The organism is Algoriella xinjiangensis, from assembly GCF_900115015.1.
Classification (GTDB): Bacteria; Bacteroidota; Bacteroidia; order Flavobacteriales; family Weeksellaceae; genus Empedobacter; species Empedobacter xinjiangensis.
The window spans coordinates 57,672-115,342 of sequence record NZ_FOUZ01000006.1 but is presented as its reverse complement, the minus strand read 5'-3'; the positions used below and the strand labels follow the sequence as shown (position 1 = coordinate 115,342).

The window sequence follows — 57,671 nt, the reverse complement described above, 5'->3', positions numbered from 1 at the left end:
TAAATCAATTCCGACGAATGAAATTCTAATGAAATTAATGAATTTAGGACAAGTTCATCAATTCAAAGAAATAATTCCATCAATGAATGATGTGTTTTTAGAAGCTGTAAAACAAAGTTCGTCATCTAATATTTAAGCCAATTCCGAATGAAAAATATATTTTTAATAGCACAAAGAGAATTCTTTTCTCAAGTAAAAAATAAAGCATTTATTATCATGACTTTTCTTTCTCCACTTTTGATTGTTGGAGCAGGAGCTGTCATTTTTTTATTAAGTTCTGCAAATAATTCAGAGGTTAAAAATATTGCGATTGTTGATGAAAGTACAGAGTTTGTAACATCGTTTAAATCGTCTAAACAAATGATGTTTAGTATTTATACGCCTCAAGAATTAAAATCAATAAAGGATACTTTAAAAGACAGTAAATATCTAAATGCGATTTTACATATTCCTAAAAATACAGATGGAAATTATGAAAATATCGAAAAGAATACGCAGTTAATTACCAATGGAAATTTAGGAATTATGGATCGTGAGAAATTATCGCGTGTAATTAGTTCTAAAATTGAAAAAGATAAACAAATAAAATTAGGAATTGATAGCGCCGCGCTTAATAATTCTAAAGCAAATGTAAATCTTAATGTTTTTAATGTTTCGGACGGAAAAGAGGACAAAGGAATGGAGTTGAAGATTGGTTTATCGATGTTTTTGACTTACATTATTTTTATGTTCGTGATGATTTATGGTGTAAAAGTTATGCGTTCTATAGTCGAAGAAAAAAATAACAGAGTTGTAGAAATTATCATATCATCTGTAAAACCATTCGAATTGATGATGGGAAAAATTGTTGGAACAACAATGGTTGCATTAACACAATTCGGAATTTGGATTGGTATGACATTGGTTCTATTATTAGCTTTTCCGGCTATTGCAGCGTCGCGAATGGATATGACACAGCAAATGATGAATCAGGCGCAAGTTGCGGAAGCAAATCCAGATATGATGCAAAAAATGACGGAAGTAAGCGAAGTTTTATTGACTTTTAATTATCCATTAATCATTTTTGCTTTTATTGCTTATTTTATTTTAGGTTATTTATTTTACAGTTCAATTTTCGCGGCAATTGGTTCTGCTGTCGACAATGATACTGATACTCAGCAGTTTACTTATTTTCCGTTAGTACCAATGATGATTGGTTTGTACGGAAGTATGACTACTTTTGAGAATCCTGATGGACCCGTAGCATTTTGGTTATCAATGGTTCCGTTAACATCTCCAATCTCGATGATTACCCGAATTCCGTTCGATGTACCAATGTGGCAATTGGCTTTATCACTAAGTATTTTATTGGTTAGTACAATATTTATGGTTTACATTGCCTCAAAAATCTACAGAATCGGAATTTTGATTTATGGTAAAAAACCAACAGTTAGAGAAATGATTAAATGGATAGGATATAAAAACTAGTTAAATGTACTGATATTTAAGTGAATAAATAATTAATAATTACTTAAATGATTTGTAAGGGGTATTCTGTAATGAACTGTTTATCATTAGTTAGCACATGTTAGCATAACTATGCACAGTTACAGAATACCCCTTTGCATACCCCTCGAAGTCATATTACATTTGTTTAACATTTTTGGTGATATCCTATAATTAGTTATAGTCACCAAAATAAAAAATGATTAAAATATGATTAATTTCGTTTTAAAAGAAAAAATTTTAGGAAAAAAAAGTGCCGTAAGTGCATTGATCTCTGGTGAATTTTCACCAACCAAAAAGAATGATCGTATTAAATTAGCCTTGGGTGTTTCTGTAACACCCGAAACTTTCGGAACATCTGCTGGTAATTATACATTTGATCCAAATCACTTAGTTAAAGGACGTAGTTTTGAAGCAAATCATCTTAGAGATAAAATACATCAAATAACTGTAAAACATGACGTATTATCAAGCTACTACAAAGTAAGTGGTAAGCTACCTAGTAAGTTGGAGTTTGAAAATAAGCTAACTGAATTACTTGTTAAGGATAATATTATCACCAAAAAAGGATACCAGAAAATAGATTTTGAAAATTATGGTAAACATTTTTTTGATGACTTTTTGAAAGATTTGATAGCTAAAGAAGTTGATGACTACAAAAATGGAAATAGAGAATTTGCATTGTCAACGATTAAAATTCACCAAAATGTTTATAATCATTTGTTGAATTATCAAGAGTATAAAGGGCAAAGATTATATATTGAAAATATAAAAGTAAAGACTCTGCTAGAGATAATTGATGTTGCAAATGGTATAATGATTGGTGAAATAAAAATAAAGAAAAATTATTGCTCCAATCAAAATAAATCACGTAATAAATTTGGTTATAGTGTAAATTTTGTCAATAATTTATTAGCTCAATTCAAATCATTTTTGCGTAAAGTAGATACTGATGAAATTGAATTATCAATAAATTTGGCAGCTTCAAGATTAAAACGAAAGAAAGCTCAAAGTGCAAAGAAAGTTTATTACAATAATGATTTACTTGAAGAAATTTATCTTCACAGACCATTAATTAAACGAACAGCTAGAGCAAGAGACTATATATTACTAGCGAGTACTTTAGGAATGAGACATCAATCAGTGTCTTTATTGTACAAGGAACAAGTAAAGCAAATTACTACAAAAGACGGGAGTATTTTTTATGCAATAATAAATAAGTCAAGTAAAACTGGAATTGAAATTATTTCGCCGCTTTTTGCTCCAGCAATGGAAATATATAGAAATAACAATAATTCATTTCCGAAAGTTTTTCTTACAAATTATTTGTCGAAAGCTCTAAGAGACCTATTTACAGAAATGAAAATTAAGGACAAAACGATTATAAATGAATGGGTTCATATCATTGGTATAGTTACAACTGAAAGAAATGTAGCTGAAGTAGTTAGTTCACATGATTGTCGCAAAACTTTTGTAACAAATTTACTTCAACTTGGTGTAAACAGTAGTGTAGTAAGAAGTATGACTCACGAAACGCTTGAAGAAAATTCTTCGTCATTTAATGTTTACGACAATGCATGCGCAGTTGATAGAGCTAAGACTTTTTATAATTCAACTAAAAATCTTGATTCAATTATTTATAAATATTGATAAAAAAAGCACCTTATTTAGGTGCTTTTTTACTTCTTTTTAATTGTCCAGTTGTTAGAAACTCTTCACATTCTTCTAAATAATAATACTTCCTATTGGTTATAGGTGACTTGTTAACAGGAAACCCTTTTTTGTCCCAACTCGTAAGAGCATTACGAGTAATGTTGAAGTATTTTAAAATATAAGCTGAATCTACTAACTGACCTCTTTTATTGTCTTTTTGAGACATCTATCAAATTTTAAACATTAAATACTTTGCTTTCATTTTATTGTTTATTCTTTCAAACTTGATGTTACAAACATAGTCGAAAAATCAACAAAATAAAACTTGTTTATTAATTAATAATCATGTAACTTATTGAAGGTCAAAATCTATTCTTATATTTGCAACATGCTACACTTAGTATAATTCAATCATTATTCTTTTAAATTGATAATTGTAGTACCCTCCCTCCGTATCCTCTTAATTTTACCTCCCTCCCTATGTTGTTCTAATAAACGATACAGGTTGGTAGATTTTTTTTTAAAATTTTTCAAATTTAAGGGGGACATAATATTTGGTATTAAAGCTATTTTTAAAAGAAGATCAAAATTATGTTAAAAAAAATTATTATATAAAGTATTGTTTATTAGTTGTTTGAATTTTTTTTATATTTTTTTTTCAAAAAAAATTCACTTTTTTTAAATAATGGGTAAATATATAAAAGGGGCGCATTATGCTCAATATGTTTAGACAATTATGAATAATTATAAATCAATCACTAATTACCTAAAAAATGGTATAATTAATCTTTCAAGGAAACAGCTTAAAAGAAATATAAAAAAGATATATAAAGAAGGAAATGATGCAGTATTGCTTCTAAAAAATAAAAGAGGTGTTTTAGAGTGGCATGTAGACTGTACTAGAATTCATCTTGTAGATCGAAGTCGAAAAGCAAAGAAAAGCAACAAAGAACATTGTTTAGAGATTAATGGAGCAGAAAATTATGATATCAAATACAAGACATCAATATCAATAAATTTTAAGGAAAATTATGATAGCAAATATTATTCTACTATTGCTAATCTTCTTAGCCAAAAGTATAGGCACAGTTTATATTATGTGATAGAAAAAGATGAAAAAGGTTACAATCACATACACATAGGTTGTGCTGGTGCAATTGAAGTTATAAAGATTCAATTAAGAGAATTACTGCATGATTATCTTGGTTATGATGAGCTCAATTTTAATACAGAAAGACTGTTTGATAATGCTAGTTATTCACCTGTTCTTATCGAAAAAATTTTTAGAGATAGTGCGTATCAACAATACCTTAAAAAAGGAAATGATGGCCTAGGAGGAGTAAGGTTAGTTTATCTCGATTAGTAATAGCCAAAATGAGGTGTTTCTATAGTATTCTATTTTTTTTTGTAAAACACACTGAATTTAATTACTAAACTATTGTTTTTTAATTGTTTAATATTTTTTTTGTCTATTTTTATGGGTTGTAAAAATAGAATATAAGCTGTTAATGTATCATTTGTTGCTCCTTATTCTTTCTAAAGTTTAATCTGAAGAGCATTGTACCAAATGGTATATGGTGTTATGTTGAAATATTATTGACGGAAAAAATCATCTAAATTATGTGATTTACGGGAAACCGTAATTTATCAATAATTTTTTGTATTAGATTAGCAAAACATAAAATAATTAATGAATTCAATCACAAATAATCCATACAGGATTGTCGGGATTTTAGCTAATGCTTCGTCAAGAGAAGTCCTAAGTAGGAGAAGTAGAATATCTGCGTATGTTAAAGTAAGTAAAGAAATTTCTTCAGAATATGATTTTTCTTTTCTGAATTCAATACAAAGGACTAATTCAATCATTGACAAGGCTTTTTCTGACATCGAACAAAATCAGAATAAAGTAGTGCATTCTTTATTTTGGTTTACAAACTTGAACACCGTTGACAATACGGCAATCCAACATTTAGTATCAGGAAATAAAGAAAAGGCTATTGAGATTTGGTACAAATTAACGGAAGAAAAAGAAGTTACATCTAAAAACTTTTCAGCTTTCAACAATATTGGAACACTTTATTTATTGGAAAATTCCAAAGATGAAATTAAACAAGGAATTACAGCCAAAATAAAACTTATAGTATCGGAGAACTTTAAAGACTTTGTTCATACGGTTGCTGATGAAACATTTTCTATAGACAAAAACAGACAGATTGAAATATTGATTGATGAATTGCTATCGCAATTCAAAAACAAGTATTCAACTGCTGAAACAATAGAATTGTTCAGTAATTGCAATGGAACTGCACAAAAGTACCTTTCTAAAAAGTTTACTGAAGAACCTATTCATAAAATTGAAACTCAAATTGAACAATGCACTAAAAAACGTGCAAAGGACAAAAGCAATGCTTATAAGTATGGAACAGATTTATACAGCAACACTAAAAGCGAGTTGACACTTTTAAAATCAATTGTAGGGAATACTAATCTGCAATACAAAATGTTAGCAGATAATATTGCTAAAGAATTACAGCAATGTTCCATTGATTATTTTAATGAAAGTCAGAAACTTGAAAGAAATAATAATTACCTCGAAGAAGCAATGAAACTGGCAAAACTAGCTGAAAGCGTAGCAGTAAATGATACAACAAAAAGCAAAGCCAAAGAAAATATCAGTTCGCTTGAAGGAATGAAAGACAGAGAGCTTAATCAAGCAATAGATATTCTAAAATCCATTAAGCAAGCTTTTCAGACAAATGAAGCAAAAATAACTAAAGAAGTTTTGGAAATGCCTATGGGTTATAACCAATCTATAAATTGGACAAAAGTAAATCAGATGATTGCTAATTCGTTAGATTGGGATAAGGTTATTGAACTTATCAAAGAAACTATTTCATTAAGAAGTATCGAAAAAATTAAAAAATCGGATAAACTTACCAAAATAACAGAATATAAATCCTTGGTTGATTTTATACTTGGAAAATTGAATTATTCTCAAAAAAATCAAATTAAATATATCTGCTATTGGAAAACAGTTTCCACAACTCAAACAACCACAAGTAGACCAACAACATCAACAACAAGTAATTCAAATAATAATGAAGGTATTCCAACTTGGTTATATTGGGTCGGTGGTATAATTCTATTAATAATCTTATCAAAAGCGTGTAATTAAATAATTGAATAAATGAAAAAAACTATACTCATACCCATTCTTCTTTGTACAACAATAATTTTTGCACAAGAAAAAAATCCAGACTTGCAAAAGCAACAGCAAGAAATTGTTTTCTTAAACCAAAAACTAAACAATCAACAAGCTATAATCAGTCAGCAAAAAACTGAACTGGCAAAACTTTCTGCAAAAACAGAAAATCAAGATAGACAAATCGACAGTCTGAAAATTGAAACAAATAAAAATGTTCAAAACATTCAAACAATTGTTAATGATTTAGGAACAAAAATCCAACAAACAGAAACTACTGCGAAAAATAGCTTTTCTAAGTTAGATAAAGACATTAGTACAAACCGTTTGTATTGGATAATTGTAACATTAGCAACATTACTTTTAGGTGGTATCTTATATTGGTTATTAGGCAAACGTATCGCAACCAGCAAAACCGATGTAGAAACTCAAATCAAAAACACCAAAAAATCTTTAGAAGAAGAAAGCATCAAATTAGATAGCAAATTGGTGGAAGTTTTGGAATCACAGTTGAAATTGAAACAAGAAGAAAAACAAATTGTTTCTGCAAATCCAACTACTGAAATTGACCATTCTTTGGCTTTAAAAGTGGCTGACGAGATTATCCGTATTCATAAAAATCTACAACAGATGGACGCAAATACAAAAGGACTAAAACAACTTTCCGCCTCTGTAAAAAGAATTCAGGAAAATTTCGCTTCCAATGGATATGAATTGGTAGATATGTTAGGAAAAGAATACAATGAAGGAATGAAAGTCATCGCCAATTTTATTCCAAGTCAAGATTTGGGAGCAGGAAAACAGATTATAACCAGAATTATAAAACCTCAAGTTAATTTTAAAAATGAAATGATACAATCTGCACAAATTGAAGTAAGTGTTGGAGAATAAAAAATAGAACTATGGCAAGAACTAAAATAGATTACGGTATCGACCTAGGAACAACCAATTCCGCTATTTCAAGAATAGAAAATGGCGAGGCTACGATTAAAAAAACGGATACATTAAAAGACACAATGCCGTCCTCTGTTTTCATCAATAAGAAACAAGCAATTCAAGTTGGTGATAGTGCATATAATGCTCTAAAACGGGATAAATTAAGTGCTATGAAAAATTGGGATGATAGTGATTCCAATTCTTATATAGAGTTCAAAAGAACAATAGGAACGGATAAAAAATACTCTAGTTCCAATTTGGGAAAAGAATTAACCTCAGAAGAATTATCTGCTGAAGTTATAAAAACTTTAAAATCTTTTATTAAAGATGAAAATGTGAATGCTGTTGTAATTACCGTTCCTGCTGCATTTGGCAATAATCAAAAAGAAGCTACAAGAGAAGCTGCAAAATTAGCTGGTTTTAATAATGTAGAATTGTTGCAAGAACCAGTTGCTGCTGCAATGGCTTATGGTTTAGAGAACAAGAAGAAAGACGGTTTTTGGTTGGTTTTCGATTTTGGAGGAGGAACCTTTGATGCAGCTATTCTTAAAGTAGAAGACGGCATTATGAATGTGATAGATACAGAAGGAGATAATTATCTTGGAGGGAAAAATCTGGACTTAGCAATTGTTGATGAGATTATTTTACCTTATATCAAAGAAAATTATGAGATAACTTCCATTTTAGCAGATGACAACAAAAAACAAATTCTTCGTGATGCGATGAAGTTTTACGCAGAAGAAACTAAAATAAAATTATCTTTTAATGACACCCATAATATTTTGTCGGATTTGGGAGATATTCCTGGAGAAGACGATAATGGAGAAGAGTTTGAATTAGATATTACGGTAACCCAAAGTGATATGGAAAGAGCTTTAGGTCCTATTTTTCAGAAAGCCATTGATATTTGTAAAAAACTTTTAGAACGTAAAAATTTAAAAGGTTCATCCCTAGATTCACTCATCTTGGTTGGCGGCCCAACATTTTCTCCAGTCGCAAGAAAAATGTTGGACCAACAAATCTGTCAACCAGATACAAGTGTTGACCCAATGACGGTTGTTTCAAAAGGTGCAGCTTTATACGCTTCTACAGTTGAAATTTCGGAGCAGATAAAAGAACAAACAAGAGATAAATCAAAGATTCAAATCGAAATCGGTCATGAATCATCAACCGTGGAATTGGAAGAATTTGTTACATTAAAAATTCTCGCAGATAAAACTGAAGGAGAAATCCCAGATAAAGTTCTTGCCGAAATTACAAGAAGCGATAAGGCTTGGTCAAGTGGAAAGGTAGAGATCAATGGAATCGGAGAAGTGATTGAAACGCAATTACTAGAAGGCAAAACCAATAGTTTTGAAATTACATTGTTTGATGATAAAGGAAACATTTTAGAGAGTGAGCCAAAAGAATTTAATGTAATCCAAGGTTCAAAAATTGGAAGTGCAACGCTGGCCTATAATTTTGGAATTGAAATTAAGAAAAGAGATACAGGAAAAATTGTTTTTGAAACGCTTAAAGGATTAGAAAAAAACACTTCAATCCCAGCAACTGGAACAAGAAATGGATTAAAAACTCAAAAACAAATTCGCCCTGGAATGGAATCGGATTTTATTAAAATTCCAATTTTCGAAGGAGAACATGAGGCAGAAGGAACAAGAGCTATTTATAATAATCACGTTACTGATATTGTCATAAGCGGAGCAGAATTACCTGCATTGTTACCCGAAAATAGCGATGTAGATTTAACGGTAAATCTTGATAAATCAGAGCAAATTACCGTAACTGCTTATTTTCCTTACCTAGATTTTTCTTATGAAGCTACTGTTGAAAGAACTATATCTTCAGTTGATTCCAATTGGCTTTCCAATGAAATTCGTAAAGCAAAAGGAAGCATTAAAGAACTGAAAGACGAAGGAATTTATGAAGATAAAGTTCAAAATGCTGAAACTGAAATTACTGAATTAGAAAGAAAATTTGAGAACAACAGAAATGATGTTGATAGTAAACAAGAAGTTTTAACCAATCTTAGAAAAACGCTTAAAACCATTGATGAATTAAGCGAAACCACAGAATGGCCAAAATTAGAAGAAGAGCTAAAAGAAGAATTTTACAGATTAGAAAAAGCTAATAAAGATTTAGGAAATGAACGTTCAACACAAGTTGTTAATCAGTTGCGAAATCAATTGGAAGAGGTTTTGAAAACTCAGGATATTAAATTAGGTAAAGCATTAGCAGAAGAAATACATTCTGTATTTTTTCAAATGACTTTAGTATATCAATTGATTAATTTCATCAGACAACACAATCAAAATTTTGGTTCATACCATTGGAAAGACAGTAACCGAGCAAGACAATTACTAAACGATGGTTTACAACAAATCGGAGAAAATCCAACTACTGAAGATTTACATCCTATTGTTATTGACTTAATTAATTTATTACCAGATACAGAAAAACCAAGCGGAGATGATACTGTTTTGGTTGGGTAAACTGTAAATTATGAAAAAACTATTAACTAACGTGTTCATTATTTTACTTTTGACTTCTTGTGAGTCAGAACAAGTAAGAAAATCACGTGACGCAATTGAAGAAAAAGAACGTATTGAATACGATCAAAAACAGCAAGAAGAACAAAAATCTGAAACTATTCGGGTGGAACAGGGCCGCATTCAGCAAGAAAAACAAGCAGAGGCTGAGCGTGTTGTAAGAGAGGCGCAAATAGAGAAAGATAGAAAACAGCAAGAAATTTACGATAGGTATATTTCGAATTCTTTGCAAACTGGCTCAACTCCATATTCCAAATATTATGGAAGAAACTCTTCTTGTAATGATTATGGATGTTCGCAAATAAAAGTAAGAACTAGCAATTCGGATGTATTGGTTACAATAAAAAAAAATGACAAAGTTGTAAGACACGCATTTATTCAAGCTGGTGACAGTTATACATTTTCTTTTCCTAATGGAATATACCAAGCTTTCTTCTACTATGGAAAAGGTTGGAGTCCAATAAAAGAAATGAAAAATGGTGAAATGCAAGGTGGTTTTATTTCAAGTGAAGAATTTGGAAAAGACGAACCTCAATCACTTTATAATAATATTTTAGCGTATGAATTAATTATGCAGGATAATGGAAATTTCAGTACACAGCCAAGTGATCCAGAAGAAGCATTATAGAATGGAAAAAATAATCAAAATAGGATTAGCGATTTTAATGTTTAGTTGTCTTTTGGATATGCCTTATGGTTATTATCAACTGGTGCGTTTTATAGCGTTAATTGGTTTTGGAGTGTTGTGCTATCAAGCTAATCAAAAAAGCCGACAAACTGAAATGTTTATCTATGGAGCGTTAGCATTATTATTTCAACCGTTTTTTAAAATTGCATTAGGTCGAGAATTGTGGAATATTATAGATGTGATTGTTGGCGTTGGATTATTGGTAAGTTTGGTGAAAAATAAAAAAAATGAGTAAGTCTATATTGTCCAAAGGACAAATCATTGATAATAAATATTCGGTTAGCTTCTTTCTTAAAAAAGGAAGCTATGCCGAAACTTATCGTGTACAAAATCAAGCGAATGAAGCTAAGTTTCTCAAACTTTTTGACTTTGCTAAATTACATCGAACACAGTTTACAGAAAGCGGAGAAATTCTGGAAATTGAAATGCTGAAACAAATCAAACATTCCAATTTGGTTAAATACAACGATAGCGGAAATATTATAATTGACAACCAAAAATTGGCTTTTGTAGTGTTGGATTTTATCAGTGGAGAAACTTTAACGGATAAAATGAAACGTGAAAACACATTCAATTCTTATGAAGCAAAAAATATCATACTGAGTATTCTAAACGGCTTGAATTATCTACACAACAAGCAAATCATTCATAACGATATTACCAACCAAAATGTAATGTTGGATTTGTCAGGTAATGTTGCTATTTCAAAAATTATTGATTTTGGATATGCTCGTTATCTGCAACAATCTAATAAAGAGTTTTTGAAAGATGGACTGAATTTTTTCTACACAGCCAATGAAACTTTTAATAAAGTCTTTTCATTTCAGAGTGATATTTATTCTGTTGGTGCGTTGTATTATCATTTATTGACAGGTTTGTCGCCTTATTTTATAGAAATTTCAAAATACAAATCAGATAAAATACAATTAGAGGAAGTTATTTTAGACGAAAGAAAAAAGCCTTTGAAATTTTCGGATAAAATAGACGAACAAACGCAAAATATTATTCGTAAAGCATTACAGCCAAAAGCAGAACACCGTTTTAAATCTGTAAAAGAATTTATCCAAACATTGAACGGAGAATTAGAAGTTGAACTTTCAATTCCAGAAGAAAAAGTTGCTAAAATCCAATCCAAAGAAAATAAAAAAGGTAAAGGATTTGCTTCCATTGCAGGAATGCAAGAATTGAAAAATACTATTCAATTAGATGTTATTGACGCATTAAATGAAAAGGACCGTTATGCGGAATATGGTTTAACAATTCCAAACGGAATGTTGCTGTATGGTCCGCCAGGTTGCGGAAAAACATTTTTTGCAGAGAAAATGGCAGAAGAAATCGGGTTTAATTTTTATCAAATAAAACCTTCTGACATTCAAAGTAAATTTGTAAATGCTTCGCAGGAAAATATCAAAAATTTGTTTGATGAAGCAAAACAAAACGCACCAAGTATAATTTTAATCGATGAATTAGATGCACTTGTTCCGAATAGAGATACATCCAACATTAGCCATATGAACACAAGTGCAGTCAATGAATTTTTAGCACAAATGAATAATTGTGGAGATGATGGAATTTTTATAATCGGTGCCACAAATAGACCAAATGCTATTGACCCTGCAATTTTACGTTCAGGAAGATTAGACAAACACCTTTATTTGGCACCTCCTGATTTTGAAGCTCGTAAATTGATGTTTGAGTTGTATTTAAAAAAGCGACCGACAGAAATCGGTTTGAATTACGAAGAATTAGCCAAGGCAACAGAGAACTATGTTTCAAGCGACATTAAATTCTTATGTGATGAAGCTTCAAGAAAGGCATTAAAAGACAATTTAAGAATTACAAAAACAATCGTACTGGAAACAATCCGAAGCAACAAACCGTCAATTTCTTTGCAGGAGTTGAACAGCTACTTAATAGTCAAAGCTAAAATGGAAGGAAAAAATAACAACAACATAGATAAACCAAAAATTGGTTTTTAGAGTATTATTTAGTGATTAATTTTAGAGAATAGAATTAAAATATAAAAAGAGATTTTGTTAAACCTCTTTTTCATTTATATACTTTTTAATTTTTTGCACTGTTCCAGAGCTTAGATCACATAGCTTCATTACTTCTCGTACAGATTTGTTAGATTTTAAACAACGGATTGCCTTAGGATATTTGGACAAAAAATCGTTCTTGTTTTCCTTGGTTCCGACATTCCTACCTAGTTTTCCACCTTCGGCAATGTACTTGTTTCTTCCAGAATTCAAACGCTCTTTCGTCAATTCTAGTTCGTTTCTAGCCATAACAGCAGCTATCTGTAACATTGCCTGCGCCATAGTGTTTTCTTTACCTTTAATGAAGGTATGTAGCTTATAATTATCTATTATCAAATTAATTGATGCGTCATTGCATGCTTCCAAAAACAAAGAAAATGATGAGATTTTTCTAGAAACTCTTGAAACTTCTGTAACAAGAACATTCTGTACCTTATTCTCAATTACATATTTTAGGATTTCTTTATTCTCGGCATCATTGTCAAGACCAGATTTATAGTAGCTATAGGTATGTATAATTTCATAGATTCCAGCGTAATTATCTATCAAATCCTTGATTTGACGACTAACATCTTGTTTTGTCTCATTTGTGGAACATCGCGCGATAATAACAGCAGTTTGTTTCATAGGTGTATTAATTTAAATCAAAGATATAAAATAATACGAAATATTGTATCATTATTTAATTAAAATAGATATAAAATGATACAGTTAATGTTTTGATACATTTTTTAAATCTGCTACAACAATCTCAACAGACAATTAAATTGAACCTTAGAGTCAAATACTATTCTTAACGCCGATTTATCTTTGCTGTATAAATCATTAAAATAAAACAAATGAATAAAACAGTAATTATAACAGGCGGAACTACAGGAATTGGTAAAGCAACTGCTTTGCATTTCGCGAAAAACGATTATAATGTTGTTGTAACAAGTAGAGACGCAAAAAAAGAAACAGAAATAGTTTCTGAATTTAAGCACAATGGTTTAGAGGTTACATTCTTCCCTTTAGACGTAACAAATGAAGAACAAGTAGCATCTGTGATTTCAAAAACAGTTGAAAAATTTGGAAAATTAGATTCTATAGTAAATAATTCTGGTATTTCATTAGGCGGTGCTGAATTAGCGGATACAAACTCTGATGATCTAAAACAAATGCTTGACACCAATGTTATGGGTGTTTATTATGGAATGAAATACGCCATCAAAGCAATGCTGAAAACTGGTGGTGGAACGGTTGTAAATTTGGCTTCAATTGCAGGCATCAATGGTTTATATGCAACTGCTCAGTACAACGCATCGAAACATGCTGTTGTAGGATTAACAAAAGGTGCGGCTATTGATTATGCAACGCAAGGAATTCGCATCAATGCTGTTGCTCCAGGAGCGATTAAAACTTCCGTTTTTCAAAGTGCATTAGATGCTGGAACGTACACCGAAGAAAGCATCGCTTCAATACATCCAATGAATAAATTGGGCGAAGTGGAAGATATTGCTAAAGCAATTTATTTTTTAGCTTCGGATGAAAATACATTTATGACGGGAACAATCTTAAATATTGACGGTGGTTATAACGCAAAATAATTCAAAAAAATATAGGTAAATTGGCTATCTGAAATTCAGGTAGCCATTACCTTTTTAAAATAAAAAAGATGATACAAAATACACTCACTTGGTACACTGGGGAAATATTTGAAGCCAGATTTATTTTAGGATTTGGAGTAATTACCATTATCGTAGGATTATTATTTTACTTTTACGGAAGCGTCCCAACGGCAAAAGCGTTGTTAATTCCTTTGATTGTAATTGGTAGCATATTTACTGCAATTGGAGCGAATATGAGTAGGTCGAACCAAAAGAAAGTTTCAGAAGTTGTAGCAACATACACAAAAGATAAAGTGGCATTTATTGAGGCAGAAAAAAAACGAGTTGAAGATTTCCAATACCTTTATCCCATGTCAATTGGCATTAGTTTAGTTTGTTTTGCTGTTGCACTAGGCTTGTTATATTTTGTAAAAAATGTACAATGGCAAGCAATCGCCATTTCATTAATATTATTTGGAAGTGCATTTGCAATAATTGACTACTTTTCAAAAGAAAGAGCGACAATTTATTATGAAAAATTAATCAACTTCAAATCTTAAATTTAAAATGCTTCAAGACAGAACCAAATTAAATATTCTTTTCTCTTGCACAGGCGAAGCAAAAAAAGATTTTGAACCATTTGTTCAAGATTTTGCTTTAACTTATGTATTAAATGGAATAATGATAATTAATGACGGAGCAGAAACTACCGAATATAATACAGGTGAAATAGGTTTTATATCCAAAAATCAATTGGTAAAAACGCAAAAACTACCACGAGATAATAAACCATTTATAGCAATTAGTATTTTTTTAGCCAAAGAAACGCTTTACAATTTTTCTAAACAAAACAACATGTTGCCAAAAGGACAATATACAGGAAAACCTAATTTTATATTTCCTCAGGACCCGTTTTTGATGGCTTTCTTCAATTCTATTGTTCCCTATTTTGAGAATCCAGATGCATTAACAGAAAATTTGGTAAACATCAAAACAAACGAATTAATAGAAATTTTGATTAAGCAAACTCAAATGCAAAATATTCTTTTCAATTTTCAAGATGCCTTCAAGATTGACTTAGAAGCTTATATGAATAGAAATTTCACACACAATATTCCGATAGAACAATTTGCAAAATTAACAGGACGAAGCATTTCAACTTTTAAGAGAGATTTTCAACAAATTTCTAAAGTAACACCAAATAAATGGCTCATAAAAAAGCGATTAGATTTAGCACATTTTCTAATCACTAAACAAAACAAGAAGCCCGTTGAAGTTTATTATGATATTGGTTTTGTAAGCTTGGCTCATTTCTCTCGAGCATTTAAAACCGAATTTAAAATTAACCCATCGGAAGTTAAAAACCACAGCTAACTTTGATTGACGCATTTGCATCATTTTTTATAGACGGCAAACTTTAATTGTAAGTTTGATTCAAAATATTTCTTGTGCTACAATAGGTGCAGTTTATTATGTTGCCTATTTCTCTACCCACTTAGGTTATGGCACAACAACAGGTTATATGAAAATCAAAACGGAACATATATTCAACCATTATTTTCATCACACCAAACAAGAAACGATAATTGTTGAGTTGTAAATCTAATAAAACCAAGTTTAAGTTGTGCCAACCAAATTATTAGTAGTATGTTTGTTTCGATTGACTTTGAGAACTTGATACCCCTGAGAATACCCCTCGCATGTATTAAGGAGCTAACTAATTGATATACAGTATAGTTTTTTGTATAGAAATGATTAAATGGATTTCTTATAAAAACTAAAAATATAAACCGAGTGAAATTTCATTCGGATTTTTTGTGATTTAAAACTAAATTTGAAAAAAAATAAAAATATGATTAACTCTAACGATCGACTATTGGTAATTAGTACGAGTACAATTTACGGTTATAGTTTTTTAGAATATATTAAAGATGAAATCAAGGAATTCATTCAATCAGACGAGATAATATTTGTACCGTATGCGCGTCCTTCGGGAGTTTCGTATGATGATTATACTCAGAATGTAAAAGATGCTTTAGAACCAATTGGAATTTCTGTAAAAGGCTTGCATACTTTTGAGAATAAGAAAGAAGCTATTTTACATGCGAAAGCAATTTTTATTGGTGGAGGAAATACATTTTTATTGCTTAAAACCTTGTACGAACAAGGTTTGGTAGAAGAATTAAGAAGTGCTGTGCATAATGGAACGCCTTATATTGGTACAAGTGCAGGAAGTAATTTGACTGGTTTAACAATAGGCACAACAAATGATATGCCGATAGTTTATCCGCCAAGTTTTGATGCTTTACAATTTTTACCATTCAATCTGAATCCACATTATTTGGACCCAGATCCAGATTCTAAACACAAAGGAGAAACAAGAGAAACGCGTATTAATGAGTTTCATAAATTTAATCATCAAGTTGTTGTAGGATTACGAGAAGGAAGTTGGTTACGTGTAGAAAATGGAGTGGTGGAGCTGAAAGGAACTTTATCTGCTCGTATTTTTAAGCAAGATCAAACACCAATCGAAATAGAATCTGGAATAGTTTCAGAAGAAATTTATTTGAGATAAATATATCATATAAAAATCCAGTTAATTTTTAACTGGATTTTTTAGTAAATGTAAAAGCTATAAAAAGTAAGCCATAGCACATACGATAAAAGCAGTAATTCCGGTATAAAAAAGACCAATAATCACAAAATATCCTAATTTTCGGTGTGTTATTCTAAATTTTCCTGGAAGATTAGATTTTTTATTTTGCTTCCCTGATTTGAAAATAGTAAATGCCCAAACAATATAAGTTAAGACTGCTCCAGTAATATGTGCCCAAAGTAAATTCTTGAAAAATGATGTGGCGATATATGGGCTAGATTCTACTAAACTTCCCGAACCTCCCGATAATCTAATCGTTAATTCTAATAAAATAACTCCAGTTACACAGGTATGAAATAAATTGCGTTGTATTTTTATGTGTTGTGCATATTTTTTTTCTTTCGCCAATTTTACGGCATATAATGCGACAAATGGTGTAAATATAGATAAGGTCAACATACCATAGACGACTATTAAGCTGTAATTCATTTTGTTTAAATTTTTGTCAAATGTAGAAGTCACTTATTTATTAAACAATTATAATCGACCAATTACAAATTTTTCGCGACGAATTTTTACATTAGCCCAAATCCTTTTTGTTACTTCGCATAAATATTTTGTATGGAATTTTTTAAAGAAAAATCAGGACTCATTTTACATCTTTTAGGATGGAGCATTTTGGCTGTCATTTTCTTTGTTTTATTCCCGATGATGTACAAAATTTCGCTTCCGATAGAGCATTATATTTACCATTTTATTTTGTTTTCCGTATTATTTATCGTGTATTATGTTAATTCAAAATTAATTTTACCTCGTGTTATTTGGCGAAAAAATGGAATAATTTACTTGGCTTTTTTCATCATTTTTACTGTTGCATTAATTGTATTTATGAATCAAATAGAGCATATTTTACAACTTAATTTTAAAATTCATCAACGTTTACATCCAAATCAGGTTTATAATTCGAGTCAGAATTTATTTTTTATTTCGGTTTACATTAGTATTTTTTCGTTGTTAATTTTTTTGGTCGGAATTGCAAATCATTTGATTAAAAGTTGGAATAAAGAACAAACTAAAAAGCTCGAATTAAAAGTTCAGAAATCGAAAGCAGAATTAGACACTTTAAAAGCGCAAATTAATCCGCATTTCTTTTTTAATACGTTAAATACAATTCATTCTTTAACTTATTTTGAGGTTGATAAATCTCGAATTGCAATTCAACAATTGGCAAAAATGATGCGTTTTGTGATGAATGAAGAAAAATTAAACAAGGTTTCTTTAAAAGATGAAATCAGTTTTATTGAAAATTATATTGATTTGATGCGCTTTAGATTAACTGAAAATATAAAATTAAAAATTGATTTTTCTATACCAGAAAATGATGTAAAAATTGCACCAATGATTTTATTACCATTTGTAGAAAATGCTTTTCAACACGGGATTTCCACGGATATTAATTGTGAAATTGAGTTGATTTTGAAATTAGACTTAGAAGATAAAACAATGGTTTTAAAAACAAAAAATCAACAGTTTACTAAACAAAATTTAACACGTAAAAAAGGAATTGGTATTGAAAATACGTTGAAACGATTAAACATTATTTACCCAAATCAATTTGAATATTTGATAAATAATGATGAGATAATTTATGAATGTTTCTTAAAAATAAAATTAGCATGAAATTGAGTTGTATTACAGTTGATGATGAACCATTTGCATTGAAATTAATTTCAAGTTTTGTAGAAAAAAATCAAGATTTAGAATTGATTTCAAGCTTTAATTCTGCTAAAAATGCACTAAAATTCTTAGAGAATAATTTGGTTGATTGTATTTTTTTAGATGTTGAAATGCCAGATTTAAATGGTGTTGAATTTGCTAAAATATTAGCCAAAAAAAATCAAAAATCATTGGTTGTTTTTGTTTCGGCGTATAGCAAATATGCAATTGATGGTTTTAAAGTTTCTGCGACCGATTTTTTGTTAAAACCTTACAGTTATGATGATTTTGAGCAAAGTGTTGAGAAAATAAAGATTCAAAAACGTTTAGCAACTTTAGAAGAAGAATTTATTTTTATCAAAATAGATTCAAAGCAAGTTAAACTTAATCTTTCTACAATTACATACATCGAAAGTATGAAAGATTATGTAAAAATTTACAGCGAAGAGCGGGAGGTACCTTATATTCCGTTGATGACTCTAAAAAAATTGAGTGAAATGTTGAATGATAATTATCTTCAAATTAATCGTTCGCAAATTGTAAATTTTAAAAAGATAGATTCTTTCGGAAAAAATCATTTAACGATTAAGAAAAAAGAGTTTTCAATTTCTGAAAAATATAGAATTGAATTTGATATAAAAAAACAAAGCCTCTCAAATTGAGAGGCTTTTATTATGTTGTGTATTTATTATTTTAATTTTTTAGCTGTGTACATTTTTTCAGCTAATTGTACCGCTTTGTATGCATCTACAACTCCGCCCGTAACAGAAATATCTGCTAATTGAGGATTTGTATTAACAGATTCCATCAAGATTTTCTTAATGTCTAAAGCAGATAATTTTGGATAATGTGCCCAAACCAAAGCTGCAACTCCTGCTACAACTGGCGATGCCATTGATGTTCCATCTAAATCTTTGTATTCTCCGTCTTTTTTAGGAACAGTTGAATAAATTTTTGAACCTGGCGCGAAAACGTCTACAGATTTCTTACCAAAGTTAGAAAAACTTGATCTTAAAATAGTAGGATCCATTGTGTTTGCACCAACCGTAATTACATTATTTACAATTGCTTCTCCTTTTTCGTTAAAAATAGTCGGAAAATTATTTTCTGTATCTACATTTTCGTTGTCATTACCTGCAGCTTTTATCAATAATAAACCTTTTTTCTCTGCGTATTTAAACGCATCCCAAACAATTTGTTTGTCTGGAGAATACGCTTTTCCGAAAGACATATTCAATATTTTTGCGCCATTATCAGCAGCATATCGTATTGCGTTTGCAACATCTTTATCGCGCTCATCACCATTTGGAACGGTACGAACTGACATAATTTTTACATAACCGTTACCAGCAATTCCGTCCATTCCGATACCATTTCCAGCTTTTGCCGCAATAATTCCCGAAACGTGTGTTCCGTGTAAAGCATCAGGACCATCAACGTCATTATTTCCGTAAAAACGTTCCGTTTTATCAGCGTAATTATCGCCAACAATAGAACGAGGATCTAATTCTGTATTTAAATTATATTCGATTTGGTCATTATAATATGTAAAACCTTCGTTAATTTCATCTAACGTAGATTTGGTAAATTCTGCCATTGTTAGACCTTCCCATGCAGATTCTGGAACTTGTCCAAAAAAGAACATTCCTTCTTTCGCAGCTTCAGATTTCGGTTTAAAATTGGCCATCAACTCTTTTGTGATTTTTTTATCACCCCATTCACTATTTAAAGCTTCTAAAGGAGCTTTTAACATTGTTTGGTATTGAGTCATCTGAGCAAGACCTTGTTTTGCTTCGGCTAATTTAGTTTCGTATTGTTCTTTTATTTTTTGATATTCAGCAAATTCAGTAGCAAATTTTGTTTTGTTAGATGCTGCATCTTTACTTGTTTCGAATAAATCTTTGTATTTAACCAATAAACGAGTCAATTCTAATGTATCACCCGCAACATTTTTACCATCTTTTCCTCCGATAAAATTCCAACCATTAACATCATCTACATAACCATTTTTATCGTCATCTTTTCCGTTACCAGCAATTTCTTTTTTATTGATCCAGATATTATCTTTTAAATCTGGATGAACAATTTCTACACCGCTATCTAAAACACCAACAATTAATTCGGATGGTTTACGTTTTTTAGATTCTAAAAATTGAATTGCTTTTTGTGTATTTACACCATAAACACCAGATTCTTCTAAAGATTCGTGTTGCCAATATTTTTGATCAACTTTTGGTAATGGTAGGGCAGTTGTTTCTTGTGCGAATGAAGTTACTCCGATAAACATTGCAACTCCTATACTTAATAAGAATTTCTTCATAATTGTTTTTTTACTAATATTTAAATTGTAGTAGAACTAATTTTTTTATGCAAAAGGAAGATACAAAAAAGGCTCCAAAAATTTGGAGCCTTTTATAATGTTGTGTTAAAATTATTTTAATTTACGTTGTTTGTAAATTTCTTCCGCTTTTTGTACTGCTTTGTAAGAGTCTACAACACCTCCAGTAACAGAAATATCTTTTAATTGATCATTTTTATTTACAGTTTCCATCAAAATATTACGAATATCTTCCGCAGTTAATTTTGGATAATGTGACCAAACTAATGCCGCAACACCAGCAACAGCAGGCGAAGCCATAGAAGTTCCGTTTAAGAAACGGTATTGATCTACACCAGGATATGTTGCATAAATTTCTTGTCCAGGACCAAAAACATCAACAGATTTTTTACCAAAGTTAGAGAATCTCGCTTTTAATGCATTTGGATCTTTTGTAGAAGCACCAACAGTTAAAACTGATTTAGAAACAGGATTATTGTCTTTAAAATTAGTTGGATAATGAATGTGAACATCAATATCTTCGTTACTATTTCCTGCAGCTTTTACAATCAAAACATTTTTATCAGAAGCATATTTAAACGCATCCCAAACGATTTGTTTGTCTGGAGAATATGTTTTACCAAAAGACATATTCAATATTTTTGCACCATTATCTACTGCATAACGAATTGCATTTGCAACATCTTTATCACGCTCATCTCCGTTAGGAACGGTACGAACAGATAAGATTTTTACATTATTACCACCAGTTGTTCCTTCAGAACCAATATTATTTCCGCGCACCGCACCAATAATACCAGCTACGTGAGTTCCGTGAGAAGATTCAGGTCCATTAGAATCTCCGTTTCCGTAAAAACGTTCTGTTTTATCGTTTGGATTATCAACATCTTTACGATCAACTAAATTTAAGTTTAGATGAGAAGACAATGTTTCTCCTTTTGCAGCACGACGAGCAGCTCCTAAATATGTATTAGAAACTTCTTTCATTGTTTTACCAACCCATTGCTCTTCTTTTAATTCACCAAAAATCCACATCGCTTCTAAAACTTGTGAATCTGTTGGTTGATAATTTTTTAAGATGTCTTTTGATAATTTAGTCTCACCAAATTCAGTCACCATTTTATTAATTCCACCTTCTACAGAATTTAGTTTTGCTTGTGCAACTTGTTGGTTATATTTTGCTTTACCAACAGCGCTTAAATATTCTTTTTGAATGGCTTGAAATTCTGCAAACTCAGATGGATTTTTCATCATCGCATCGTGATTTGCTTGTTGGTTATATGTATCGTATTTATCAGCTAAATGTTTGTAAACACGTGTTAATTCAGTTGTGTCGTCGTTATAATTAATTCCTTTTGCAGTTCCTAAAAAAGACCAACCGTGTACATCGTCAATGTATCCGTTTTTGTCGTCATCAATTCCGTTTCCTGGAATTTCTTTCGGATTATTCCACATATTTGCTTTCAAATCTTCGTGGAAATTCTCAACACCACTATCCAAAACACCAACTATAATTGTGTTAGCTTTTCTTTTGTGTTCTTTTAGAAATTGTAAAGCTTGATCTGTGTTAACACCATAAACACTTGTTTGTTCGATGCCTGCATGGTACCATTTTTCTTTTGGAACTTCTGTCGTTTGTGCGTGAGCAAACCCTAATGTAAAGGCAAATCCTACTGCAATCAATAATTTTCTCATGTTGTTATTTTATTAAGTTTTTTAAGTAAATAGCGGCGCTTGGACCTTCGCTAAAAAGTAAATCAATAATGCTTAAATCAGAAGTAAATCCAAATTTATCATCAAAAACTTGAATGTATTCTGGTAAATTATATTGAGCTGGTTTTTTAGCTGAGAATTGATTTCTGAAATCATGTTCAGCATCAATTATTTCATAAGTTTCGGTTGTTGAAATTTCTAAATCTAATCGTAATTTTTGATTGATAAAATCAATTGTTTTCAGATTAAAATCTAATAAATATTTTTCTTTCTTTTCATAAAAAGGAGCAAGTTCGTGTTCGTAATATTCGAAGTAAGGAGAACCGTGATATGCCGATTTTATTGATCGAAAGTGTTCTTTTTGCCAATGGTGTTCGTAAGATGGTTGTAAATCTGCAAATGTTTTTTTGCCATTATGTAACGTAGGTATATTGAGCATTAATTTGCCATTTGCACCTAAAATATTACATCTATTTCGATAGGTTTGTTTCTGAAAATTTTCACAAACTTCGATATTTAAATTTTGGCTTTTTACCATTTCTGCATAATAATCTATCGGACCAAAATAAAATGCGGCAAACGTATTTTTCATTCGTATTTTTTCTTCTGTAATATAAAAATTGTGCATTATAACTTTATCATAATGCACAACTTATTTTGATTAGTATTTGTTCTTCTTTTTCTCTTTTCTTGCTTTTACAACATCGTATCCAATCCATCCAATTAAAGCAATCAAAACGTAAATTCCGTATGATGTTTTGTCTGGATTATCATTGTTGATAGAAGTAAAGAAACGATTCCAAATGAATTTTTTTGGAGCCGCAGCTTCAAACATTCCATTCATATTTGCCCAAATCATAATTGGACGACCAATTACGTGATCTTCGCCAACATAACCAAAGAAACGCGCATCTAACGACTGGTTTCTATTGTCTCCCATCATAAAATAATAGTTTTGTTGAATCTCGTATTTATTGGTTTTTTTATCGTCTATATAAATATCATATTTACCCGCAGCAGAATCTACACGCAAAGCATTGTGCTCGTATTTGCGAATAATATTGATGTATTGTGGTAAAGTTTCTTTGTTAATGTCTACAATATCTCCTTTTTTCGGAATATACAAAGGACCGTATTGGTCAGGATTCCATGCTTTATTTACAGGGAAAATTGTATTTGTACTGTCAATTTTACCTTTTACAATATGTTCTGTTTTTTCGCCAACAGGTTGTAAAATTGGTTCAACCGATACTACGTTTGCGTTAGATTTCATTGCAGTAACGTGCGCATCTGTTAATGCTGCAAATTGGTAAATAAATGTACCATCTTCTTTTTTTCCTGCATTATAATCGGTACTAATAATTCCGAAATTATCGTACAATAATTTATCACTAAAAGGCGCTTTTGTAACAACCATATACGAATGTTGAACTTGCGCATCTTTTTTGGGAATAAATTTTTTGTCATTTACATATAAAATTCCGTTACGAATCTGAATTGTTTCTCCTGGTAAACCTACCAAACGCTTTACATAAGCATCTTTGCGATCGATTGCCGAGTAAACAGAATCTGTAGGATAGTTGAAAACAACAATGTCATTTGACTTTAAATCTCTCCAACCTGGTACTCTCATATAAGGTAAACGCGCTTTGTCAATAAAGCCATCACGGTAAATAAATTCTGAGAAAGGAATACCAATTGGCGTCATCGGAACACGTGCACCATGACTAATTTTTTCTACAAATAATGCATCACCAATTTTGATCGTATTTTCCATAGAACCCGTTGGTACAATCATAGGTTGTACAAACCAATTGTGTACAATAGTTGCTAAAACTAAAGCAAAAATAAGTGAAGAAACAAAAGTTGGTTTGCGATTTTCTGGACCTAAATATTTTGGATTATCAGAATAATTAACGGCAAAAATGTATAAACCTAAAGTTAAAACCATAATGATTTTATCTTTTGTTTCGATTTTTCCGTACGAATCACCTAAATCTACAAAGAAAACTAACCAAAAAATTGGTCCTACGATTGGCAAATAGAATAAAATAATCCACCATTTTGGACGGTGAATAATTTCTAAACCTTTCCAAATATTAAGAAAAGGAATATAGGCTTGCCACGCTTGTTTTCCTGCATTTTTAAATAGTTTCCATGTTGCAGCTCCAAAGATTACATTGGCAATAATAAAACCAATTAACCAGTAAATTAATAAGTGCATAAGTCTTTGATATTAGTATTTTTAATTAGTTTAATTCGAGTACATCTTTCATTGTAAAAATACCTTCTTTGTTCCAAATCCACTCAGCAGCAATTACTGCTCCAAGCGCAAAACCTTTGCGCGAATGTGCGGTATGAGAAATTTCGATAGTATCAACATCAGACGTATATTGTACGATATGTGTTCCTGGTACGTTTTCTATTCGTTTTGCTTCGATAGGAATAATTTCTTGCGAATTTTCTTCCATCGACCATGTTTTATAAGTTGTATTTTCTATAATTCCTTCTGCAATTGTAATTGCTGTTCCAGAAGGTGCGTCTAATTTTTGAGTATGATGAATTTCTTCTAAATTAATTTGATATTCATTGCGGTATTTATTCATCATTCGTGCTAAAACTTGATTAAGTTCGAAGAATAAATTTACACCTAAACTAAAATTAGAAGCGTATAAAAAAGCGGTATTATTAGTAATTGCTAATTTATTTACTTCGTCTTGATTTTCTAACCATCCTGTTGTACCACATATTGTTGCTACTTTATTCTCAAGTAATACTTTAAGGTTATCAAAAGCATATTCTGGTTTAGAAAATTCGATTGCTACATCTATATTTTTTAATTCTTCGGGAAGTGGAGTGCGTGATATTTTTAGTACAACATCGTGTCCTCTTTGTATCAAAATTTCTTCGATGGCTTTACCCATTCTTCCGTATCCTATTAAAGCTATATTCATTTTTTGTATTAAAATTTAAAATTAAAAGCGAGACCTAATACTGGTTCTAACGTCATTTCGTCTTGTAAAACAGTTGGTTTAAAAGTCATCTCTGGGTCATTACGAATAGAAAATAAATGTGCATCAACTGTTGCATCAACAATATTTAATAAATAAACTAACGCAGTTAAAGCAACACTATAATCTCGTTTTCGTTTGTAATCGTCTTGTATTACAGCCAATTGCTGCGCCGTTAAAATACCCGTAAATTCGTTTGGCGTACCTTCGCGAACAGCAATATAAGCCTTGCGGTATTTTTTGTATAAATTGTTGTAATAAATTGTAAATCCAGTTCCGGTACCAACTAAACCTAATGCAATAGGCGCTTTCCACCATTTTTTATTGTAAAGTTGTCCTGCACCAGGTAAAATTGCAGAATATAAAGATGCTCTTATTGGACTTTTTTCCGTTAGGGCACTTTTAGTTGCAATTGAATCGTTTATTACTTTATCAACAATAAATAACGAATCTGTTTTTACTTGAGCAAATGAAACCGAAGAAGTTATCATCAACCCAAGAAATAATGATTTAATTTTCATTTAAAAATTTTCTTAATCGTTCAAATTCTTCATCCGAAGTAAAATTCAAAATAATTTTACCTTTTCCATTATTTGCACGTTTAATTTCGACTTTTGTTCTTAATGAATTCGAAATTGAGCTTAATGCTTCTTTATATTGCGTAGGCAATTCGTTTACTACTTTTTTAGCTGTAGCATCGTCACCTTCTTTTATCGATTTTATTAAACGTTCTGTATCACGAACAGATAAATTATTACGGACAATTTTTTCGTAAATATCAAATTGTAAATCCGTATCATCAATCGCCATTAATGCACGACCATGTCCCATAGAAATCATGCCGTCGCGAATACCTGTTTGTATAATTGGATCTAATTTTAATAAACGCAAATAGTTTGTGATAGACGTTCTGTCTTTCCCTACTCGTTTACTTAATTCTTCTTGTGTTAATTTTATTTCGTCTATTAATTGTTGGTAAGAAAGTGCAATTTCTATTGCATCTAAATCTTGTCGTTGTATGTTTTCTACCAACGCCATTTCCAACATTTCTTGGTCATTAGCCAAACGAACGTATGCTGGTATAGATTTTTTACCTGCTAATTGTGATGCTCTAAAACGTCTTTCACCAGATATTAATTCGTATTCTCCCGAATCTTTTTTACGAACTGTAATTGGTTGTATTACGCCTAATGTAGAAATAGATGAAACCAATTCTTCTAAAGATTTTTTATCAAAATTAGTTCGTGGTTGCCAAGGATTAGCGGTTATTTTTTCTAACTCTACCTCAAGTATATTACCCACCAATTTTTTAGCACCTTCGTCTTGTGCTGTTTTTACGGTTGGTTCATCTTTTAATAAAGCTGATAATCCGCGTCCTAAGCGATTATTTTTATTTGGCTTTGCCATTATTAATTTGTATCGTTGTTGTTAATTAAAAATTCTCGGGCTAAATTTAAATAATTTTCGGCACCTTTACTTGCTGCATCGTACTGAATAATGGTTTCTCCAAAACTTGGCGCTTCGGACAAACGCACATTTCGTGTAATAATCGTTTTAAAAACCATTTGCGGAAAATGATTATTTACCTCGTCTAATACTTGATTAGAAAGGCGTAAACGCGAATCGTACATTGTTAACAATAAACCTTCTATATCCAATTCTTTGTTATGATGTTGCTGAATTCCTTTTATTGTATTCAATAATTTTCCCAAACCTTCTAACGCAAAATACTCGCATTGAATAGGAATTATAACAGAATCTGCCGCTGTTAAAGCGTTTAAAGTGATTAAACCCAAAGATGGCGCACAATCTATAATAATATAATCATACTGATCTTTGATTTCATCCAACGCAGTTTTTAACATATATTCGCGGTTCTCGTAATCTACAATCTCTATTTCAGCCGCAACTAAATCTAAATGAGCAGGCATTACGTCTAAGTTTGGCGATTCTGATTTTAAAATAGCTTTACTAGCCAAAACTTCATGTTCTAAAACCTCATAAGTTCCAGCTTCTATTTCGTCTAAATCAAAACCTAAACCAGATGTTGCATTTGCTTGCGGATCTGCGTCAATTAATAAAACTTTCTTTTCTAATACTCCTAAAGATGCAGCAAGATTTAACGACGTTGTCGTTTTTCCTACGCCACCTTTCTGATTAGCAATTGCAATTATTTTACCCATAATTTACGTTCAAAACGATTTCAAAAATACAATATTTAGATTAGTGAAACCTTAAAGAAAAAATAAATTTTTGAACAATTGACGTTTATTTGAGTTTAGTTGTAGAACTTCAGAATATATAATCAAAAATTTAGCAATTTTTTATCTTTTTTAACAGAATTAAAAAACTTATATTTGCGACTAGTATTTTATAATTTTTTCAAGAAAAAAGTTGATGAGTTTTAACCTTTTATTCGGAAGCGTAGAGAATAGAAAGAGCTTTAACGCAGTAGTTTTAATGAATAGAAACGAATTAAAGAATTATTCTTTCCCATTGTTGCTTCGTAATGTATATTACGCCATACGTCTGTAGTACCCTAAAATTTAACCTTATAAAAATTTTAGAAATAATACTATACACGTAACACTTAAAAAGCATAATGAAAACTAAATACATAGATTTAATCACGCAGTCATTTGACTTTCCACAAGATGAATTCGAAATGGATGGAGAGTACTTAAAATTTAATGGAATTGATTTGAAAGCCTTGGTAGAGGAACACGGAACACCATTGAAATTTACGTATTTGCCAAAAATTTCTGAAAACATACAAAAAGCGAAAGGTTGGTTTGAAAAAGCACGTGAGGAGTTAAACTATGAAGGAACTTACAATTATTGTTATTGTACCAAAAGTTCGCATTTCCGTCACATTTTAGGCGAGGCCTTAAAAAATGACATTCACATCGAAACTTCTTCGGCATTCGACATTAATATTGTCGAAAATCTGATGAAAGAAGGATTAATTAATGAAAATCAATACGTTGTTTGTAATGGTTTTAAGCGTGAAGAATATGTAGAAAACATAGCACGTTTAATAAATAACGGACACCGCAAAACGATTACTGTAATAGATAATTACGAAGAAGTAGATTTGTTTTCGGAAGCAATTGAAGGCGATTTTGAAATCGGAATTCGTATTGCATCAGAAGAGGAACCAAAATTTGAGTTTTATACGTCTCGTTTAGGAATTGGATACAAGGATATTGTGCCTTTTTATCAAACAATGGTTAAACCAAACGAGCGCATTAAATTAAAAATGCTTCATTTCTTTATTAATACAGGTATTAAGGATACTTCTTATTATTGGAATGAGTTGACAAAATGTTTGAAGGTTTATGTAAATCTGAAAAAAGTTTGTCCCGAATTAGATAGTTTAAATATTGGTGGAGGATTCCCAATCAAAAATTCGCTTAGTTTTTCTTACGATTATCCGTATATGGCGAAGGAAATTTTGTTACAAATAAAAGCAATTTGTGATGAAGAAGGAATTCCAGTTCCTAATATTTTTACAGAATTTGGATCGTATACTGTAGGAGAAAGTGGAGGAGTTGTATATAAAATTCTTTATCAAAAGAAACAAAATGATAAGGAATATTGGGATATGATTGATTCATCTTTCATGACAACTTTACCAGATGCTTGGGCAATTTCGAAACGATTTGTAATGTTACCAATTAACCGTTGGTACGATAAATATGAACGCGTATTGTTGGGTGGATTAACTTGTGATTCGGATGATTATTACAATTCTGAGCAACATGTAAATGCCATTTATTTACCAAAATACGATTCGGCAAAACCATTGTATATCGGATTTTTTAATACAGGTGCTTATCAAGATAATATTAGTGGATTTGGTGGAATTAATCACTGTTTAATTCCTCAACCAAAATATATCTTAATCGACGAAAATTACGAAGCAAAAGTATATTCGGAAGAGCAAACGCATCAAAATGTATTAGAAACATTGGGTTACAATAAATAAAATTTAATAAAATAAAAAGATAATAAAATGAGCAAAGGACCAATCAGTCAGTTTATAGAGCACAATTATAGACACTTTAATGCAGCTGCATTAGTAGATGCGGCAAAAGGATATGAAGCACACTTGTTAGAAGGTGGTAAAATGTTAATTTCTTTAGGTGGTGCAATGTCTACTGCTGAATTAGGAATTTCGTTAGCAGAAATGATTCGTCAAGACAAAGTACATTTCATTTCTTGTACAGGTGCAAATTTAGAGGAGGATGTAATGAATTTAGTTGCGCATTCTCACTACAAAAGAATACCTAACTACAGAGATTTAACACCAGAACAAGAGCGCGAATTATTAGACGCACATTATAATCGTGTTACAGATACTTGTATTCCCGAAGAAGAAGCATTTCGTCGTTTGCAAGAACATTTAGAAGATGTTTGGCATGCTGCAGAAGCTAAAGGAGAAAGATATTTACCACACGAATTTTTATACCAAGTTGTAAATTCTGGGGTTTTAGAGCAATATTATGAAATAGATCCTAAAGATTCTTGGATTGTAGAAGCTGCAAAGAAAAATTTACCAATTGTTTGTCCAGGATGGGAAGATTCTACTACAGGTAATATTTTTGCATCTAATGTTATCAAAGGAAACTTAAAAGCTTCAACAGTTAAATCTGGGATTGAATACATGATTTATTTAACAGAATGGTATCGTGCAAATTCTGATGGAAAAGGAGTAGGTTTCTTTCAAATTGCAGGTGGTATTTCTGGTGATTTCCCAATTTGTGTTGTTCCAATGATGTACCAAGATTTAGAATGGACTGATGTTCCTTTCTGGTCATATTTCTGTCAAATTTCTGACTCAACAACTTCTTATGGTTCTTATTCAGGAGCTGTACCAAACGAAAAGATTACGTGGGGAAAATTAGATGTTGATACACCTAAGTTTATGATAGAATCTGACGCAACAATTGTAGCGCCATTAATTTTTAGCTATATTTTAGGTCACTAATAAATCGTTTTTTAACGTTTATATACAACCGTCTCATTATTTTGAGGCGGTTTTTTTGTTGTTGATATATAAATATTATGCAAAAAAAATAAGTGATCATTACTGATCACTTATTTTAAAAAAGGAAATTAATCCTTTGTATATTTTTATCTAAAAAATTAAGCTTGCATTGCTTCACCTGATTTTCTGTATACGAATTTTCCGTAAATATGTCTTCTTGCAAAACGACTTGGCGAATCTGCATTTACCATTTTTACGTACGTATTTTTAGGAACACCAAGATATTCATAAATATTTCCGTCTAAATGCTCAACTTTTAAAATCTGTTTATCCATGTAAAAGTCATGAATATTAGATTTTGTTGTTGTTTCAGTATATTCTTCTTTATATTTTTCGTGCGTTTCTGGGTTAATACTTACTAAAAAGTGGTAAGCCTCAATCACAGTTTTGCTTTTTTCTTCTGCTTCTAATTTTCCTGCTTCATCATTAATAAATTTATCAGGATGAGCATCTTTCATCGTATTTCTGTAAATTGTTTTTAACTCCTTTAATGTAGCAGTTTTATCAACTCCAAGTAATTTTCTGTGCTCAACAACTCTTTTCATAATTTCAATCCTTATTTCAGTTTGCAAAAGTACATATTATTAAATTATGAAATAAGGTTAATAACCATAAGTTTCGTTAAGATTATGATAAATTATTTTCTTTTTATCAAGAATCTGATATTCAATACCAATACTATCCTTATTTATAGTAATAAATTTTGCGTTTTGAATGGGTTCAGATTCGTAATTATATAAATTTGGGTCATCAGAATTAATATCAAGAGTTTTTGCAACAATTTCACTGTAATTAGGTCTAACTAAATTATCATTTTTTTCTAAAACCAAAAATTTAGATTTTGTTTTATAAATATAAACTCTTTTCATCGCTAATATTTTTTTATTAACCTCAATTTTGTATTCGTTATTTAATTTTATAGTTTGAATTGTATCTGTATTAAATAGAAAATTTATTATTACAAAAAATGGGATTGCCATTGGTAAAATACTTAATCCAACCAAAGCAAGAAGTACGATTGCGTAAATTTTGATGTAGATTATTTTTCTAAATTTAATGATAATATAAAGCGTAAATACAATCCAACTCCAAGCAATTATTTGATACGTGTATTCTCCTTTTATTTGCAGATTGACTTGTGATAGAATTATTAGTACCGAAAAAATTATAATCGATACAATAATATAGTATTTGATTGTTTTAGTCAATGTAAGTTTTTTTAATCAGTTTTTAAATATACAATTTCTTTAGAAAGAAAATTGTAATTTAGAAAACGAAAACAGCAAACAAATAACGCTATGAATTTAAAGCAAGTTCCGGAATTGAAAAATGCAATTTTAGATTTGCCTTCTAAAGAAAAAGATAAAATACTTTTACGGTTAATTAATAAAGATGAAACGCTTGTAGAGCATCTTCATTTTCAATTATTAGAAGATGAAAATGATTTGATTGATCGTGTTAATATAATTTACGAAAAGATTGATAATCAGTTTAAAAAAGCACATCATTTAATTAATCAGATTAATATAAATAGAAGTCATCGTCAATTGCTTTTGTGCTTAAAATCGTTGAGTGGTTTGGTGAATTATCATGTTCAAATTACAAAAGATAAAACATCAGAATTCGAATTAAGAAAGTATATTTTACAAGAATCATTTAACCGTTATCCCTATTTATTTGCTAAAAATACAACAGGAGAAAATGCAGATAAATTGTATAAATATCAAGCAGGTCGATTAAAATTAATACGAACAATGTTCGAAAAATTTCACGAAGATTTGCAATATGATTATATGGATGAACTGAAAAAAATTGACGATTTTTTGAAAGACACGCCACTAAAAGATGAATTAATCATTAATAATATAGATAAAAGCTACTCAATTTGAGTGGCTTTTTTTATTGTATCTATTTATTAAACAGCATTTAAATTGTTAAAACGGTCTATTTTTTGATAAGAATAAATTCTATTACCTAAGGATTTTTTGCATTATAATAGAGGTATTGTACAGACATTATAAAATTAAATTATAGTTAAATTTTATAAAAAGTATGATTAGTTCTGTTTTAACCGAACTAACTTTTTTATATTTGCACAGATTTATCAGAATTATATATTATGAGTAAAGAAAATCCGCTTTGTGATTTAGATCTTTTTTGTAGTTTCAGCGCTTTTTTGGAGAAAACGTACAAATATCCTCCATTGACGGCTAAATTACAGGCATATATGGTTTTAGAGTCAAATGATGTTGGTTTTACATTTGAAGAATTATTAGAAGTTTTTAATGTAAGTAAAAGCTCATTATCTAACTCTATTAACTATCTACTGTCCATGAAACAAATCGAATATATCAATAAAATAGATTCGCGCAAGCGACATTTTAGATTAAATCTTAGCTATTTGACTGAAAAGTTAGATTTTTTATTTGATATGATTTCTCAAGATATTGTTTTTACAAATCGTATTAAACAACACAAAATAGGAAATGATACCTTATCAAAAAATCATGATAATAGAGTAATTGATATTTATTTAGATCATTTAACTCAAACAAAAACGTTATTAGACGAAACAATACAAAAAATTAATAAAATTCAACTAGAAAATAAGTAATATGAAAAACGTTAACGTTATGATGGTTGGTGCTTTAGCTGTTGCGCTAAGTTCTTGTGGTAAGAAGAACGATGCTGCACAGCAAGCACAAGGTCCAACACCATATCCGGTGGTTGATGTACCAACTAAAGTGGTAACAAGTTATGATGAATACCCAACTAATATAGAAGGTATTGTGAATAATGATGTTCGTGCAAAAATACAAGGTTACATTACAGAAGTTTATGTTGATGAAGGTCAGTACGTAACTGCGGGACAACCTTTGTTTAAATTAGAAACGAATGTATTAACACAAAACGCAGATGCTTTAAGATCTGGTGTTGGTGCAGCACAAGCAAATGTAAAAGCGGCACAAGCAAATGTAAGTGCAGCAAAAGCGTCTGTAAATGCAGCACAAGTTGAAGTAAATAAATTGACTCCGTTAGTACAAAAAAATATTATTAGTAATGTACAATTAGAAACTGCAAAAGCTAATTTAGCAAAAGCACAAGCTGGTTACAATCAAGCGCAAGCTGGCTTAAGCCAAGCACAAGCTGGTGTTTCGCAAGCGCAAGCAAGTTATAAAGGTGCACAAGCTAATGTAGATTATTCTGTAGTTCGTAGCCCAATAAGTGGAGTTTTAGGTGCAATTAATTTCCGTCAAGGGACATTAGTTGGTCCAACAGACCAAACACCAATTACAGTTGTTTCTAATACAAGTAAAGTTTACGCATATTTTTCTATGAATGAGAAAGAGTATTTAAACTTTATTTCGAAAGCTGAAGGATCAACTTTAAAAGATAAATTAAATAAAATTCCATTGGTAGATTTAGTTTTAGCAAATGGAGAAATTTATCCAGAAAAAGGAAAAATTCAAACAGTAACAGGACAAATTAATCCAACAACAGGTACTATTGATTTCCGTGTATCATTTAACAATGAAGCTAAAATTTTAGCAAATGGAAACTCAGGTCGTATTCGTGTTCCAAAAACATTTGTTGATGTATTGGTTGTTCCAGAAGCAGCAACTTTCGAACAACAAGGTATGACTTATGTTTACAAAGTAACAAAAGATACAGCGTATGCAACACCAATTACAGTTGTAGAAAGAGCAGGTAACATGGCTGTTGTAAAAGAAGGAGTTAAGAAAGGTGACAAAGTTGTTGCGCAAGGTGTAGGTAAATTACGTGATAAAACGGCAGTTAAACAAATGCCAGCAAACTTTGATTCGATCGTAAACTCTACTAAAAAAGTATTCTAATTGAAATAAATTATGTTAAAAAAGTTTATTGAAAGACCCGTTTTATCAACGGTTATTTCTATTATCATATTGATATTAGGTATACTGGGGCTTATTTCGCTTCCGGTAACCCAATATCCAGACATTGCTCCGGCAACTGTTAAAATTTCTGCCTCATATCCAGGTGCGAATGCAAAAACAGTAATGGAGTCTGTTATTATTCCGATAGAAGAACAGGTGAATGGTGTAGAAGGAATGGATTATATCCAATCTACTGCATCAAACAACGGTTCTGCATCTATCGATGTTATCTTTAAACCCGGAGTAGACGGGGATATTGCGCAAGTAAATGTACAAAATCGTGTAGCTCGTGCAACACCTTTATTACCAGCGGAGGTAACACGTTCTGGAGTTGTAACACAAAAGCAACAAACATCTGCCTTGATGTTTACTACTTTTAGTTCTACAAATCCTAAATATGACGAAACATATTTACAGAATTACTTAAATATTAATATTATACCAGCCTTAAAACGTGTAAGTGGTGTAGGTGATGCTACCGTTTTTGGTGCCATGACATACTCTATGCGTATTTGGTTAGATCCATCTCGTATGGCAAGTTACGGTTTAGTTCCATCAGATGTTTCTGCTGCTTTATCTCAAGAATCTCTTGAGGCTGCTGCGGGTGCATTAGGAGAAAACTCTGGACAATCTTTCCAATACTCAATTACATACTCTGGTCGTTATAAAACAGAAGATCAATACCGTAATATTGTAATAAAATCTTTAGGAAACGGACAAGTTTTAAGATTAAAAGATGTTGCAACAATAGAATTTGGAGCGCAATCTTACGCAAGTAGATCGGCTATGAATGGTGATCCATCTGCTGTATTTGCGGTTTATCAAACACCAGGATCTAATGCACAAGAAATTATTGTGAATTTGAGAACTGAGTTAGAAAAAGCTAGCGAATTATTACCAGAAGGTGTTTCTTATACTATTTTGATGGATACAAATACATTCTTAGATGCATCTATCGAGAAAGTAGTTCATACAATGATAGAAGCATTTATTTTAGTATTTATTGTAGTGTACATCTTTTTACAAGATTTCCGTTCTACATTAGTACCATTAATTGCTGTACCAGTTTCGATTATCGGTACATTCTTCTTCTTAAATTTAGCAGGATTCTCGTTAAACTTATTAACGTTATTTGCCTTAGTGCTCGCCATTGGTATTGTGGTGGATGATGCCATTGTGGTGGTAGAGGCTGTGCATGCGCGCATGGAGTCTCATCACGAAACACCTATGGATGCCACGAAAAATGCGATGGACGAAATTTCTGGAGCAATTATCTCTATTACATTAGTAATGTGTGCGGTATTTGTACCGGTAACATTTATCTCGGGACCAACAGGAGTTTTCTATAAACAATTTGGTATTACCTTAATTGTTGCCATTTTAATTTCTGCCTTAAATGCCTTAACATTATCACCAGCATTGTGTGCGTTATTTTTAAAACCACACCAAGAAGGTGAACAAAAACGTAATTTTATTCAACGTTTCTTTGATGCTTTTAATACAGCTTTCAATACAATGACGCATAAATATGGAAACTCATTCAAGTTTTTAATTAAACACAAATGGGTAACATTTTTAATCATTATTATTTCTGGAGCTGGTATTTTAGGATTAGGAAAATTGATGCCAACAGGTTTTGTACCTGCGGAAGATAATGGATTTATCATTGGTAATATTGAGTTACCTGCTGGTGCATCTATGGACCGTGTGTTCGAAGTTGAAAAACAATTTCAGAAAGCAATCGAAAATATTCCTGGAATTGATAAAGCAACAATCATTTCTGGTAACTCTATTATTTCTGGAGCTGGTTCTAACTATGGTATGATGTTTATCAAATTAAAATCTTTTGAAGAACGTACAACACCAGATTTATCAGTTCAAGCAATTACAGGTCAATTATTTGGTGCAGCAGCACAATTTACAGATGCGCAAATGATTTTCTTCCAACCACCAGCAATTCCAGGTTTTGGAATGTCTTCTGGTTTCGAATTAAAATTATTAGATAAAACAGGTGGAGATATTGCAGATTTTGATAAAGTAGCAAAAGAATACATTGGTGCATTAATGCAACGTCCAGAAATTCAGTACGCACAAACATCATTAAATACAAATTTCCCACAATACGAAATTGATGTAAATATTGAAAGAGCAAAACAAGCAGGTGTTTCTGTAAGTTCTATCTTCTCTACATTACAAGGTTATATTGGTGGTTTATATGCGGCCGATTTTACACGTTTTGGTAAACAATACCGTGTTTATATCCAAGCGTTACCAGATGATCGTATCAATGAAATGAGTTTAAACAAAATGTTTGTTAAAACATCAACAGGAGCAATGACACCTGTATCACAATTTGTAACATTAAATCGTGTATATGGTCCTAACTCTGTAAACCGTTTCAACTTATTTACATCTGCTAATATTACAGGTGCTGTAAAACCAGGATTTTCTACGGGAGATGCAATTACAGCAATTAATCAAGTTTCTGAACAAACATTATCAACTTCTTACGGAACAGACTTTACAGGTTTAACACGTGAGGAGATTAGTTCTGGTTCTCAAACAGTAATGATTTTTGCTTTATGTATCGTATTCGTATACTTTATCTTATCAGCACAATATGAGTCGTATGTTTTACCATTATCAGTATTGTTAGCAGTACCTTCTGGTATTATGGGGGCTTATTTCTCTCAATGGATTGCAGGATTAGAAAATAATATCTATTTCCAGATTGCCTTAATCATGTTAGTAGGATTACTGGCCAAGAATGCCATTTTGATTGTAGAGTTCGCTTTACAAAGACGTATGCACGGAATGACAATTGTACAAGCTGCAATTGACGGTGCAAAAGCACGTTTACGTCCAATCTTAATGACATCATTTGCCTTTATTTTAGGATTAATGCCATTGGTTTTTGCAACAGGAGTTTCTTCTGCGGGTAACCGTTCGGTAGCTACTGGTGCGGCATTCGGATTATTAATCGGAACTATTTTAGGTTTATTTATTATTCCAGTATTGTTTGTTATTTTCCAAACATTACAAGAAAAAATCAAACCAATAAAATTTGATCGTCCAGAAGGAGAAATTGAACATAATAAATCAATCTAATCATGAAAAAGTACAGAATTTTAAACATTACTTTAGTTGCGGCTGGATTGTTCGCTGTTCAATCTTGTTTCGTGGCAAAAGACTATAAACGTCCTGAAGCTGTTGTAAATGAGGCAAATTTTAGAACAGATGTTATTTCGAAAGATAGCGCAAGTGTAGCAACTGTATCTTGGAAACAAATTTTTACAGATACACAATTACAAGCTTTAATTAATCAAGGATTACAAAATAACTTGGACATTCGTTCGGCACTGCAAAATATTGCAGTTGCCGAGGCGTATGCCAAACAAGGTAAATCGGGTTATTTACCTACATTAACTGTTGGTCCTAAATATACATTTACAGAAAATTCGCTTAATACTCAATTTGGTGCTATGATGCAAAAAAGAGGACAAAGCCAATACGAAGTATCAGGATCATTAAGTTGGGAAGCTGACATTTGGGGAAAGATTAGAAGTAATCAACGCGCAAGTGCAGCAACTTATTTACAAACTATAGAAGCGCACAAAGCTGTAAAAACACAAATTGTTGCGTCTATAGCAAACTCGTACTACGCATTATTAGCGTTAGACGAGCAAAAACGTATTTTAGATAAAACATTAATTAACCGCGAACAAAGTTTAGAAACGACAAAAGCATTAAAAGATGCTGGTAGCGTAACCGAAGTTGCAGTTAACCAAACAGAAGCACAATTATACAATGTGAAATCATTGTTAGTTGATGTAGAAAACGGAATCAAATTAAACGAAAACGTTTTAAGTGTTTTATTAGGGACAAATCCACAATCAATCAATCGTACAAATTTAGCTTCTCAAAAAGCGAATACAAATTTAACTGTTGGTGTTCCGGCGCAATTATTAGAAAATCGCCCAGATATCAAAGCAGCAGAATTTGGTTTGATAAACTCTTTTGAGAATGTAAATGTTGCAACGGCTAATTTTTATCCGTCGTTAACAATTTCTGCAACTGGAGGAGTACAAGGAATTGACATTGATAAATTATTTAGTGCACAATCTTTATTTGCGACGTTAGTTGGCGGAATTGCTCAACCAATTCTTAACAAACGTGCAATTCGTACACAAAAAGAAGTTGCTTTGGCTAATCAAGAAAATGCTTTGATTAACTATAAAAGTAAAATTTTGAATGCAAGTAAAGAAGTTTCTGATGCTTTGTATAACTACGATGCATCGGTTAAAAAGACTGAATACAAACAAAAAGAATATCAATTATACAGCCAAGCAATAACTTATTCTGAAGAGTTATTAAATTATGGTATGGCAAATTACTTAGAAGTAATTACGGCTAGAGATAGTGGTTTGAATGCTGAATTGAATGTAGTTGATGCAAAATTAACATCTTTAACTTCGATGGTAGAATTATACCGTGCTGTTGGAGGAGGATGGCAATAAACTTATTTATCTAATTGAATTAAAGCTTCAGATTTATCTGAAGCTTTTTTTATGTATAAGATTATTCTGTTTTTAAGATATTTTCAAAATATTCTTTGGATTCGTCATCAAATGTAGGTTTTTGAAGCAATAATTGAGAGATTTTTGCAATCTTATCAAAATCATTCTGAGAAAAATATTCACCAAAATGTTCGTGGCAAAAATCACCAATATTTCCCAAAACAACATTTACTTCTTCTTTGCTCAATTCTCCTTTTTGTTGCCAACGCGTTCTAAATAAACTTGCTGCTAAATAAGATGAAATGTCAATTAAATCATCAATCGAAATATTTCCACCATTTTGTAATTTAGCCATGATTAGCGTATCCATATCACGGTAAATAACATCTCTTATTGTTAATTCTTTTTCTTCCATTGTCTATATTATCTTACAAAATTATAGATTAAAATTTGGTTCGACCTGAAATTTCATCAATTCTTTTGTTGTAGGATGTATAAATTCTAAATATTCGGCATGTAAATGCAAACGATTGGCTTTTGTACCATACAAATCATCACCAACAATTGCGATATTTAAACCTAAATGATGCGAAGCATGCATTCTTAATTGATGTGTACGACCAGTTATTGGATAAAAATAAATCAAGGTTTTACCATCTTTACGTTTTATTACTTGATAATCTGTTTTTGCATTTTTACCATGTTCATAACAAACCATTTGTCGCGGACGATCGTCTAAATCTACACGCAAAGGCAAATCAATTGTTCCGTTATCATTTTCTACATTACCGTCTAATAGTGCGATGTAACGTTTTTTAACTTTACGTTTTATAAATTGCTGTTGTATAGTTTTATGACTTTCTTTGTTTAAAGCCAAAACCAAAATTCCCGAAGTTGACATATCCAAACGATGTACAATTAACGGTCCAGTTGCATTCGGAAATTGTTTTTTAATACGAATATAAACAGAATCTGTAATCTCAATTCCAGGAACAGAAAGAAATTCTTCGGGTTTATTTACAACCAAAATATCATCATCTTGGTAGATAATTTCTAGTTGATCTACATTCGAATTTTGTTGAAGCAAAAGATTATCATCAAGCTCAATTCCTTGTAACATATGTCCCAAAATTGGTTCACATTTTCCCGTACAAGCTGGATAAAAATGTTGATGTTTTCTGACTTCAGATTTTGGAGAATCTCCCCACCAAAATTCGGCCATACAAATTGGTTCTAAATTTTCTTGAAAAGCATATTGCAATAATTTTGGAGCCGCACATTCGCCAGCAGCTGCAGGAGGTTGTTGAAAAGAAGTTTGTTCAAATATATCTCGTAAACCTTTTTCTTGCTTAAACTTATTAATGAATTGATATTGGTCAAATAATTGATTTTGAAGTGAATTAGATTTTAATTTTCGTTCTTCTTTTAGCTGATTTATTTCTTCGTCAAAAACAAAAATTTCTTCCTGAAGTTTATTTCGTTCAGTTTCTAATTCTTTATTTAGTTGTCTAAATTCGTGCTTATCTCGTAAACTTTGTTTAATTAAATCATTTTCAAAAATTGCAGTTTCTTGTTCATTTAATGTAGGAATAATTGTATCGCGTTGTGTTTTTCGTTCCTTTTTATTTGTTTTTAGAAGTTGTTTTCCAGCCTCAATTTTAGACTTTTCTTCAATCTCAAATGCAGTATAATTAGAACGTAATTGATGTAGATTTGGGTTGTTTTCTAATTGCTCAAGAAGTCGATTTATTTCATTTAAACGTTCTTCTTGTTCTAAGAAAAAACCGTTTTTATTTAGCATATCAAAAACTGGAGGAACAAATATTTTGTGCTGATTTGTATTTGCCAATTTACCCGAAACAGCGGCCAAATAACCAATTTCATTTGCTTGATTTTTAACTACCAAAACACCAAACATTTTACCAATAGTAAGCGACAATTCGGTTTTGTCTAATCCAAAATTATGGGTAAAATCGGTCTGATTTTCTAAATAATCTTGTACCTCTTTGCACGCTAATTTTGCGATTGCATGAGGTTGATAATAAAATGGATAATCAAATTTTGTTGGAATCTCGAATGCTGAAATAGATTGTTTGAAATACTGAAAGTAATTGGACATTGTAAAATATAAATTCTCAGCAAAGTTACATTATAACTGATTAATTTCGAAATCTAAATTTTCTCTAGCTTGTTGTTCGTACAAATAATTAAAATGATCGGTTATATAAATTTTCTCTTGAGTGATAAATTTTTTAAGCACATTTTTTCGACTAGGATTATAAATTTCGGTAGGAAATTGTTCATATTCTTTTCTTATATTTTCAGAATAAACAGAATATTTCGCCGTAGATTGTCCTAAAATAGAGAGATCAGCATCTATAAAATAATTAATATCTTGATCTTGATTTTTACGATGATATTTTGTTGCCAAAATTAATTCGTTGACTTTAGAAAGTATTTCTTGCGGAACATTAATCTCCGATAATCGTTGATAAGCAATTTTAGCACTTTGTTCTTCATTATCAAAATTAGCAGTATTGTAAACACAATCGTGGTAAAAAAGAGCAAATACAACAGCATTCCAATCTTTTATAAAAACCTTTACATTTAGCAACTCAATCAACATATCACTAATGTGTTGTAAAGTATGATAATGCAAATTTTTGTGATCATAGAACCAATTAATCTCGCGCCAATACATGTCATTAAGCGTTTCATTTTCTGAAAATTGGTTTAAGTTTTTTATAAAAAAATCTTTTAGATCAGCTGTTTCCATTTAACAAAAGTAATTTAAAATATTTCTGATTGAGATTAAATTTAAGTTGGTTATCTCATTAAAATATAAAAAGCTACTCGTATTGAGTAGCTTTTTATATTAATAAATCTTTTTAATCATCTATTGTATCCCTCACCTGAACTTTGGTTGTATTAGGCTTTTCGCCATATAAAAACTCCAAATAAATTTTACTATACGAACTTAATATTTGCAATAGTTTGAAATAATTTACATCATTTAACTGTATGTTATTTCCTGTATTTGTTAACGCATTATCAATAAAATCTCGGATTTTGAACGAAGGTATTTTCAAATCATTTGTAAAATAATTTTCACCAAAATAGTTCTTAATTTTCGTTATTTTATCGTACTTCGTTTCGTAATCTATAAGCGCCTTTCGTTGTTTAGCTTTACCCGAAACGACGTCAAAAATTCGTCCAATATCCAAACGCGTCAATGTAATATCTCCGCTTAAAAAACCTGCGCTAAGAGCAGAAGTATCTTTTATAGGTTTTAGATCAGGATTAACACCCAAATCTTTGTAAAGTTTGGTAATTACATCAACTTTACGACCATTTTTCACATCTTTTTCTAGAATTCCAGTTAATTTTGGACCAATAAAAGCAGTATTTAATTGAATAGTTTGAACAGCTAAATGTACCACAATTACTGGTTTTTTGTATAGATTAGGTTTCAAAATAATTGATCTATTTTCGTACCAATCCGATTGCATTTTTAGGGTGTCATTTTCTTTTGCTTGAATAAAAAATATTCCAGCAAAATTAGTAATCGTCGTGTGGTTTGTGCGCGTATTTGTCACATAAACACCTTCGGCGTTTTCTTCGGAATCATCAATAATAATATTTCCTTGAACCCATTTTTCCTGTGCAAAAATGAACTGTGCGAATAATAAAATAGTGAATGTTAAAAATGGTTTCAATTGTGTGATGTATTAATTTCTTGTACGAATATAAGTCTTAAAAAAATATCGACGAATATGTTAACGTTTATTGGCTTAAATTTAGAATTCTATTAAGAATTATTGTATTTTGGATTGATTCAATTCCTCTAAATATTGTTTAGCAAAAGCTCCCAATTCAATCTGAATAAGCTCAAATTGGCGATTAATAACCTTTTCTTTTAGCGGATATCGATCGCTAACATAATACAAAAATTCTTCAATTTTATATTCGGGTAGATGTAAATCATCCGTAAAATAATCAAGTGGATAATAATGTTTCAGCTCTTGTATTAAAGATGCTTTGGTTTCGTAATTTCTAATTTTACGTTGATCGCGGTAAAAACCATTGATATGACCAATTAATCGAACTGGATTTAAAACATCCATTGGTTTAAATTTTGCCAAATCTCGTCTGGGTTCTAAATCTCGCAAACGCTGATCTAAACCCATTTTGTCGTACAAATCTGTTTTAGAATCGTAACCTAATTTTTGTCCAAATTTATTATTTCCGACTACAGCGGTACCAAGTTCTATCGTTTCAATATTTAAATGTGCTTGTAAATAACCTTTGGTGTAAATAGCTTGATTGATGACAATTTTTCTTGGAACTAGAAAATCAGCTTCAAATGAAATTGTATCACCAACATTGGCTTGAATCGAATAATAACCTGAAGGAGTGGTAAATGTACGTGCTTCCGAACGTAAATTTTCTACACGAATACCAGCAGTTGTCGAAACATAATCGTTTCCTTCGTCAATTAAAACCGAACCAGTTATCAGTTTATTTTGAGCAAAGCTAATTAGGGTAGAGAATAGAAAAATGTACGTTAACCAAGTGCGCATAAATTAACCTTTTACTTTTTGTTTTATTTTTGACCAACGATAATTTCGAACAAATTTTTCTTGGTCTTTATTCACCATTTTTGGCGTATTATTACTTGAAGCTTCAAAAAAACCTTTCAAATAATACAAAATATACGATGGTTTCTTTTTACGTAAAGCTAATTTTGTGCCAGCAATTAAAGTTATCCAAAATCCATAACCAAGCGCATAATAAGCCGAACCTTGTTTATACAACGCCGATTTATTGTAACTCGCACCAGTCGGTTTTAAATGCTTAATCTGCAATGATTCGTCTGTTACAACTTTCCAACCATAATATTTGCACAACAATTCATCAACGGTATCCCAACCCATGTGCGGACGAAGACCACCAATTTTTTCGTAACAATTTTTTCGATACGCTTTAAAAGCGCCTCTAATATGGTCTTTATCTGTTAAACTTTCTAAAATCCATTTTCCATCTTTCTCGATATAAGCAAAACCACCAACCATTGCAATTTGCGAATCTTGGTTAAAATGATGCAAAATAGTTTCGAAATAATTGAACGGAATATCTAAGTCGGCATCCAGTTTTACGATGATATCATAATTAGGATCAATGATTTCGTATCCTTTTAAAAAAGCTTGTACAACTTTACTTCCGGGTTGATGTTCACTTTTCGAAAGAATATTTCGAAGTTTAATAAAAGAATATTTTGCCGAAAATTCTTCCACAATTTGTTGCGTTTTATCGGTAGAATGATCGTTAACAACAATCACTTCATGCGGTAAAACCGTCTGGTTTATAATTGCATTTAGGGTAACGGTAATAAAATCTTCTTCGTTATGTGCGGGTATAACAATTGAATATTTAGTAAACAAAGTCTTTTTTTCGTTCTGCGTAGACAGCATAATATCTTGGTGTAATACTTCTTAATAAAGGTCTAATTCCTAATTTATTTGTAGGATGCGTCCATTTGTGACGATGAATAACTTCCCAACCAGCTTTTTCCATTAACATATCAAATTGCCAATCTTCAAATTCGTGATAATGTACATCGCGCGGATCATTTTGATTGCGATATGCTGATGAAAACCACAAACGCATTGGTATTGAGGCCAATAATTTGTCGCCTGGTAAATTTCTTAAAACTTCCATTGGATTAACCAAGTGTTCTAAAATTTCTAAAGCTGTTACAAAGTTAGCATCATAATTTTGTAAATCGTTATAATGATAATCTAAATCGTCGCCGTTGGTGTTTTTTACATCAAAACCATTCTCTAACATAACATCAGTAAACGGGTTTTTTACACCTAAATCAAGAATTTTATCTGTAGGTTTTGCAAATTTATTTAGTAGCGCTAAAGTCTCGTTGTATCTTTTTTGTGGATATACTTTGTACATTTTTATAGTCGTTTTCGAATGGTAAATTTAATCATCATATTTTAATATCGAGGATTTCTATTTTAAAAATTTTTATTGCAAATTTGTCAAATGAATTTGGTGAAACATTATCGTTTAAGAAACGAAAAAAAAGTGGAAGGATATGCGAAAGAAGTAAATGGTGTAACTTTTTTTAAAGGTTACAATGAATTTACGTGGCATAAAAATCCTTTACAGTTTGATACGATAGATGTTGGCGTAGAAATTTTGGATAGACGAAATCGCCGTCTTTATACAAATGATATTGTTTTGTACAAAGTTTTAACCAAACCATATACGCGCAAAGGTTTTGTTGTTTTTGAACCAAATACCAAAGAATTTGGAATTATAGATATGGCTTCTTTTCATTTTACGCCTTTTTATCTCAATGATTTATCACTTTTTGATAAAGATCGTTTAGAGGTTATTTCGCATTTATTTACCGCAAAAGAAAAAGCTAAATAAAAAGAGAATCAACGAATCAATTCTCTTTAAATCTTATAAATTTTCTAACATCAAAATAATTTCACTTTCGATGCGTTGCATCATTTCATCAGAAATTTCGAGTTGATGCGTTGTATCTTCTATAGTATTATACGTTAATTCGCCCGATTTTAAATTCAAATTATACTCAATTTGACCTTCCCACGAATTACTTGATTCGTAAAAAGAAATCTTATCAAAAGGCAAACGATCTAATAATTCAGCACCAAAATGATCTTCTAATTTAATTTTGTTTTCCTTATTTATTTTGTCCATTCCTTAATTATCATACTATTTGCAGCAGTTTCGTAGAAAATAATCGCTAAAAGTTGTAAAAATTCAGCATGATTTAATTTTCCATTCACCACTTCATCAATATTTGTTTCGTAATATTCTTCAATTGTTTTTGTCATCAATGTTTTAAATGCATCCAAAGAAATTGATTGATCTTTTAATTCATTCATTAAATATTTATCCGAATTCAAAAAATCTGGACGAGTTTTAAATAAAGGAGATTGACGAATATTTAGTGCATTATGCAAAGTTTGAGAAATTAAAACTCCACGTTCTTTTGTCTCAAACTCCCAACCAGTACGAACTCTACGCGGATTTGCTTCGTAAAAAACATGTTGATGAAACGCATGTATATGTTTCGCAATATCGGTATTGGTATGTAAATAAAGGAATTGTAAAATAGAGCTAAATAAATGATTCGCATTCAGATTATTAGGGTAATACGTAAAAAGTAACGGATAATGAAACAATGTCATATACAACGGCGAAAAACTATCAATTATATTAAGATTTAGAAGATTTGTGCCTTCAAAATCTGCTTTTTGATTCTTTTGATAATAATTAACTCCAGCCAAATAAATATCTTGGAGACTTAATTCAAATTGATTTAAATATGCGCCAATTCGTCTAAAAAAAGAAGTATTTAGTTGGTGAGAAGTAATTAATTTATACTCTTTTCCGTTAAATTCTTGTACAAAATCTTCAAGCAAATCTGTTTTTAAGTCCGCTTTAATTACTTGATCAAAATTGAAACCTTTTTGACGAATTTCATTTACATAAATCTGATTATAAGTATATATTAATTGCTTAATTGGCGTTGTATCTAATTCTTCGTATGGATTATAATCGTTTGTAGAAACGGCATACAAAGTAATTAATCGATGAAATTCTTGATGAATTTTCTGTTCTTCTGTAAACATATTCATCAATTGATTGGTATTTGCACTGATACAACTTTCTCCTAAAAAAAATAGAATTCCAGCTTTAAAATCTTCATCAAAACCACATCTGTCTAATGTTTGGTCAAAATAGGTTTTGAATGGATTTTCAGTTGAATGGTTCATATTGTTTATTTTTTCGTTCGATTTTTAAAAAGTAAAAGTATTGAATTTTTAAAGAATTAAAATGAAAAAACCTCTGCAAAACAGAGGTTTTAATTATTTATTTTTGAATGAATTTAGTAACTATTTAAAATTCAACTGTTGAAGGATTTAATCCAGAAAAACCATCAGCAGGCATTTCGTCAATCGCTTTGATATCTTCTTTACTCAATTCGAAATCAGCCGAATGTAAATTAGCTTCAATATTTTTTTCTGAAGAGGAGCGAGGCAATGGTAAAATTTCTTTCGCTAAACAATAATTAATACAAATTTGTCCTACAGAAACGTCGTATTTTTTTGCCAAAGAAATGATTAATTCATTTTCTAAAATTCGTCCAGATCCAAGTGGACTCCACGCTTCAATTAACAAATTATTTTGTTTACAATATTCTACTAATTCTGGTTGAGAATGTCCTGGATGAAACTCAATTTGATTGATCATTGGACTTATAGTAACACTTTTAGATAAAGCTTCTAAATGATTGATGTTAAAATTACTAACTCCAATGGATTTTGCTTTTCCTGATTTGTAAATTTCCTCAAAAGCGCGCCAAGTTTCAGCGTTTAATTCTTCCCAATTTTCTGGAAATTGAGTTTCATTTGCTGGCCAATGTATTAAATATAAATCAATATAATCTAGTTGTAAATCTGCCAAAGTTTGGTCAAAAGCAGCTAAAGCTTTTTCGTATCCACGTTCAGAATTCCAACATTTTGAGGTAATAAATAATTTTTCACGATCAATATTAGCCGTTTTTAAAACATGACCAATTTCTTTTTCATTCTGATAAATTGCAGCTGTATCGATATGTGTATAACCTTTAGCTAAAGCTATTTTTAAAGGTTCTGTAACTTTTTCTCCTTCTAATAACCAAGTTCCAAATCCAATTGCAGGAATTTCTACTTGATTTGATAGTGTGAAATTTTTCATCTTATTCAATATTAATTGATTCTAATTTCTTACCTAAAACTGTAAGCTTCTTTCAAATTTAGTTCATTCTTTAAAAAAATTAGTACTAAGAATTCGTTAAATCTTCTGTTAAAAGTGATTGATAGATTGTCAAAAATGATTTGTAGTTATAAAATTTGCTTTATATTTATTTCCGATTACAGGAAAAATTATAATAAATGACGCAGTATACTGGTACAATAGAGGATTTTATGAATGTGCACGAAGAATTTGTGAATGCATTAATTCTTAAAAAAATCAATCAAACGGTACAATTAGAAGATAAAAAATCAATTGATATTGAAAATAACGAATTGATTAAACAAAAATTAAATGATTTGAAAGAACATTTAAAAACACTTTTTCAAAATGAATTTGGAGATTGGGAAATTACCTTAGATTTAGAATCTTTTGAAAATGAATTTGAAAATCATTTCCAAGTTTCGAAAAAAGAATTAGAAGACAGTGTTATTCTAAAATAAAAAAATCAACTTAGTAATAAGTTGATTTTTTGTTTTATATAAGTTGAATAAAGAAGTTTAAAGTTTCATAAAATCTTCTTCTAATAAATCATCTAAAGGACTTTGCATAATTGAATTTGGTAAATTTCTGAATGCAAAATTTCTAATTCCAATCAAAAATTTATTATCAATTTGCGCTACTTTTCCTGCCAAACGAGAAGTGTCGATAATATAATGCGTACGTTTTAATCGACGTAGATTATAATGCTCAAAAGCCAATAAAATATCCGTGTCTTTTTTTGTTAATTCATCATATAAAACGCAAACATCTTCTACAGCCATACAAGCGCCTTGACCCATATTTGGCGTTGTTGCATGCGCTGCATCACCTATAAGCAATACACGATTAAACGCATAATTACTAATCGGTTTTATATCCATAACAGGTGTTGTAATCACATTATTTGGATCTGTTTTTTGTAAAGTAGAACGTATTTGACCAGAATAATCTTTAAACTGATTTTTAATATCGTTTAACGTATAATTGTAAATATCTGAATTGAGTGGCGCATTAACACAGGCATACCAATAAATTTGATTGTTAATTAAAGGTGTTAAACCAAATCGACCATTTGGACCCCAAGTTTCGATACTTTTTTTAGAATCAAAAGTTTTATCTTCTACAATTGCGCGCCAACACACATAACCTGCATAACGAGGTGTGGCTTGTTTAAGTAATTGTTGACGAATAGCAGAATTTATTCCATCCGAAGCAATTAAATAATCTCCTTCAGTAGAAGTTCCGTCCTCAAAATGTAGAATTACTTTTTCAAAACTTTGCTCAAACAAACGAACTTTTTTAGATGTATGAATTTTTGAAGCGTCAATTTTAGAAATTAAAAACCGATGTAAATCTGCGCGATGTATCGCAAAATTCTCGGTATTATAACTTTTTCTTAATTTTTCGGTATCTGCTTTTAAAATTGTTTTTTCTTGCCAATCTTGTATTTCAAAATCCTCGAGCATATGTCCAAGCGGAATTACTTCTTCGGCTAAATCTAATATTTCAAAAGCTTTCATTGCATTAGAAGCTAAGCCAAAACCCGCTCCAATACCACGAACATCAGCCGAAGCTTCAAATATTTCGTATTCATAATTTAAATCTTGCAAGGCTTTTGCTAAAGTTAAACCTGCAATTCCGGCTCCTGCAATTAAGAATTTTTTACTCATTCGTCTATTTCTAAACTTGTATTTGGATGACAAAAATAGTCATTCTGTCATAAATTGATAAAATAAAAGCGAGTTTAAATAAACTCGCTTTTAGATATTATATTTTTAATGAATTATAGTTCGTTAAAATATTTGTAGAAATATGGAATAGTTTCGATTCCTTTGTAGAAATTGAATAATCCATAATGTTCGTTAGGTGAGTGGATAACGTCAGAGTTTAATCCGAATCCCATTAAAACAGATTTTGTTCCTAATTCTTCTTCAAATAATGCAACAATAGGAATAGATCCTCCAGCTCTTTCTGCCAATGCTTCTTTTTCAAAAGTTTCTGCCAATGCTTTTTTCGCAGCAATAAAACCTTTGTGGTTTGTAGGTAAAATGTAAGGTTTACCACCGTGATGTGGTTTTACTTTTACTTCTACAGATGATGGCGCTAATGTTGGAAAATAATCTTCAAATTGTTTTGTCACAACATCAGGATCTTGACCTGGAACTAAACGCATCGAGATTTTTGCATAAGCATGAGAAGGAATAACTGTTTTTGCACCTTCACCAAGATATCCACCCCAAATTCCGTTTACATCTAAAGTTGGACGAATAGAGGCTCTTTCAATTGTAGAGAAACCATCTTCTCCTTGAATATCTGCAATTCCGATTGATTTTTTGTAAGCATCTAAATCGAAAGGAATTTTAGCCATATCAGCTCTTTCGTCTTCTGTTAACTCTAAAACTGTATCATAAAATCCAGGAATTGTAATGTGTCCTTTTTCGTCAATTAATTTACCAATCATTGTAGCTAATACATTAATTGGATTTGGAACTGCACCACCATAAACACCAGAATGCATATCGCGATTAGCTCCTTTTACTTCAACCTCTACATAAGATAAACCACGTAAACCAACTGATATTGAAGGTTGTTCGTTAGAAATCATAGAAGTGTCAGAAATTAAAATAACATCGTTTTTTAATTTCTCTTTATTGTCTTTTACAAAATTTACTAATGAAGGAGAACCAATTTCTTCTTCACCTTCTATCATAAATTTTACATTACAAGGCAATTCATTTGCTTTATTTAAAGCTTCAAATGCCTTTACATGCATGTACATTTGACCTTTATCATCTGCAGAACCACGCGCAAAAATTGCACCTTCTGGGTGAATTTCTGTTTTCTTGATAACTGGTTCAAATGGTCCAGATTCCCATAATTCTAATGGATCAGCAGGTTGTACATCATAATGTCCATAAACTAAAACTGTTGGTTTTGATGGATCGATGATTTTTTCTCCGTAGATAACTGGAAAACCTTCTGTTTCGCATACTTCTACATTGTCAGCACCAGCTTCTTTTAAATATTTTGCAACTAAATCAGCAGCATCATTTACGTCTTGCGTGTAGGCTGGATCAGCACTAATTGATGGAATTTTTAATAATTCGATTAATTCATCAAGAAAACGTTGTTTATTTTCTTGTATAAATTTTTGCGTATTGTTCATCTTTGTTTGTTATGACTAATAGGTAAATTTAAGCATAAATCTTTAGTTGAGTAATTTTTTCTTAAAAAAATATAATTGCAAAACCTTTGTATCTTTGCACAAAATTTAAAAGAATGATTTTATTCAATACCACTTTTATTGTGGAAGAAGCTGTACATGATGATTGGTTTTTGTGGTTAAAAGAAGAACATATAAATGATTATTTAAAATCAAATTGTTTTTTAGGTGCGCGATTAGGAAAAATAACGTCACATTCAGAACCAGGATTTATCTCATATTCGTTGCAATTATTTTGTAATGACGAATTAACGTTAGATCAATTTAAAAATAATTTTTTAACAGATATACAACAAAAATCACTTCAAAAATATGCAACAAAAGTTTTGACTTTTATGAGTGAAATGGAGCATATTAGCGATTATAATTAAATAAAAAAATGCAGTAGATTTCTACTGCATTTTTTATGAATTTATGTTTTAACAATTAGATTTCGAATGAACGAACAGCATCTAATGTTTTATTAATTTCGGTATCTTTAATTGCATCAGAAATAAACCATGTTTCGTAACCAGAAGGCGCTAAATAAACTCCATTGGCTAATAAATGATGGAAAAATTTATTGAAACTATCGTGATTACATTTTGTAACAGCCGTAAAATTATTGATTTCATCTTGTTTTGTAAAAAACAATGACATCATCGATCCTAAACGATTAATTTTATTTGCAATTCCTTTTTCTGCTAAGATTTTAGAAATCTCTACATCCAACGTTTCAGTAGCTTTATCAATACGCGTAAATAATTCACGATCGTTATTAATAATGTTCAAAGTTGTAATACCAGCACGCATTGCAATTGGGTTTCCAGACAAAGTACCCGCTTGATAAACAGGACCAAGAGGAGCAAGGTGATTCATTATTTCGCGACGCGCAGCAAATGCACCAACCGGAAAACCACCACCAATTACTTTTCCAAAAGTTACAATATCAGCTTTGATGTTTAAACGTTCTTGTGATCCACCCATTGCTTGGCGAAAACCAGTCATAACTTCATCAAAAATTAATAAAGCACCGTTTTCATCACAAATTTGTCTTAAACCTTCTAAGAAACCTTTTTCTGGAAGAATACATCCCATGTTTCCTGCAATTGGTTCTACAATAATTGCCGCAATTTGGTCTTTATTATTTTCGAATAAAGCTTTTACTTCATCCAAATTATTGTACTCTGCCAATAACGTATCTTTCGCAGTTCCTTGTGTTACACCTGGCGAATTTGGATTACCAAATGTCGCAGCACCAGAACCTGCTTTTATCAAAAAAGAATCTGAATGACCGTGGTAACAACCTTCAAATTTTACAATTTTATCACGATTTGTATAACCTCTAGCCAAACGAATTGCAGACATACAAGCTTCTGTACCAGAATTTACCATACGAACCATGTCGATATTTGGTACAACAGATGTAATTAATTTTGCAATTTCTGTTTCTAATTCAGTTGGTGTACCAAAAGAAAAACCGTTTTTCATTTGTTCTACAGTCGCGCTCAAAACTTCTGGATGTGTGTGTCCAACAATCATTGGTCCCCAAGAGTTTATGTAATCAACATAAGCACGTCCATCTTCATCATAAATATAAGCGCCTTCGGCTTTTTTAATGAAAATTGGTGTTCCGCCTACAGATTTGAATGCACGAACAGGTGAGTTTACACCTCCAGGAATATATTCTTGCGCGTCTTTAAATAATGCGCTGCTTCTTTGATACAACATAATTTTTATAAAAAAAAGATGCACAAATTTACTGAATTATAAACGAAAAATGAACTGATTTTGGTTAGATTGTCAGTTTATGTTCAGATTTTTGAGCTAAATAGTCAATTAATGTTTTGATAATTTTATTTTCCTTTAAAATCGTTTGATTTCCAATCAAAAACAATTGCTCTTTTGCACGTGTCAAAGCAACATTTAGTTTTCGGTCAACATTTCCTTCATCATTCATATTAACAAGCGAATTTAGCTGAGAAGAATAGGTAACCGCAAAACTATACAAGATAATATCGCGCTGACTGCCTTGATAACGCTCAACCGTATCAACTGTAATTTGCTCATAATTCGGAATATTTGCTAACTCTAATTTTTGCTTAATTAATGCAATTTGATTTCGAAAAGGCGCAATAATTCCAATTGTTTTTTTCGGATCAAATGGTTTATTATTGAGTTGATATAAAGTTATAATTTCTTTTACAAAATTGACAATCCAATCTGCTTCTTGAATATTAGTTGAAGGTAAATATGGATTTTCTTCGACATTAATATACGCAAAACGATGATTTACAATAAAATTCTGAAGTTCATTTGTTACATCAAATTCAGTAAAATTTAATTCAGCTCGTTGGCGATTTAAACTTTGTTTAATTTCTTCATTCAAGTTTGGAATATCATAAGCAACATTCAGTTTTCCATCATAAAAATGTTGATTCGGAAAATCTGCAATCTCTGCGTGCATACGACCTTGATACGTTAATTGATCGTATGCATTATCAAGTTTATTGCGTTCACAATATTCGTATAATCGTTCAAAAATTGAGTTTTTACGATTCATCAAACCAATTTCTTCTAACAAAGGATTATTTGTTTTCGCCAATTCAGGATTTTGTAATACAATAGCAGGTAATTGTTTATGATCACCAATCATAATAAAACGCTCGGCTTTTGGCAAAATCCCTATAATTTGAGGTTCTAAAATCTGAGAAGCTTCATCTATAATAATTGTATCAAACTTTTTTAACGAAAGAATATCACTTTTACTTGAAATTGAAGCAACTGTCGAAACAAATATGCGTTGATTATGAATAATTTCTTGAATTGTTTTTCGAGAAAATTTTTCTTTTTTTGATTCTAATTCAGCATCTTTTTGTTGAATAATCGTATTCAATAAATTCTGATGAAATTCGGACGAAGTCGATAATTCGTTACCAATTCGTATAAATTTTTGTTGAATTTGGTCATTTATTGCTGTATTTATAGATTCGCACAATTCATCAACCGCACGATTTGTATACGCCAATAAAAGAATATTAGAAGTCTGATTTTCATAAATTTCTTTGACCAATTCTTTTATAATTATAGATGTTTTTCCAGTTCCTGGAGGTCCATTTAATAAAAAATAATCGTTGGCAGAAAGTGCTTTGTTAAGAATTCTATTTTGTTCTTCCGAAAGATTTTGATTAAAATAAGTTGAATTTAATCTGCTTTTTGGTTGAATTTGAGTTAATAATAATTCTTTTTTAGCTTTTGGCGCTTTCATAAAACCGTATAAATTTCTGTACATCGAAACAAATGACGAATCCATAAAATCACGTTCTAAAGCCCATTTTCCAGATTTATCGAACGAATCAAAAAAACGTGTATTTGGTTGCTGAAAACGAAAACGCAACACAATATATTCTCGCGAAATACTTTTGATTGTACATTTAAAAACCTGATTAGTTAAAACAGAATCTTCGTTTTTATTTCTTGGATAAAGTACGCAAATATCGCCTTCTCGGATAGAAATAAAGTCATTTTCGGGATTTGTACGTTTCAATTTAATCTCTCTTTTTTGTTCAGAAATATTATTTTCTACAATTTCTAAATCATAAATAATCTCGAAATTATTGTTTTTTTCTTTGAAAGAATTTAGCCACAAACTCGCCAATCCATTATTGGATGTCGATTGCCCTAAACCCAATTTTGCCATGTATTGTTCTTTCGCAATAAAATTAGAAAAAGAGTAGAAGTAAGCCTTTTCTAAAGCTGTACTTGTACGAATTGGATAAAGAAATTTCTCAATTTGTTCTTCTAATATTTCTCTGAAACGAGGTTTTATTTTTCGAGTAATAAAATTATCCGGTTTAATTGAATAAATAATTGATTCTATTTCTTTTAAATCGTGATTTGCTAATCTATTTTCATTGATAATGATACGATTTCGTAAATCAAAAATACGTTGAACCCGATTTAAAGTCGGAACATCAAAACGTAGATTTCCTTGGTAAACTTTTGAATAAAAAATATAACCATCTGTATTTTTTGTAACGTCTTTAAACTCTAAATTATACAACACACCAATTATCTGATAATATAAAAACAATTGCGTCGCATGATTTGGTTTTACACTTTTGCCATCATCAGGAAAAGGCGCGCCACCAGATTTTAACTCGATGATTTTATTTTTACCATCCGAATTTAAATCTAAAAGATCCAAACGACCTTGAATACCATATTGTTCGCACAAAAAAGAAGGTTCTATCAAAGCTCTGTCCAACGAAATATCATATTTTTCGAAATCAGCAACTAAAACTTTCTGAATTCGATCAAAATGACCTTTTGCTTCGAGATAATAATCTTTTAAATCTTGCGGATTAATCAAATCTTTGCAACTCGTATATTCTAACGGATAATTTTTGAAATCGTTCTTGAAAATTTCATTAAAATCAGTTGTTTCGATATTCTCTGTACAAAAATGATCAACAACCGCATTTGCAAAATTTCCTAAACGAATATGTTTGCTGTTTGGCGCTTCATCAAATTTTTTCTGAATATAATGCAATTCAGACGTTCCATAATCCTGAAAACATTCGGCAATTGCAGAAATATCAACCAAATAATCGGGTTCTAAAATAATAAAACGTGGATGATAAATTCCTTCTTCGTCAACAGTAGTATTAACCAAATTAAGTTGCGCACCAACCCAAAAATCATTCACCGATTTAAACAATTCGTTTACACCATCTTCATCAATTTGAATTGTAATATATTCTTCGGTTTCATTGTCTTCGTGATCGCAAATCAAACAATCTCGTTTCACTTCAATTACTTGAACTCTTAGTTTTTTGATTCGATTTCGAGGAATAAAACGATTGGTGTAATATTCTTTTTCAGGAAAATAATAAATAATTTCTGCCGGAATTAAAACTTCGTAAATAGAAGCTATAAATTCTGCAACATATTTATAATGTGTATAATATTCGTGTTCTGTCGGCTCGTATTTTTCTGTTAAAATACGTTGTGTAGTTTTACGAAACGAATGTATTTTAGTTGAAACATGGTATTGATTGCAGATAAATGAAAGCTTTGAAAAGAAATTGGAAAACTGTAAAGCTTCATTTTTTGTAATTTCAAATGCAATATTTTCTACCAAACGTCTTAAATCCAGATATTTGGAATTAATTGGTTTTGTGGCTTGTTGAATTTGTAAAACTTCATTCAAATATAAATTCCCAGTTTCTTCTGCTTGCACGGCGATCAATTTTGTGTAAAATTACATTATATATTAGTAATTTTCAAAGGAGAAATGATGATATGAAAACCATCGGGATCAAGAATTGTAATTCCATTTTCGTTCCAATATGGATTTTTAGCTTTTATTGGTTTTAACTGAAATTTCTCCAGATTTTCTATAATTGTATCATATTCTTGTTGATTTTGAGGATAAAAAACCAAACAATCGTCTTCATCAAAATGATGATTTGCTTCATCATTTGACGTTGTAAATTCTAAATGCCAATCAAAATGTGGTTTTCCTATGAAAACTCCATCATAATTGTTGTGATTTTTGAATTCGCCTAATATTTCAAATTCAAAAATAGTTGTATAAAATCTCCTAATTTCATCTAATTGATTTGTATGACGAGCAACTCTAAATTCCATGATAAATTTGTAATTTCACTAAAAATAATGAATTAAATCTATTCAGAATCAATTATTTTTAATGATATTTTCAAACTATGAAAAATCTATTTTTAGTTATAATGGTGATGTTTTCTACGATTTTGTTTTCTCAAGAAAAGAAACAGGATATTAAATCGTCTAAAAATTTACAAGAAATATTGAAACCAATAAAAGCGAATTTTAATCGTCTAAATTCGATAAAATCTTGGACAAAAATAACAAAAGTTGAAACAGATGATTCTACAGAAGGTGGTTACATTAATTTTTATTATTTAGATGAAAATTTAGAAAAGATTTTGGTTAGAAAGTTTGGTGAATCTGGACAATATTTGGCCGAATATTATTTAATAAATGGTCAATTATCATTTTTATACGAAAAAGATGAAACCTATAATTTGCCTTTGTATTGGGAAGGCTTTGATGAATCTAAATCAAAAATTGCGTTAAAAAGATATTATTTTAATCAAAATAAATTAGTTGATTTAGTAAGTAATTTAAATCAGAAAAAACCATTAAATAATCAAGTTTTACAAGAAGAACAAAAAAAAAATCTTGATGAATTTAATGCTATTTTGAAATTAGCTAATTAACTTTTTTTAAATACTTTTTTATGTAAACTATTTTTAGGGATAAAAAGATTAACAAGAAAAGTCAAAATTATCAGAACAAATGGTGATAAAATGTAAGTTGTTAAACTTTTATATAAGCCTAAATTGATGAGGTAAATTTGTAAAACAATACTAATTAAGAGTAATAATATAAATGATAAGACTGAGTATATCAATTTTGTTTCAGAGAAAAATCACTATTTATGAAGATATTTAAAATAAATTAATAATAAATTAATTTTTATAATTTTGTAGTAAATAACGGAAAACCTATCTCTGAAATTAATCCTGGAAGTGAAGAAATTGCACTAAATGTTAATGATGCTTTGCAAGCATTAGAATTAGCAAAATATGATAAAATATTAATACTAG

57 protein-coding genes (2 of these 57 cut by a window edge) are annotated in these 57,671 nt (G+C 30.6%); 29 read left to right on the top strand and 28 right to left on the bottom strand.

Annotation, left to right across the window (positions count from 1 at the left end; all coding sequences use genetic code 11):
* From BM072_RS07125 to BM072_RS07115, 3 genes are all read left to right on the top strand, one after another.
* Positions 1-136: the end of an ABC transporter ATP-binding protein gene (locus BM072_RS07125; RefSeq protein ID WP_092907971.1), read on the top strand. It extends 797 nt beyond the left edge of the window; only the last 136 of its 933 coding nucleotides appear in the window; its start codon lies off the left edge, out of view; its stop codon occupies positions 134-136.
* Between the two features lie 11 nt (positions 137-147).
* On the top strand, positions 148-1,467 hold the full coding sequence (locus BM072_RS07120) for an ABC transporter permease (protein WP_092907970.1): 1,320 nt from the start codon (positions 148-150) through the stop codon (positions 1,465-1,467).
* 228 nt (positions 1,468-1,695) lie between these two features.
* A complete protein-coding gene (locus BM072_RS07115; protein WP_092907969.1) occupies positions 1,696-3,135 on the top strand; it encodes a site-specific integrase in 1,440 nt (479 codons plus the stop codon).
* A 13-nt stretch (positions 3,136-3,148) separates the two neighbouring features.
* Here the strand turns inward: BM072_RS07115 and BM072_RS07110 are convergent, their stop codons facing one another.
* The gene (locus BM072_RS07110) at positions 3,149-3,364 is read right to left on the bottom strand and encodes a hypothetical protein (protein ID WP_092907967.1); all 216 of its coding nucleotides are present in this window, start codon (positions 3,362-3,364) and stop codon (positions 3,149-3,151) included.
* Positions 3,365-3,874: 510 nt separating this feature from the next.
* On the opposite strand from BM072_RS07110, the gene BM072_RS07105 reads away from it, so the two are divergent.
* From BM072_RS07105 to BM072_RS07075, 7 genes are all read left to right on the top strand, one after another.
* A complete protein-coding gene (locus tag BM072_RS07105) occupies positions 3,875-4,501 on the top strand; it encodes a hypothetical protein (RefSeq protein WP_092907965.1) in 627 nt (208 codons plus the stop codon).
* A gap of 327 nt (positions 4,502-4,828) precedes the next feature.
* A complete protein-coding gene (locus tag BM072_RS07100; RefSeq protein WP_092907963.1) occupies positions 4,829-6,313 on the top strand; it encodes a hypothetical protein in 1,485 nt (494 codons plus the stop codon).
* Positions 6,314-6,325: 12 nt separating this feature from the next.
* On the top strand, positions 6,326-7,231 hold the full coding sequence (locus tag BM072_RS07095; RefSeq protein WP_092907961.1) for a hypothetical protein: 906 nt from the start codon (positions 6,326-6,328) through the stop codon (positions 7,229-7,231).
* Positions 7,232-7,242: 11 nt separating this feature from the next.
* Positions 7,243-9,765: an Hsp70 family protein gene (locus BM072_RS07090; RefSeq protein WP_092907959.1), complete on the top strand. Its 2,523-nt coding sequence runs from the start codon at positions 7,243-7,245 to the stop codon at positions 9,763-9,765.
* A 10-nt stretch (positions 9,766-9,775) separates the two neighbouring features.
* Positions 9,776-10,450, top strand: coding sequence for a hypothetical protein (locus tag BM072_RS07085; RefSeq protein WP_092907957.1), 675 nt, complete (start codon positions 9,776-9,778; stop codon positions 10,448-10,450).
* Between the two features lies 1 nt (position 10,451).
* Positions 10,452-10,745, top strand: a complete 294-nt coding sequence (locus BM072_RS07080; protein WP_092907955.1) for a DUF6804 family protein — start codon at positions 10,452-10,454, stop codon at positions 10,743-10,745.
* Positions 10,738-12,489: an AAA family ATPase gene (locus BM072_RS07075; protein ID WP_092907953.1), complete on the top strand. Its 1,752-nt coding sequence runs from the start codon at positions 10,738-10,740 to the stop codon at positions 12,487-12,489. The genes BM072_RS07080 and BM072_RS07075 overlap by 8 nt, the downstream gene beginning before the upstream one ends.
* Before the next feature lie 57 nt (positions 12,490-12,546).
* On the opposite strand, the gene BM072_RS07070 is transcribed toward BM072_RS07075, so the two are convergent.
* Entirely contained in the window at positions 12,547-13,176 is a 630-nt protein-coding gene (locus BM072_RS07070; protein ID WP_092907951.1) for a recombinase family protein, read from the bottom strand.
* A 212-nt stretch (positions 13,177-13,388) separates the two neighbouring features.
* Between BM072_RS07070 and BM072_RS07065 the strand changes: the two genes are divergently transcribed.
* The 5 genes from BM072_RS07065 to pepE all read left to right on the top strand — a co-directional run bounded on the left by BM072_RS07065 (position 13,389) and on the right by pepE (position 16,710).
* Positions 13,389-14,135: an SDR family NAD(P)-dependent oxidoreductase gene (locus BM072_RS07065; protein ID WP_092907949.1), complete on the top strand. Its 747-nt coding sequence runs from the start codon at positions 13,389-13,391 to the stop codon at positions 14,133-14,135.
* A gap of 68 nt (positions 14,136-14,203) precedes the next feature.
* Complete coding sequence (locus BM072_RS07060; RefSeq protein WP_092907947.1) at positions 14,204-14,695, top strand: hypothetical protein; 492 nt, start codon at positions 14,204-14,206, stop codon at positions 14,693-14,695.
* A gap of 7 nt (positions 14,696-14,702) precedes the next feature.
* Entirely contained in the window at positions 14,703-15,509 is an 807-nt protein-coding gene (locus BM072_RS07055) for a helix-turn-helix domain-containing protein (protein WP_092907945.1), read from the top strand.
* Positions 15,510-15,564: 55 nt separating this feature from the next.
* Positions 15,565-15,735 carry a hypothetical protein gene (locus BM072_RS15470; RefSeq protein ID WP_177190273.1) on the top strand — a complete coding sequence of 57 codons (171 nt, stop codon included), beginning with the start codon at positions 15,565-15,567 and terminating at the stop codon, positions 15,733-15,735.
* Positions 15,736-15,987: 252 nt separating this feature from the next.
* On the top strand, positions 15,988-16,710 hold the full coding sequence (pepE, locus tag BM072_RS07050) for a dipeptidase PepE (RefSeq protein WP_092907943.1): 723 nt from the start codon (positions 15,988-15,990) through the stop codon (positions 16,708-16,710).
* A gap of 57 nt (positions 16,711-16,767) precedes the next feature.
* Here pepE and BM072_RS07045 read toward each other — a convergent pair whose 3' ends face one another.
* On the bottom strand, positions 16,768-17,220 hold the full coding sequence (locus BM072_RS07045; RefSeq protein WP_125113023.1) for a DUF420 domain-containing protein: 453 nt from the start codon (positions 17,218-17,220) through the stop codon (positions 16,768-16,770).
* A 132-nt stretch (positions 17,221-17,352) separates the two neighbouring features.
* On the opposite strand from BM072_RS07045, the gene BM072_RS07040 reads away from it, so the two are divergent.
* Complete coding sequence (locus BM072_RS07040) at positions 17,353-18,411, top strand: sensor histidine kinase (protein ID WP_092907940.1); 1,059 nt, start codon at positions 17,353-17,355, stop codon at positions 18,409-18,411.
* Positions 18,408-19,109: a LytR/AlgR family response regulator transcription factor gene (locus BM072_RS07035; protein WP_177190272.1), complete on the top strand. Its 702-nt coding sequence runs from the start codon at positions 18,408-18,410 to the stop codon at positions 19,107-19,109. The genes BM072_RS07040 and BM072_RS07035 overlap by 4 nt, the downstream gene beginning before the upstream one ends.
* A 26-nt stretch (positions 19,110-19,135) precedes the next feature.
* Here BM072_RS07035 and BM072_RS07030 read toward each other — a convergent pair whose 3' ends face one another.
* The 8 genes from BM072_RS07030 to BM072_RS06995 form a co-directional block, all read right to left on the bottom strand.
* The gene (locus BM072_RS07030; protein ID WP_092907936.1) at positions 19,136-20,767 is read right to left on the bottom strand and encodes a S8 family peptidase; all 1,632 of its coding nucleotides are present in this window, start codon (positions 20,765-20,767) and stop codon (positions 19,136-19,138) included.
* Between the two features lie 111 nt (positions 20,768-20,878).
* A complete protein-coding gene (locus BM072_RS07025; protein WP_092907934.1) occupies positions 20,879-22,480 on the bottom strand; it encodes a S8 family serine peptidase in 1,602 nt (533 codons plus the stop codon).
* A gap of 4 nt (positions 22,481-22,484) precedes the next feature.
* Positions 22,485-23,090: a WbqC family protein gene (locus BM072_RS07020; RefSeq protein WP_092908066.1), complete on the bottom strand. Its 606-nt coding sequence runs from the start codon at positions 23,088-23,090 to the stop codon at positions 22,485-22,487.
* 69 nt (positions 23,091-23,159) lie between these two features.
* Entirely contained in the window at positions 23,160-24,722 is a 1,563-nt protein-coding gene (gene lepB, locus BM072_RS07015; protein WP_092907932.1) for a signal peptidase I, read from the bottom strand.
* Positions 24,723-24,747: 25 nt separating this feature from the next.
* The gene (dapB, locus tag BM072_RS07010) at positions 24,748-25,452 is read right to left on the bottom strand and encodes a 4-hydroxy-tetrahydrodipicolinate reductase (RefSeq protein ID WP_092907930.1); all 705 of its coding nucleotides are present in this window, start codon (positions 25,450-25,452) and stop codon (positions 24,748-24,750) included.
* A gap of 8 nt (positions 25,453-25,460) precedes the next feature.
* Entirely contained in the window at positions 25,461-26,030 is a 570-nt protein-coding gene (locus tag BM072_RS07005; RefSeq protein WP_092907928.1) for a DUF5683 domain-containing protein, read from the bottom strand.
* Complete coding sequence (locus BM072_RS07000) at positions 26,020-26,916, bottom strand: ParB/RepB/Spo0J family partition protein (RefSeq protein WP_092907926.1); 897 nt, start codon at positions 26,914-26,916, stop codon at positions 26,020-26,022. The genes BM072_RS07005 and BM072_RS07000 overlap by 11 nt, the downstream gene beginning before the upstream one ends.
* A 2-nt stretch (positions 26,917-26,918) precedes the next feature.
* Positions 26,919-27,692, bottom strand: coding sequence for a ParA family protein (locus tag BM072_RS06995; protein ID WP_092907924.1), 774 nt, complete (start codon positions 27,690-27,692; stop codon positions 26,919-26,921).
* A gap of 419 nt (positions 27,693-28,111) precedes the next feature.
* On the opposite strand from BM072_RS06995, the gene BM072_RS06990 reads away from it, so the two are divergent.
* Complete coding sequence (locus tag BM072_RS06990; RefSeq protein ID WP_092907922.1) at positions 28,112-29,497, top strand: type III PLP-dependent enzyme domain-containing protein; 1,386 nt, start codon at positions 28,112-28,114, stop codon at positions 29,495-29,497.
* A gap of 27 nt (positions 29,498-29,524) precedes the next feature.
* Positions 29,525-30,499 (top strand): deoxyhypusine synthase family protein, encoded by a 975-nt coding sequence (locus BM072_RS06985; RefSeq protein ID WP_092907920.1) that lies wholly within the window; start codon positions 29,525-29,527, stop codon positions 30,497-30,499.
* 158 nt (positions 30,500-30,657) lie between these two features.
* Here the strand turns inward: BM072_RS06985 and BM072_RS06980 are convergent, their stop codons facing one another.
* Both BM072_RS06980 and BM072_RS06975 read right to left on the bottom strand, forming a co-directional pair.
* Complete coding sequence (locus tag BM072_RS06980) at positions 30,658-31,104, bottom strand: KTSC domain-containing protein (protein ID WP_092907918.1); 447 nt, start codon at positions 31,102-31,104, stop codon at positions 30,658-30,660.
* A gap of 57 nt (positions 31,105-31,161) precedes the next feature.
* Positions 31,162-31,767 (bottom strand): hypothetical protein, encoded by a 606-nt coding sequence (locus tag BM072_RS06975; protein WP_092907916.1) that lies wholly within the window; start codon positions 31,765-31,767, stop codon positions 31,162-31,164.
* Positions 31,768-31,857: 90 nt separating this feature from the next.
* Here BM072_RS06975 and BM072_RS06970 point away from each other — a divergent pair, with 90 nt between their 5' ends.
* From BM072_RS06970 to BM072_RS06950, 5 genes are all read left to right on the top strand, one after another.
* On the top strand, positions 31,858-32,448 hold the full coding sequence (locus BM072_RS06970; protein ID WP_092907914.1) for a hypothetical protein: 591 nt from the start codon (positions 31,858-31,860) through the stop codon (positions 32,446-32,448).
* A 230-nt stretch (positions 32,449-32,678) separates the two neighbouring features.
* Positions 32,679-33,173: a hypothetical protein gene (locus tag BM072_RS06965; RefSeq protein WP_092907912.1), complete on the top strand. Its 495-nt coding sequence runs from the start codon at positions 32,679-32,681 to the stop codon at positions 33,171-33,173.
* Between the two features lies 1 nt (position 33,174).
* A complete protein-coding gene (locus BM072_RS06960; protein WP_092907910.1) occupies positions 33,175-34,413 on the top strand; it encodes an efflux RND transporter periplasmic adaptor subunit in 1,239 nt (412 codons plus the stop codon).
* A gap of 12 nt (positions 34,414-34,425) precedes the next feature.
* Complete coding sequence (locus BM072_RS06955; protein WP_092907908.1) at positions 34,426-37,581, top strand: efflux RND transporter permease subunit; 3,156 nt, start codon at positions 34,426-34,428, stop codon at positions 37,579-37,581.
* Between the two features lie 2 nt (positions 37,582-37,583).
* A complete protein-coding gene (locus BM072_RS06950) occupies positions 37,584-38,990 on the top strand; it encodes an efflux transporter outer membrane subunit (RefSeq protein WP_092907906.1) in 1,407 nt (468 codons plus the stop codon).
* A gap of 61 nt (positions 38,991-39,051) precedes the next feature.
* Here the strand turns inward: BM072_RS06950 and BM072_RS06945 are convergent, their stop codons facing one another.
* The 7 genes from BM072_RS06945 to BM072_RS06915 all read right to left on the bottom strand — a co-directional run bounded on the left by BM072_RS06945 (position 39,052) and on the right by BM072_RS06915 (position 44,954).
* On the bottom strand, positions 39,052-39,405 hold the full coding sequence (locus BM072_RS06945; protein WP_092907904.1) for a hypothetical protein: 354 nt from the start codon (positions 39,403-39,405) through the stop codon (positions 39,052-39,054).
* A 21-nt stretch (positions 39,406-39,426) separates the two neighbouring features.
* Complete coding sequence (locus BM072_RS06940) at positions 39,427-41,109, bottom strand: RluA family pseudouridine synthase (protein WP_092907902.1); 1,683 nt, start codon at positions 41,107-41,109, stop codon at positions 39,427-39,429.
* 30 nt (positions 41,110-41,139) lie between these two features.
* Positions 41,140-41,766 (bottom strand): HD domain-containing protein, encoded by a 627-nt coding sequence (locus BM072_RS06935; RefSeq protein ID WP_092907900.1) that lies wholly within the window; start codon positions 41,764-41,766, stop codon positions 41,140-41,142.
* 112 nt (positions 41,767-41,878) lie between these two features.
* A complete protein-coding gene (locus tag BM072_RS06930; RefSeq protein ID WP_245752070.1) occupies positions 41,879-42,706 on the bottom strand; it encodes a hypothetical protein in 828 nt (275 codons plus the stop codon).
* A 99-nt stretch (positions 42,707-42,805) separates the two neighbouring features.
* Entirely contained in the window at positions 42,806-43,570 is a 765-nt protein-coding gene (locus tag BM072_RS06925) for a hypothetical protein (protein WP_092907898.1), read from the bottom strand.
* Between the two features lie 3 nt (positions 43,571-43,573).
* Positions 43,574-44,461 (bottom strand): glycosyltransferase family 2 protein, encoded by an 888-nt coding sequence (locus BM072_RS06920; protein WP_092907896.1) that lies wholly within the window; start codon positions 44,459-44,461, stop codon positions 43,574-43,576.
* A complete protein-coding gene (locus tag BM072_RS06915; RefSeq protein WP_092907894.1) occupies positions 44,421-44,954 on the bottom strand; it encodes a class I SAM-dependent methyltransferase in 534 nt (177 codons plus the stop codon). Before BM072_RS06915 ends, BM072_RS06920 begins: the two co-directional genes overlap by 41 nt.
* A gap of 90 nt (positions 44,955-45,044) precedes the next feature.
* Here BM072_RS06915 and BM072_RS06910 point away from each other — a divergent pair, with 90 nt between their 5' ends.
* The gene (locus BM072_RS06910) at positions 45,045-45,437 is read left to right on the top strand and encodes a hypothetical protein (RefSeq protein WP_092907892.1); all 393 of its coding nucleotides are present in this window, start codon (positions 45,045-45,047) and stop codon (positions 45,435-45,437) included.
* 33 nt (positions 45,438-45,470) lie between these two features.
* Here BM072_RS06910 and BM072_RS06905 read toward each other — a convergent pair whose 3' ends face one another.
* The 3 genes from BM072_RS06905 to BM072_RS06895 form a co-directional block, all read right to left on the bottom strand.
* Positions 45,471-45,731, bottom strand: a complete 261-nt coding sequence (locus BM072_RS06905; protein ID WP_092907890.1) for a hypothetical protein — start codon at positions 45,729-45,731, stop codon at positions 45,471-45,473.
* Positions 45,719-46,813, bottom strand: coding sequence for a hypothetical protein (locus BM072_RS06900; RefSeq protein WP_092907888.1), 1,095 nt, complete (start codon positions 46,811-46,813; stop codon positions 45,719-45,721). Before BM072_RS06900 ends, BM072_RS06905 begins: the two co-directional genes overlap by 13 nt.
* A 124-nt stretch (positions 46,814-46,937) precedes the next feature.
* On the bottom strand, positions 46,938-47,777 hold the full coding sequence (locus tag BM072_RS06895) for an aldo/keto reductase (RefSeq protein WP_092907886.1): 840 nt from the start codon (positions 47,775-47,777) through the stop codon (positions 46,938-46,940).
* 197 nt (positions 47,778-47,974) lie between these two features.
* On the opposite strand from BM072_RS06895, the gene BM072_RS06890 reads away from it, so the two are divergent.
* The gene (locus BM072_RS06890; protein ID WP_092907884.1) at positions 47,975-48,277 is read left to right on the top strand and encodes a hypothetical protein; all 303 of its coding nucleotides are present in this window, start codon (positions 47,975-47,977) and stop codon (positions 48,275-48,277) included.
* A 57-nt stretch (positions 48,278-48,334) separates the two neighbouring features.
* Here BM072_RS06890 and BM072_RS06885 read toward each other — a convergent pair whose 3' ends face one another.
* Together BM072_RS06885 and BM072_RS06880 are read right to left on the bottom strand one after the other, a co-directional pair.
* Positions 48,335-49,486 carry an FAD-dependent monooxygenase gene (locus BM072_RS06885; protein ID WP_092907882.1) on the bottom strand — a complete coding sequence of 384 codons (1,152 nt, stop codon included), beginning with the start codon at positions 49,484-49,486 and terminating at the stop codon, positions 48,335-48,337.
* 113 nt (positions 49,487-49,599) lie between these two features.
* On the bottom strand, positions 49,600-50,982 hold the full coding sequence (locus tag BM072_RS06880; protein WP_092907880.1) for a dipeptidase: 1,383 nt from the start codon (positions 50,980-50,982) through the stop codon (positions 49,600-49,602).
* A 113-nt stretch (positions 50,983-51,095) separates the two neighbouring features.
* Here BM072_RS06880 and BM072_RS06875 point away from each other — a divergent pair, with 113 nt between their 5' ends.
* On the top strand, positions 51,096-51,410 hold the full coding sequence (locus BM072_RS06875) for a DUF4286 family protein (protein WP_092907878.1): 315 nt from the start codon (positions 51,096-51,098) through the stop codon (positions 51,408-51,410).
* 55 nt (positions 51,411-51,465) lie between these two features.
* Here BM072_RS06875 and hemL read toward each other — a convergent pair whose 3' ends face one another.
* The 3 genes from hemL to BM072_RS06860 all read right to left on the bottom strand — a co-directional run bounded on the left by hemL (position 51,466) and on the right by BM072_RS06860 (position 56,670).
* On the bottom strand, positions 51,466-52,749 hold the full coding sequence (gene hemL, locus BM072_RS06870; protein WP_092907876.1) for a glutamate-1-semialdehyde 2,1-aminomutase: 1,284 nt from the start codon (positions 52,747-52,749) through the stop codon (positions 51,466-51,468).
* Between the two features lie 64 nt (positions 52,750-52,813).
* Positions 52,814-56,260, bottom strand: coding sequence for an ATP-dependent helicase (locus BM072_RS06865; protein ID WP_125113024.1), 3,447 nt, complete (start codon positions 56,258-56,260; stop codon positions 52,814-52,816).
* Between the two features lie 26 nt (positions 56,261-56,286).
* Positions 56,287-56,670: a VOC family protein gene (locus BM072_RS06860; RefSeq protein WP_092907872.1), complete on the bottom strand. Its 384-nt coding sequence runs from the start codon at positions 56,668-56,670 to the stop codon at positions 56,287-56,289.
* Between the two features lie 77 nt (positions 56,671-56,747).
* Here BM072_RS06860 and BM072_RS06855 point away from each other — a divergent pair, with 77 nt between their 5' ends.
* Together BM072_RS06855 and imm40 are read left to right on the top strand one after the other, a co-directional pair.
* Entirely contained in the window at positions 56,748-57,281 is a 534-nt protein-coding gene (locus BM072_RS06855; RefSeq protein WP_125113025.1) for a hypothetical protein, read from the top strand.
* Between the two features lie 251 nt (positions 57,282-57,532).
* A protein-coding gene (gene imm40, locus BM072_RS06850; RefSeq protein ID WP_125113026.1) for an Imm40 family immunity protein crosses the window boundary here: on the top strand, positions 57,533-57,671 show its beginning. The gene runs 224 nt beyond the window's last position; only the first 139 of its 363 coding nucleotides appear in the window; the start codon lies at positions 57,533-57,535; the stop codon falls past the right edge of the window.

Coding starts and splice junctions, on each gene's coding strand:
- BM072_RS07120 (WP_092907970.1), top strand. CDS start 148: ATGAAAAATATATTTTTAATAGCACAAAGAGAATTCTTTTCTCAAGTA.
- BM072_RS07115 (WP_092907969.1), top strand. CDS start 1,696: ATGATTAATTTCGTTTTAAAAGAAAAAATTTTAGGAAAAAAAAGTGCC.
- BM072_RS07110 (WP_092907967.1), bottom strand. CDS start 3,364: ATGTCTCAAAAAGACAATAAAAGAGGTCAGTTAGTAGATTCAGCTTAT.
- BM072_RS07105 (WP_092907965.1), top strand. CDS start 3,875: ATGAATAATTATAAATCAATCACTAATTACCTAAAAAATGGTATAATT.
- BM072_RS07100 (WP_092907963.1), top strand. CDS start 4,829: ATGAATTCAATCACAAATAATCCATACAGGATTGTCGGGATTTTAGCT.
- BM072_RS07095 (WP_092907961.1), top strand. CDS start 6,326: ATGAAAAAAACTATACTCATACCCATTCTTCTTTGTACAACAATAATT.
- BM072_RS07090 (WP_092907959.1), top strand. CDS start 7,243: ATGGCAAGAACTAAAATAGATTACGGTATCGACCTAGGAACAACCAAT.
- BM072_RS07085 (WP_092907957.1), top strand. CDS start 9,776: ATGAAAAAACTATTAACTAACGTGTTCATTATTTTACTTTTGACTTCT.
- BM072_RS07080 (WP_092907955.1), top strand. CDS start 10,452: ATGGAAAAAATAATCAAAATAGGATTAGCGATTTTAATGTTTAGTTGT.
- BM072_RS07075 (WP_092907953.1), top strand. CDS start 10,738: ATGAGTAAGTCTATATTGTCCAAAGGACAAATCATTGATAATAAATAT.
- BM072_RS07070 (WP_092907951.1), bottom strand. CDS start 13,176: ATGAAACAAACTGCTGTTATTATCGCGCGATGTTCCACAAATGAGACA.
- BM072_RS07065 (WP_092907949.1), top strand. CDS start 13,389: ATGAATAAAACAGTAATTATAACAGGCGGAACTACAGGAATTGGTAAA.
- BM072_RS07060 (WP_092907947.1), top strand. CDS start 14,204: ATGATACAAAATACACTCACTTGGTACACTGGGGAAATATTTGAAGCC.
- BM072_RS07055 (WP_092907945.1), top strand. CDS start 14,703: ATGCTTCAAGACAGAACCAAATTAAATATTCTTTTCTCTTGCACAGGC.
- pepE (WP_092907943.1), top strand. CDS start 15,988: ATGATTAACTCTAACGATCGACTATTGGTAATTAGTACGAGTACAATT.
- BM072_RS07045 (WP_125113023.1), bottom strand. CDS start 17,220: ATGAATTACAGCTTAATAGTCGTCTATGGTATGTTGACCTTATCTATA.
- BM072_RS07040 (WP_092907940.1), top strand. CDS start 17,353: ATGGAATTTTTTAAAGAAAAATCAGGACTCATTTTACATCTTTTAGGA.
- BM072_RS07035 (WP_177190272.1), top strand. CDS start 18,408: ATGAAATTGAGTTGTATTACAGTTGATGATGAACCATTTGCATTGAAA.
- BM072_RS07030 (WP_092907936.1), bottom strand. CDS start 20,767: ATGAAGAAATTCTTATTAAGTATAGGAGTTGCAATGTTTATCGGAGTA.
- BM072_RS07025 (WP_092907934.1), bottom strand. CDS start 22,480: ATGAGAAAATTATTGATTGCAGTAGGATTTGCCTTTACATTAGGGTTT.
- BM072_RS07020 (WP_092908066.1), bottom strand. CDS start 23,090: ATGAAAAATACGTTTGCCGCATTTTATTTTGGTCCGATAGATTATTAT.
- lepB (WP_092907932.1), bottom strand. CDS start 24,722: ATGCACTTATTAATTTACTGGTTAATTGGTTTTATTATTGCCAATGTA.
- dapB (WP_092907930.1), bottom strand. CDS start 25,452: ATGAATATAGCTTTAATAGGATACGGAAGAATGGGTAAAGCCATCGAA.
- BM072_RS07005 (WP_092907928.1), bottom strand. CDS start 26,030: ATGAAAATTAAATCATTATTTCTTGGGTTGATGATAACTTCTTCGGTT.
- BM072_RS07000 (WP_092907926.1), bottom strand. CDS start 26,916: ATGGCAAAGCCAAATAAAAATAATCGCTTAGGACGCGGATTATCAGCT.
- BM072_RS06995 (WP_092907924.1), bottom strand. CDS start 27,692: ATGGGTAAAATAATTGCAATTGCTAATCAGAAAGGTGGCGTAGGAAAA.
- BM072_RS06990 (WP_092907922.1), top strand. CDS start 28,112: ATGAAAACTAAATACATAGATTTAATCACGCAGTCATTTGACTTTCCA.
- BM072_RS06985 (WP_092907920.1), top strand. CDS start 29,525: ATGAGCAAAGGACCAATCAGTCAGTTTATAGAGCACAATTATAGACAC.
- BM072_RS06980 (WP_092907918.1), bottom strand. CDS start 31,104: ATGAAAAGAGTTGTTGAGCACAGAAAATTACTTGGAGTTGATAAAACT.
- BM072_RS06970 (WP_092907914.1), top strand. CDS start 31,858: ATGAATTTAAAGCAAGTTCCGGAATTGAAAAATGCAATTTTAGATTTG.
- BM072_RS06965 (WP_092907912.1), top strand. CDS start 32,679: ATGAGTAAAGAAAATCCGCTTTGTGATTTAGATCTTTTTTGTAGTTTC.
- BM072_RS06960 (WP_092907910.1), top strand. CDS start 33,175: ATGAAAAACGTTAACGTTATGATGGTTGGTGCTTTAGCTGTTGCGCTA.
- BM072_RS06955 (WP_092907908.1), top strand. CDS start 34,426: ATGTTAAAAAAGTTTATTGAAAGACCCGTTTTATCAACGGTTATTTCT.
- BM072_RS06950 (WP_092907906.1), top strand. CDS start 37,584: ATGAAAAAGTACAGAATTTTAAACATTACTTTAGTTGCGGCTGGATTG.
- BM072_RS06945 (WP_092907904.1), bottom strand. CDS start 39,405: ATGGAAGAAAAAGAATTAACAATAAGAGATGTTATTTACCGTGATATG.
- BM072_RS06940 (WP_092907902.1), bottom strand. CDS start 41,109: ATGTCCAATTACTTTCAGTATTTCAAACAATCTATTTCAGCATTCGAG.
- BM072_RS06935 (WP_092907900.1), bottom strand. CDS start 41,766: ATGGAAACAGCTGATCTAAAAGATTTTTTTATAAAAAACTTAAACCAA.
- BM072_RS06925 (WP_092907898.1), bottom strand. CDS start 43,570: ATGCGCACTTGGTTAACGTACATTTTTCTATTCTCTACCCTAATTAGC.
- BM072_RS06920 (WP_092907896.1), bottom strand. CDS start 44,461: ATGCTGTCTACGCAGAACGAAAAAAAGACTTTGTTTACTAAATATTCA.
- BM072_RS06915 (WP_092907894.1), bottom strand. CDS start 44,954: ATGTACAAAGTATATCCACAAAAAAGATACAACGAGACTTTAGCGCTA.
- BM072_RS06910 (WP_092907892.1), top strand. CDS start 45,045: ATGAATTTGGTGAAACATTATCGTTTAAGAAACGAAAAAAAAGTGGAA.
- BM072_RS06905 (WP_092907890.1), bottom strand. CDS start 45,731: ATGGACAAAATAAATAAGGAAAACAAAATTAAATTAGAAGATCATTTT.
- BM072_RS06900 (WP_092907888.1), bottom strand. CDS start 46,813: ATGAACCATTCAACTGAAAATCCATTCAAAACCTATTTTGACCAAACA.
- BM072_RS06895 (WP_092907886.1), bottom strand. CDS start 47,777: ATGAAAAATTTCACACTATCAAATCAAGTAGAAATTCCTGCAATTGGA.
- BM072_RS06890 (WP_092907884.1), top strand. CDS start 47,975: ATGACGCAGTATACTGGTACAATAGAGGATTTTATGAATGTGCACGAA.
- BM072_RS06885 (WP_092907882.1), bottom strand. CDS start 49,486: ATGAGTAAAAAATTCTTAATTGCAGGAGCCGGAATTGCAGGTTTAACT.
- BM072_RS06880 (WP_092907880.1), bottom strand. CDS start 50,982: ATGAACAATACGCAAAAATTTATACAAGAAAATAAACAACGTTTTCTT.
- BM072_RS06875 (WP_092907878.1), top strand. CDS start 51,096: ATGATTTTATTCAATACCACTTTTATTGTGGAAGAAGCTGTACATGAT.
- hemL (WP_092907876.1), bottom strand. CDS start 52,749: ATGTTGTATCAAAGAAGCAGCGCATTATTTAAAGACGCGCAAGAATAT.
- BM072_RS06860 (WP_092907872.1), bottom strand. CDS start 56,670: ATGGAATTTAGAGTTGCTCGTCATACAAATCAATTAGATGAAATTAGG.
- BM072_RS06855 (WP_125113025.1), top strand. CDS start 56,748: ATGAAAAATCTATTTTTAGTTATAATGGTGATGTTTTCTACGATTTTG.